Here is a 56,796-nt window from a genome sequence, read left to right as displayed (position 1 = left end):
GTGCGCGATGGCGCAGGCGTAGTCGTAGCCGGCGTCGCGGACGGCCAGGGTGGCGGGCAGGTCGACGGCGCCGTACGGGTAGCAGAAGCCGGTGACCGGGCCGCCGACCACCTCCTCCAGGAGGCGCCGGCTCTCCCGGGTCTGCACCGCGAGCACGTCGGCGGGCAGCCCGGGCAGCGACTGGTGGCCGAGCCCGTGCGAGCCGATCTCCCAACCGGCGGCGGCGAGTTCGGTGACCTCCTGGACGGTGAGCAGCTTCTTGCGCGGGCCCTCGACGTCCCAGTCGTTGGCCCGGCCGAGGAGGTCGGCGACCACGTACGCGGTGGCGGTGAAGCCGTACGCCTGCAAAATCGGTACGGCGTACCGGGCGAAGTCGGCGTAGCCGTCGTCGAAGGTCAGGCCGACCAGCCTGTCGTCCCGCCCGGCGGCGCGGGCCCGCATCAGCTCGCGGACCGAGACGCCGCGCCGGCCGCGCCGGTGCAGCCAGGCGATCTGCTCGGCGAACCGCTCGGGGCTGACGGTCAGCTGGTACGGGTCCTCCTTCTCGACGGCCACCGAGTGGTACATCAGGATCCACGGCGAGGAGGCGCTCGGGCCGGGGAGTTCACCGAGCGGACGGCGGCTCCGGGGCAGCTGCGCCCGCGGGCTGTCGCCGCGCGGTGCGGCTGCGGCCGGTACGGCGTGGCGGCGGACGCCCGGCAGGGCCGAACGGACGGTTCCCCGTTCATTGTCCATGGGGAAGCTTCCCTTCATCGGCGGCGGTTGGCGGGTTGAGGACCCGGGCGACGGCGAGGACCGGACCGCGCACCTCGCGGGCACCGAGCCCGGTGCCGAGGGCGGCGAAGGCCAGCGCGACGGTGAGGCCGCCGAGCAGGGTCGAGAGCAGCGGGTCGGCGGCGAGCCCGCCGACGGCGGCGCCGAGCAGGGTCGCCCCGGCGGCGGCGGCCAGCAGTCGGCCGTGGCCGCCGAGCACCCGGCGCAGCCGCAGCGGGATGCCGCGCAGCACCAGGCCGCGCAGCAGCAGCGCGGCGGCGGTGGTGATCCCGGCCGCGTTCCCGGCGGCGAGTCCGAGGGCGCCGAAGCGGGGGGTGGCGAGCAGGCCGACGGCGACGGTGACGCCGAGGCCGAGCACCATGGCCGCGGCCGGGTACCAGTCCAGCAGTCGGCGGCCGCCGTCGTCGGTGCCCGGGTCGTCGGCCCGGCGGACCACCGGGCGCAGCGAGAAGTACGGGCGGATCATCACGCCGATCAGCGCCTGGGCGGGCAGGCCGAAGCTGTAGACCCGGATGACCTCGGCGGTGGCGGCGGTGTCCTGCGGGCCGAAGGCGCCGCGCTGGAACAGCAGCGAGACCACCGAGGGAGCGCAGGCCATCAGGAAGGCGGTGCCGAGCAGGACGACCGCCGCCGCCTGGCCGAGGTCCTTCTCGACCCGGTCGCGGGCGGCCGTGAGATCGCCCGCGGCCAGCGCCCGGGCGACCAGCGGGAAGGTGACGGTGCAGATCAGGATGCCCGCCGTCATGGCCAGTTGGGAGACCTTGGCGGCGTAGTTGAGGTGCGAGATGGTGCCGGGCGGCAGCGCCGAGCCGAGGTAGCGCTCGACGAAGACCTGCGACTGGCGGGTCAGCGTGAACGCCGCCACCGGCAGCAGGGCCAGCGGCATCAGCACCAGCGCCTGCCCGGCCTGGCGGGGGCGGTGGCGGCGCAGCGGGCGGCCGGCCCGCAGCCGGCGCAGGAACGGCCCGACCAGCAGGGCGGCCATCAGCACGCTGCCGACCGCGACGCCCAGCGCGGCGGAGCGCACGCCCAGGAAGGCGTGGCCGCCGAGCAGCACCGCGAGGATGCCGAGGTTGTAGGCGACGTAGATGCCGGCCGGCGCGGTGAACCGGTGGTGGGCGCGCAGCGCGGCGGCGAGGTAGCCGGCCACCCCGAACGGCAGCACGGTGATCGCGGTGATCCGGGTGCAGGTGACGGCCAGCCCCGGGTTGGCCAGGCCGGGCGCCAGCAGCTCGACCAGCTGCGGGGCGCCGACGGCGGTGGCCAGCGCGAGCCCGGTGAGGGCGAGCAGCAGCCAGGGCAGGGTGGCGCGGACCAGCTGGCGGACCGGGTCGGGGGCGTCCGGGTGCTCCTCGCGCAGCACCAGGGCGAGGGCGAAGGCGGGCACCATGAGGAAGGACATGGCGTCCTCGATCAGCAGCGGCGCGGCCGTCTCGGGGACGGTCCAGGCGACCAGGAAGGCGTCGGTGCCCTGGTTGGCGCCGAAGAGGCGGGCCAGCAGGAGGTCGCGGAGCAGGCCGAGGCCGGAGCCCGCGGCGCTGAGGACGGCGGTGATGCCGAAGGCCCTGGCGAGGAAGCCGCGCCGGGGGGCCGGGTCCGGCCCGGGCCCGGCCTCGTCGGCGGGGGCGGTGCGGGGCGCGGGGAGCGTGGACGCCAGCGCGGGCTGGTCCGTGGTCACCGGGCCTCCCGGACCGACGCAGTGCTGGTCGCCCGGGCGCCGGCGGCGAGGCCGAGGACGACGGAGGTGAGCACCGTGGTGGTGCCGCCGATGTCCGCGTAGAGGAAGTCGACGAGCACCCAGGTCAGCAGGGCGAGCGCGGCGAGGGCGGCGCCGCGGGTGTGGCGCAGGCAGCCGAGGAGCAGGCCGAGGAAGAGCGCGGCGTACGCGGTGATGCCGATCAGGCCCTGCTCGCTGAGGACCAGGAAGTACATGTTGTGCGGGGAGAGCAGCGGTTCGCGCTGGAAGCCGATGGTGGGGTCGGCGGCGTCGCTGCCGGAGGAGAGCCGCAGCGGGGCGTGGCTGTCGCGCAGTTGCTGGAAGGCCTTGGGCCCGGCGCCGTGGACCGGGTGGTCCTGCCAGATCCGCCCGGCGGTGGCCCACAGGTCGTAGCGGTCGGAGACGGACTGGTCGGGGGCGGCGGAGACGGAGCCGATCGAGCTGAGCCGCTCGGTGACGCCGGAGGCGCCGAGGCCGAGGCCGCCGACCAGGACGACCGCGGCGGCCAGGGCGAGGACGGCGCCGCGGACGGCGAGCCGGGCGTCGGCGCGCAGCAGCAGGACGGCGGCGGCGGCGCCGGTGGCGATCCAGCTGCCGCGGCTGAACGAGACGGCGAGCGGGAAGGTGAGGAAGGCGGCGGCCGCGAACATGCCCCGGCGCAGCAGCGGGCTGCCACCCGGCCTGCGCTCGGCAAGCGCCAGGGCGAGGGCGGCGAGCAGGCCGTAGGCGACGACGGTGGACATCCCCATGATGTCGAGCGCGCCGAAGGTGCCGACGGCCCGGATCGGCTGGCCGGTGTAGGAGGCGCCGGTCCGGGTGAGGTACTGGTGCGCGCCGACCACGCCCTGGATCAGCGCGGCGAGCACGAAGGAGCCGAGCACCAGCCGCTGGTCGGTGCGGTCGCGCAGCGAGCAGAGCACGGCGGCGGGCACCAGGACGAACACCTGGGTGAGCCGGACGAAGCCGGTGAGGCTGCTGGCCGGGTCGATCGAGCCGACGGTGGCGACGGCGGCGGAGACCACGATGCCGCCGAGGAGCACGCAGGTGGTGCGGCCGAGCGCGGGCAGCCGCCCGCGCAGCAGGTTCAGCGCGGTGAGGCCGACCAGGGCCAGCGAGGCGAGGTCGGCGGCGGTGATGTGGACGGCGGCGGTGACGTCCTTCTCGCCGGTCGGCACGCAGACCAGCAGCACGGTGGCGGCGGCGAGCAGGCTGGGCCGCTCAAGTACCGCTCCGCCCAGCCGGGTTAACGCCGGTGGGCGGAGCGGGACGGGCAGGGTCAGGGCCACGCGGGTCAGCTCCCGTCCGGGTGGAGCATCAGGGCCGCGGTGCGGCACAGGATCTTGACGTCCTGCCAGAGGCTCCAGCTCTCGATGTAGCGGTTGTCGAACCGGGCCCGGTCCTCGATCGAGGTGTCCCCGCGCAGGCCGTTGACCTGGGCGAGGCCGGTGAGGCCGACGGGGACGCGGTGGCGGTCGGCGTACTCGGGGTAGGCCTGGCTGAACCGCATGACGAAGTAGGGGCGTTCGGGGCGCGGGCCGACCAGGCTCATGTCCCCGCGCAGGACGTTCCACAGCTGCGGCAGCTCGTCCAGCGAGCTCTTGCGCAGCAGCTTGCCGACGGCGCCCATCCGATGGTCCTGGGAGATGTTCCAGCGGGTCGCCGACTCGTGCTCGTTGCTCGGGCGCAGGGTGCGGAACTTGAGGACGGTGAAGACCCGGCCGTCCAGCCCGGTGCGCTGCTGACGGAAGAGCACGCCGGGGCCGGTGTCGAAGCGGACGGCGAGGGCGCAGAGCACCAGGACGGGAGCCAGCAGCAGCAGGCCGAGCGCGGCGGCGGTGACGTCCAGGGCGCGCTTGCCGGCCCAGCCGGGGCGGCGCATCGCCGGGCGGCCGACCCGCAGGCAGGGGAAGCCCCACAGGTGGTCGCAGTCGGCCGGCCGACCGGCGGGCAGCGAGCCGTACTCGCGCAGCGCGGGCACCAGCCAGACCTGGCAGCCGAGCCGGGCGGCGTCGCGCAGGGTGGCGGCGGTCTCGGCCTCGTCGGCGGCGCCGGCGGTGGCGACCACGTGGTGGATCCGGTGCCGACGGACCTCGCGCTCCAGCACCTCGCGGCCGCCGAGGACGGGCAGGTCGGTGTCGCCGGCGAGCAGCGGCGGGTCGGGGTCGACGAAGCCGACCGGGCGCATCCCGTACTCGCCGCGCTGGCTGAGGACGGCGGCGACCTTGCGGCCGAGCCGGCCGGCGCCGAGTACCAGGACGGGGCTGGGGCGGCTGCGGCGGATCCGCCGGACGAGGTGGTAGAGCACGGCGCGGCCGAGGGCGGCGATCAGCAGCTGGCAGCCGAGCAGGACGATCAGCCGGGCCGGGGTGGCGGGGCCGCAGTCGGGCCAGCGGCCGTCGAGGCCGCCGGCGAGGGTGACGGCGAAGGCGGTGGCGACGACGGCGCGGACGGCCAGCGCGGGCAGTTCGTCGAGGACGGACAGGGTGAGCCGGGTGCGGTAGAGGCCGCCGGCCAGGTTGAGGGCGAGCAGCAGGGGCAGGACGGCGGCGGCGCCGAGCAGTGGGGTGACCCGCAGGGCCGGGTCGAGGGCCCGGTTGGCGAGGCCGGTGGCGGTGCACAGGGCGATCGCGTCGACCTGGACCAGCGCGAGGGGCAGGGCGAGCCGGGAGCGGACCGCCCGGCGGTGCCGGCGGAGCGGCGGCACGGCCCGGGTCTGCGCGGATCCGGCCGGGCGGTCGAGCAGGCCGGTGGCGGGCCGGCGTGGGCCGTGCAGGGGCCGGCCGGACCGCGGCACACTGTCGTGGTCAATGGTCATCAGCGCACGAACTCCCCTGCTGCGTGCCCGGGGTGACGGCGCCCCGGCACCGGATGGCGCGGAGCGGCCGTCCCGGCCCGGTGGGCTCGGTCCTGACAGCACCTGCTGCCGCTGGCGGCGGCTGACCCCCGCGGGTGCGGGGAGGGCCCGTTGAGATCGGCCGCGCGGGACGCGGCTTCGAATTCCCCGCATAAAATCGAAACGAAGCAGGCAAACTCCGACAATACCGAACGGGCGGGTGTAGGCCGGAAGTTGACTTGCCTTTTCATTCCAGCCGCCCAGTAATAGGTATTTCCGATTTGACGCCTCGCCGATATCCGGTTGAGGGTGCGAATGGGCCGGCGCCGAAAGGGCGGGCATTCACGGCATGTGAAACGATCAGATCCGCTCTGGGACACGGGTGCGGCGCCGTCCGGCCGCCGGACCGGCCCCCAGCAGGTGGCGGTAGAGGACGTCCACCTGTTCGACCACCGTGCGGACGTCGTGCCGGGCGACCACGTGGTCGCGCAGCCGCGCACCCCGCCGCTCGCACTCGATCGGATCGGACAGCCCTTCCGCCATTCGGGTGGCGAGCGCGCTCACGTCCTCCGGCCGGACGACCGCCTGCTCGCGCTCGGCCGGGGGCAGGCACTCCCGGGCGCCGGGCACATCGGTCAGCAGCACCGGACGGGCCGCCGCCATCGCCTCCAGCGGGGCCAGCGCCATGCCCTCCCAGCGCGAGGGCAGCACCACCAGGTCGGCCGCCGCCAGCCACGGCCGCGGGTCCGGCACGTCCCCGACCAGCCGGACCCGGGACGGCTCGGCCGACTCCCGGACCAGCGCCGCCAGCGGCTGCTCGTCCGGCCCGCCGCCGACCAGCGCCAGCCGGGCCTGCGGCACCCGGCGCAGCACCTCCGGCCAGGCCGCCAGCAGCACGTCCTGGCCCTTCTGCCGGCACAGCCGGCCCACGCAGACCGCGAGCGGGGCGTCCAGGTCCAGACCGAGCGCGATCCGGGCGGCCCGGCGGTCGGCGGGCGCGTAGTGGCGCACGTCCACGCCGTTGGGCACCACCGCCCAGTCGGCGTGCACCCCGGCGGCGACGCCGTCGGCCCGCTCCTGGACGCTGACGCAGAGCAGCCGGTGCGCCCAGCGGCTGGCGAAGCGCTCCCAGCGCAGGGTGGCGGCGGCCAGCGGGCCCTCGACGGCCGCGAAGGACCAGGCGTGCGGCTGGAAGACGGTGGGCACCGCGCCGCGCACGGCCAGCCGGCCGGCCAGCCCGGCCTTGGCGCTGTGCAGGTGGACCACGTCCGGCGCGGCGGCCCGGACGATCCGGCGCAGCCGCCAGGTCTCGGCGGCGGTGGTCGCGCCGGGTGAGCGCCCGGCCGGCCAGTCCCGGACCAGCGCGCCCACCGCGGCGGCCTCCTCGGCCAGCCGGCCGCCGCGCGGACAGGCGACCAGCACCCGGTGACCGGCCTCGCGCTGCCCGCGGACCAGATCGACGACGACGCGGGCGACTCCGCCGTCCACCGGTTGCGAAATGTGAAGGATCGTCATATGCACGGCGGCGAGCCTAGGGTCGCTCCCCCGCGCCGCGCGGTGCTCGTCACCCGCAGGTGGCGGGCCGACCACCCGTACGGCTGGCGGGTCGTACGGGTGGACGAACTACTCGAATTCCCGGGCGAATTACCGGGCGGTACGCCTGATTCAGCGCACCACGGCGGCCAGGTTCGCCAGCACCTGGTCGTGAATCCGGTTCAGGCCCTTCGGGGCGAAGGTGCGCTCGAAGAATCCGCCGATGCCGCCCGCCCCCTGCCAGGTGGCCGAGACGGTGACCTTGGACCGGCCCTCGCCGACCGCGGAAACGGTCCAGGTGATCACCATGCTGGAGTTCGCGTCCTTCTCCACCAGCTGGTCGGGCTTGGGCGCCGAGACGGTGAACAGGCAGTCGCGCACCCGCTTCTCGGTGGCCTGAAGCCGCCAGTGCACCTGGGTGCCGGCGCCGGTGCCGCCGACCCGGACCTCGTACTCGCTGTACTGCGCGGGCAGCAGCTTGGGGCGGGTCACCTGGTAGTCGGCCAGCGCCTCGTACACCCGCTCGGGGGCGGCGTCGTATTCCCGCTCGGTGGTGGCCAGCACCTGTCCCATGACCTTGCTCTCCTCGTGTGGTGGGTTCCGCTCTCAGCGGCAAGCCAATCACAGCGTCCGGGGCGCAGCCTTCCGGGGCGCCCCGGCCCGGGGATCACGCCAGGCTCAGGCTGCCGGTGCGCTGCGCACGGGCCTCGCCCACGCGCAGCGCGAGGGCGGCCCCGGCCAGCAGCAGGGCGGACAGCGCGGCCAGCCAGGCCAGGCCGGGGGCCAGCGCGGCCAGGCCCTCGCCCTCCAGCAGCGCGCCGCGCACCACGGTGAGGCTGCCGGTGAGCGGCAGGGCCGCGCCGAGCAGCCGCAGCACGCCCGGCAGGGCGAAGGCAGGCAGCCGGACCCCGCCGACGAACCACATCGGGTCGTCCAGGACGGTGTAGAGGAACATGGAGTCCCGGGAGAACACCATCAGGCTGTTCAGCAGCGCGCCCCAGGCCACCGCGGGCACCAGCAGGGCCAGCAGCACCACCGGGTACATCCACGGCCCGGCGACGTCCAGGGTGCCGAAGCCGGCGGCGGTCGCGCCGAGGAAGCAGGTGAGCAGCCAGGCGTTCTGCAGCAGCGCCCCGGCGCCGTTCGCCAGCATCAGGACCAGCCGGTTCGCCGGGGAGAGGAAGAGCAGCTCCAGGGTGCCGGTCATCCGTTCGTAGGTGAAGTGCGAGGCGGACTGGACGAGCGAGAAGAAGAACGCCCAGGCCAGCGCGCCGGTGGCGAGGAAGCCCAGCAGCCGGCCCGGGTCGGCGGCGAGCGGCCAGCGGGCGGCGGCGGCCGAGCCGGCCGCGATCGGGTGCAGGGTGTAGTAGGTGGCGGCCAGCTGGAGCAGCGGCCAGACCAGCATCGAGGCGATCACCAACGGCTGGCCGAACAGCCGGCGGTGCTGTTTGAGCGTCTCGGCGGCGAACACCTTGCCGGCGTGCCGCAGTTCGCGCCCGAGCGGGGCCCGGCCGGGTGGCGCCGGGCGGCCAGGGCGTGGCCGGGGGCGCCGGGGCGTGCCGGGGCGCGGCAGCGGCAGGGTGCGGTCGGCGGCGACGAGCAGGACGGGGTCGGGCGCGGCGCTCCAGCCGGTGTCGGCGCTCATGCGGCCACCGCCTGCGGCTGCTCGGACCGGGCGGCGGCGGTGCCGGAGCGGGCGGTGTCGGCGAGCGTCAGGATGGCGTCCTCCAGGGTGGGTTCGGTGACCTCCAGGCCCGCGATCGAGCCGCCGGCGGCCACGATCACCCCGGCCAGCGGGCCGGCCACGTCCTCGGAGTGGCGGACGGTCACCAGCAGGGCGCCGTCCGGGTCCTCGGCCAGCTCTGCGGTGACGCCCAGGCCGTGCGCGAACGCACGGACGGCCTCGGCCAGTTCGGGGCGCGGGTCGGGCACGGTGACCCGGACGGCGCGGCGCCCGCCGGTCGCCGCCTTGAGCGCGGCCGGGCTGCCCGCGGCGAGGTGGCGGCCGCCCTCGATCACGTACACGTGCTCGCACAGCTCCTCCACCTCGGCCAGGTAGTGCGAGGTGAGCAGCACGCCCCGGCCCTCGGCGGCGAGTTCGGCGACCACCCGGCGCAGGTCGCGGGCGATCGGGGCGTCCAGGCCGAGGGTGGGCTCGTCGAGCAGCAGGTAGGCCGGGTCGTTGATCAGGCCGCGGGCGATGGAGAGCCGCTGGGTCATGCCGCGCGAGTAGCGCTCGACCGGGACGTCGGCGGCGTCGGTGAGGCCGACCAGCTCCAGCAGTTCGCCGATCCGCGGGCGCAGCACGGGCTGCGGCACGTCGTAGAGGTGGCCGAAGTAGCGCAGGTTCTCGGCGCCGGTGAGCTTGGTGTAGACCATGCGCTCGCCGCCGGCGATCAGGTTGATCCGGCGGCGGGCCTCCCGGGCGTGTTCGACCAGGTCGAGGCCGTCCAGGGTGACGGTGCCGGAGGTGGGGCGCAGCAGGGTGGCGAGGATCTTGATGGTGGAGGTCTTGCCGGCGCCGTTGAGGCCGAGCAGGCCGGTGACCCGGCCGCGGGGGATCTCCAGGTCGAGGCCGTCGACGGCGGTCTTGACGGCGCGGGGGCCGAACAGGCCCTTCTCACGGGTGCGGTAGGTCTTGCGCAGGTCGCGGGTGCGGATCACGGGGTCACTCCTTCGGGGGGCGGCGGACGGCTGCGGGGCCGGCGTCAGTAGGCGCGTTCGACGGCGCGGCGCTCGGCGGCGGGCAGCACGCGCAGGCCGATCAGCAGGTAGCCGAGGCTGAGCGCGAGGCAGGTGGCCAGGCGCGGGGCGAGGTCGGCGAGTTGGTCGCCCTGGCCGAGGGCGCCGCGCAGCACGTCCATCGCCGAGGTGATCGGCAGCAGTTCGGCGAGCCACTGGGCGGGCGCCGGCAGGTAGCTGTTGGGGAAGGTGATGCCGCACAGCAGCGAGACCGTGAGGAAGACCGAGTTCTGCGAGATGTGCGCCTCCCCCGCGACGATCATCAGTGCGCCGAGCACCACCGAGACGGCGAACACGGCGGCGGCCAGCGCGCACACCCCGGCGAGCGCGGCCAGCGGGTGCCAGGCGGGCAGGGTGACGCCGAGCACGGCGGCGAACCCGCCGAGCAGGCCGACCTCGACGGCGGTGTTGAGCAGCGCGAAGCCGGTGAAGCCGAACAGGTACGGCAGCCGCCCGGCCGGGGCGACCAGCAGCGCGCCGAGGGTGCCCTGGCGCTGTTCGGTGATCAGCGCCTTGCTGCTCCAGAGCAGCATCCGCACGGTGAACATGTAGCCGGCCGCGCCGATCGCGATGTAGCCGAGGTAGTCGGCGCCGCCGGTGCGGGCGGTGAAGTCCTCGGCGACCGCGCCGCCGCCGATGGCGTCCAGGGCCAGGTAGGACAGGCCGATGGTGAAGACGCCGATCAGCAGGCAGCCGACGGCGTAGGACCACGGGTAGGCGCGGCTGGTCATCGTCCAGGTGCGGCGCAGCGTCGCCCAGGCGACGGGCATGCGGCCCCCTCTCAGCAAGTGTGGGCGAGTGAGTTTTCATTGGGAACTTACAAGTTCCTTTTCGGAACCCGCAAGGGGGTGCGAGGATGTCGTTCCGGACGGAGAGAGGAGCGGCGGTGCCCAGGGACGTGCCCGCACGCGATGCCCACTGCGCGATCGCCCAGTCGGCGGCGGTGATCGGCGACTGGTGGAGCATCCTGATCGTCCGCGAGACGGCGCGCGGACGGCTGCGCTTCGACGAGCTCCAGCACGAGCTCGGCATCTCCCGCAAGGTGCTCACCGAACGGCTCGGCCACCTCGCCGACGCCGGGGTGCTGGAGCGGGTGCCCTACCAGAGCGCCCCGGTGCGCTACGAGTACCGGCTGACCGACGCCGGGCGGGCGCTGCTGCCCGTCCTGGTGGCGATGCAGGACTGGGCCGACCGCTGGGTGCTCGGCGACGGCTCGCTCTCCGGCTCGGCCGCGCCCGACAGCGCCGAGGCCGCACGGATCGCCGCCCTGCCCGGCACCCGGCTGCCCGAACTCCTGCTGCCCGCCCACACCGGCGGCGAACTGGACCCGGTCGACCGGGAGGCCGGCGCCACCGTGCTGTTCTGCTACCCCGGCCCCGGCCGGCCGGCCCCGCAGCCGCCCGGCTGGCTGGACATCCCGGGCGCGGCGGGCTGCACCCTGGAGAACCGGCTGTTCCGCGAGGCCTACCCCGAGTTCCGCGCGGACGGCCTGGCGGTGCGCGGAGTCTCCACCCAACGGCCGGACGAGCAGCGCGAGTTCGCCGACGCCGAGGACATCCCCTTCCCGCTGCTGTCCGACCTGGACGTCCGGCTGGCGGCAGCGCTGCGGCTGCCCACCTTCCACGTCGGCCAGGGCCTGCGGCTGAAGCGCGCGGTGCTGGTGCTGGACCGGGACCGGGTGGTGCGGCGGGCGCACTTCCCGGTCACCGACATCCCGGAGGCCGTCCGGCAGGCACTGGCCGACGCCCGCGAGGTGGCCGGAGGCTAAGAGTCTCCGGCAATTGGGGGGTGGGTGAAGGAGCGGGGCGAGAGCCGAGTCTGGCAAGGCGGAGGAGGGAGTAGCAGCGGAGCTGCGGCGACCGACGACAACGCAGTCCAGGCGAGAGCTATCGGCCCGCGACGCTGCCCCCCAATTGCCGGAGGCTCTAAGGTGGCCGGTGTGCTCGATCTGGTGACAGCAGTGCGCTACGTCGACCCGCTGCGGGCCGGGGGTTCCGTCCCCGGCGTGGTGGAGACCGACGACCTGGGAACGTACGTGGTCAAGTTCACCGGCGCCGCGCAGGGCCGCAAGGCGCTGGTGGCGGAGGTGATCGTCGGCGAGCTCGCCCGGCGGCTCGGCCTGCGCGTGCCGGAGCTGCGGCTGGTGGACTTCGACCCGGCGGTCGCGGCGGACGAGCCCGACACCGAGATCCAGGACATGCTCAAGGCCAGCGGCGGCCTCAACCTCGGGATGGACCTGCTGCCCGGCGCGCGGGACTACCGGCCCGGGCTGATCCCGGTGGACTCCGCCGAGGCCGGCCGGGTGGTCTGGCTGGACGCGCTCACCGGCAACGTCGACCGCACCGTCCACAACCCCAACCTGGTGGTCTGGCACGGGCGGCTCTGGCTGATCGACAACGGCGCCGCGCTGATCTTCCACCACCGCTGGTCCTCCGCCGAGGCGGCGGTGGGCAGGCGCTACGACCTCAGCGCGCACGCGCTCGGCGGCTGCGCGCCGGACGTCCGGCTGGCCGACGAGGAGCTCGGCCCGCGGGTCACCGTGGAACTGCTGGAAGAGGTGCTGGCGCTCGTCCCGGACGAGTGGCTGGCCGGCGAGCCCGGCTTCGACTCGGTGGCCGCGGTGCGGCACGCGTACGTCACGCACCTGGCCGCCCGGGTGGTGCTCTCCGAGCAGTGGCTGCCGGAGGGCTTCGCCACGCCCGAGCAGGTGCGCGAGGCCGAGCGGCGGCGGGAGGCCCGGACCCGGGCCGGCCGGCCCGCCTGGCTCCAGGAGGTCCCGGACCTGCACGGCAAGCCGTCGGTGGAGACGGTCTGGGAGCGCCACGTCGAGTAGGCCGCGGCGCGGGGGTACGTACGCTCAACCGAAGACGAGCCGGGGAGCGGGACTCGAAGTCCCGCTCCCCGGCTCGGTGTTCAGTGCTCGAACACTCAGGTGCTCAGCGTCCGGCGCTCAGCGACGGCGGCTCAGCGCCACCACTGGACCGCCTTCTCGGCGTTGATGATGCCCGCGCCGTAGAAGCCGTTGTCGTCCGCGCCGCCCTCACAGGTGGCCTTCCAGTCACCGGCACCGCCCGGGTTGAACGGGGCGGCCGGGCACGGGTGCGACTCGGCCTGGCTGGTCAGCATCTCGGTCAGCTCGTCCGGGCTGGCCCACGGGAAGGTGCTGGCGAGCAGCGCGACCACACCGGTGGTGTGCGGGGTGGCCATCGAGGTGCCCTGCATGTAGCCGTACTTGCCGCCCGGGATGGTCGACAGGATGCGGCCGTTCTTGTCCGGGGTGTCCGGGATCTGGTAGCGGCGGTCGCCACCCGGCGCGGCGACGGCGACGACGCCCTTGCCGTAGCTGGAGTAGTAGGCCTTGTCGCCGTTGACACCCACCGAGGAGACGGCGATGACGCCCGGCAGCTCGGTCGGCAGCGACAGGCAGTCGTTGGTGACCGGGCGGGTGGTCTTGGTGGTGTCGTCCGGGCTGCTGACGTCGACCGTCTTGTGGGCGAGGTCGAGGTTCTCGTTGCCCGCGGCGGCGACGTTCAGGACGCCCTTGCGCTGCGAGAACTCAACCGCCTTGCGGACGGCGTCGCCGATGGCCGCCTGGTCCTTGTCGTTCGGGCAGTTGAACATCCACGGGTCGACGTAGTAGCTGTTGTTGGTCACCTTGAACTGGTGCTCGCCGGCCCACACGAAGCCGCAGATCGCGTACTCCGGGTAGATCATGCCGGCGTCGTCGACGACCTTGACCGCGGCCAGCTTGACGTTCGGGGCGACGCCGACGATGCCCTTGCCGTTCTTGGCGGCGGCAATGGTGCCGGCGACGTGGGTGCCGTGGTCACCGTCGGGGCCCGGCTGCCAGGCGGCCCAGGCGGTGTTGGGCTTGCCGCCCTCGATGCAGGAGACCGACTGCGAGGCGTCCACGTTGGCGGCCAGGTCCTCGTGGGTCCCGTCGATGCCGGAGTCCAGCACGCCGACGGTGACGTTGCGGCTGCCCAGGGACAGCTTGTGCGCCTTGTCGACACCGATCTGACGCATGTCCCACTGGTTGGCCTCGTAGGGCTCCTGGCCGGGGGCGGGCGCGGCGGTCGGCTCGGCGGCGACCTCGGCCTTCTGCGAGTCGGCGGCGGTGATGCCCTTGGTGCGGCTCTGGCCGACCGAGTCGACGCCCTTGGCGAGACGCAGCTTCTCGGCGAACTTGGTGTCGTTCGAGCGGGCGATGACGACGCCGATCTGCTCGTACGAGTACACCACCGAGCCACCGAGGCTGGTGATCGCCTTCTCGACCTTCTGCACCTGGCCGTGGTTGGCCTTGGTGTTGACCACGTAGCTGAGCAGCGGACCGGTCGTCGAGTCGGCCGTGGGGGCCGCGACGGCGGTGCCGGCCGGCAGCGCGAGGGCGCCGGCGGTGGCGAGCACGAGGCCCACCGCCGCGTACCGGGTCCGGCTGATCCGGGAAACTCTCATAGGGGTTGGCCCTCCCGAGTCGTCATGCAGCAGCTGCGATGTGGCAGGTGCAGGCGCAATGTAATGATCGGGACGCTAATGAATATCCGATTAGATGCGCAAGAGGTAGTCATCTAATCGTCACAACTCAATCAACAGTGGAAGGCTGGACTCCGCAGGTCAACAGCATGAAAGTGCCGAAGTATTGTTAAAAAGTGATGGTTAGCCGACGAGCTATAGGGCGTACAGCCGCCGCGCATTCTCGGCCGCGACCCACCGCGCCAGACGCTGCGCGTCGGCCGCCGAACAGGCGCCGTCGGCCTGCCAGTCTGCCAGCAGCCCGCCCAGCCCGTGGCGGAACTGGGCCGCGCCCACCAGGTACAGTTCGGGCAGCCCGTACGCGTCGGTGGAGAACAGCAGCTTGCCGAACGGTGCCAGCTCCAGCATCTCCCCCAGCACCGCAGAAACCCGCGGCCCGGTGTAGGCGGCCGTCAGCCCGAGGTCGGTGTACACCGTCGGGAACGCCTGGGCCAGCCAGGCCGCCTGACGGTGGTACGGATAGCCGTGCAGCAGCACCAGCGGGACACCGCTCGGCTCGGCCGCACGCACGAAGCCGCTCAGCAGCGACGGGTCGGCCAGGTGCAGCGTGAGGTCCGGATCGCCGAAGCCGGTGTGGAGTTGGAGCGGCAGGCCGAGCCCGGCGCAGACGTCCACGGCCGTCCAGAGCAGGTGGTGCAGCAGCACCGGATCGGTCAGCCGGCCGTGCCCGGCACGCTGTCGGGCGCCCGCGGCCGCCACCACCGCCGACAGCGCGGGCCGTTCGGCGGGGACGGCCAGGCCGTGCCGGTAGGCGAGCACCGACTTGACCGCGACCGCCCCGGTGGCGGCCTCCGCCAGTGCCTCGCCGACGGCGTACGGCCAGTCCCCGGCCGTCGCCGTGACCGCCTCGGCGACCGTCTCCAGCCGGACCACCTCGCGCACCACCGCCCCGGCGGCCTCGGCCAGTTCGGTGAGCGGCAGCAGCGGGCGGCCCCCGGCGGCGGTCAGGCCGGTGTCCACCAGGCAGGTGTCCAGCGCGGCGGCCGCCAGCAGCCGGCGGGTGGCCTCGGCGGCGCCGAGCTCGCGCCGCCGGGCCAGGTAGTCGGCGGCCGGGGCGTGCGCGGGCAGGCCGAGCGCGGGCGGGCACCAGCGCCGGACGGCCAGGCCGAGCGCGCTGTCGAACGGCGAGGTGCCGGGCGCGGGCGGGCGGTCGGACTCGGTGAGCAGCCCGGCCAGGACGTCGTCCGCCAGCTCGGCCGCCACCACGCTGTGGCAGTGGTGGTCGACCAGCGCGGGGACGTCCAGCCAGGGCACCGCTCAGAACCTCCAGCGGGTGGCCGCGACCAGTTGCTCGGGGGTGGCCGCGGCGTACTGCTCGCCCTCGGCCCGGCGGACCGCCAGCACCGCCTCGTACAACGGCTCGCCGAGCGCCTCTCGCAGCACCGCCGAGCGCTCGTAGGCGGCCAGCGCCTCGGCCGGGCCCTGCGGCAGCCGGGGCACCGTGCCGGGCGCGGCGGCCGCCGGATCACCGGTGAACTCCGGTGGCAGCGCCAGGCGTTGGTCGAGACCGGCGAGACCGGCGGCGATCACCCCGCCGACCGCGAGGTACGGGTTGGCGCTCGGGTCGAAGCACTTGACCTCGGCGTTCGCCGCGGAGCTGCGCTCCCCCGTGGAGCCGGTCACCAGGCGCAGCGCGGCCTCCCGGTTCTCCAGGCCCCAGCACTGGTAGGCGCCGGCCCAGTGCGAGGGCACCAGGCGCAGGTACCCGGCCGGGCTGGAGCAGCCCAGCACCAGCAGCTCGGGCAGCGCGCCGAGCACCCCGGCGAGGAAGCCCTCGGCCTCGGCGGTCAGGCCGTGCGGCCCGGGACCGCCCCGGCCGAGGTTGTGCCCGTCCCGCCAGAGGCTCAGGTGGAGGTGCCCGCCGTTGCCGACCGCGCCGGCCTCCACCACGGGGGCGAAGGAGGCCCGCAGGCCGTGCCGGGAGGAGACGGCCCGGATGGTGTGCCGGACCAGCACGGAGGTGTCGGCGGCGCCGACCGGGCCCTCCGGGGCGACCGAGACCTCGAACTGGCCCGGGGCGTACTCGGGGTGGATCTGCAGGACGGTCAGCCCCTGCTCGCCGAGGCCGCGCAGGACGTCCCGCAGGTAGTCGGAGAGGTCGGTCAGCCGGTGCATGCCGTAGGCCGGGCCGTGCGTCGGGTACAGCGGCTCGTCCTGCGGCGCCCCGGCGAGGGCGACCACCCACTCGACCTCGATGCCGGCCTTCAGGCTCAGCCCGCGGGCGGCCGCCGCGGCCTCCATCCGGCGGGCGAAGAGCCGCTGGCAGCCCGGGTGCGGGGCGCCCTCCTGGGTGTGCCGCTCCCCCGGCGCCCAGGCCCAGCCGGGCTGGGCGGCCAGCGGGACGGCGCGCTCGACGTCGGGGTAGAGCCGCAGGTCCCCGGTGGGGCCGCCGATGATCGGGCTGGTGGTGATCGCGTCGTCGGCGAGGAACACGTCGAAGCAGGGCGCGGCGCCGATGCCCCACTCGGCGGCGTGCACCAGGCCGCCCAGCGGGACGGCCTTGACCCGGGCGATGCCGGCGTTGTCCACCCAGGTGACGGCCACCGCATCGACCGCGGCCGTGCGCAGCCGGTCGGCGGCCTGCTCGGCCCGCTCGGCGCGCTCGGCCCGCGGGGGCAGCGCGACGGCGGCGGGCCGGCCGCCCGGGCCGACCGGCCCGGCCGGGCCCGGGGCGGAGGCGGTGGGGCCTGCGGCGACGGTTCCAGTGGTCATATCCCCATGCTGCCCCTCCCACCGGGGCCCTGTAACTCCCCTATCGGGTGGTCCGACCGGACGCCCGTACGTCCGTTCACCCGTTCGGGGCGAACCGGGCCACCAGCTCCCCGGCGGTGATCCGCTCCAGGGCGTCCGGCGCGGCGTCCAGCGGGCCCGGGTAGAGCCGGTACGCCGTCCCGGAGACGCCGGCCGGGGCGGGCGGGTCGGCGTGCACCAGCGCCGTGAACGCCCGGGTGCCGGTGAGGCGTTCGGTGATCCGGCGGGCGGTGTCGTCCGGTGCCAGCTCGGTGCTCCCGTCCGGCTCGTGCCGGGCGCGCAGCCGCTCGGCGAAGTCCGCCACCGGCTCGTCGGCGCCCCGGCGGTAGGCGTCCAGCCCGCGGCCGGTCCAGCTGCGGACCAGCACCTCGTCGGTGGTGGCGGCGGCGGTGGCGCAGGCGAGGTCCCACAGGGTCGCCCGGGAGCCGCCGGCGAAGTACGCCGTGACGTCCGAGGCCAGCGCACCGATCTCGTCCCGGTGCCGCCACACGTTGTGGAAGCCGGCCACCGCGCCGACGTTGAGGTCGGTCCAGGTGTACTCGCGCTGGGTCAGGTCGACGATCAGCGGGACGCAGATCCGGGCGTCCCCGGCGAGGTCGAGCCGCTGGCGGACGTCCCGGGCGTGGAAGCTCCCCTTGCGCCGGCCGGCCGCCTCGGCCGGGTCCAGGGTCATGAACCCGGCGAAGGCGTCGGTGAGGTCCTCGAAGGCCACGTCGTTGTAGCTGAACACCACCACGACCGCGTAGCGGGCGCCGGCCTCGGCCAGCGCGGGCAGGTCGAGGTCGACGAACTCGGTGGCGCCGTGCGGCGGCGGGGCGGTGGTGAAGTCGCCGGAGTGGACGGCGGCCCGCGCCCCGCTGACCAGCCGGGTGTAGTCGCACAGGTCGGTGAAGCGCCACTGGTCGTCGTAGAACGCCACCGACAGGTCGAGGTCCACCCGCTGGTGCTGGCGCTGCATCCAGTGCACGAAGAGCCGCAACCGCTGCCCGTCCGGCAGCCGCTGCACGCTGCCGCGCGGGACGGCGACCAGTGTCTTGGCACTGGCCCGCTCGGCGAACGGGACCACCAGGTCGGCCAGCCCGGCGTCCAGCACGGCGAGCTCGTACCGCCCGGACTGCCCGGCCCGGCGCAGCAGCTCGGCCTCGATCAGGGCGACCACCGGGGCGCTCAGCGCGGCCGGGACGGGCGCGCCCCAGTCGTTGCGGGCGTGCGCCGAGGCGACCCGGCCGCGCGGGAAGTACAGCCGGCGCTCGCCGAGCTCGCGCGCGGCGCGCAGCCGCCCGTACGCGCCGAGCAGCGGGCCGGGCGCGACCGCGCGCAGGACGCCCGGCAGCTCCTCGGCCAGGGCGGCGGGCAGCGGCTCGCCCGGGGACCAGGTGGCGTGCACCCGCAGCAGGTGGTGCAGTCGGCGCACCAGCTCGCCGGGGCGGCGGGCCAGCAGTCGGACGGCGGCCGGCAGGTCGCCCTGGTCGAGGGCGTGCTCGACCTGGGCGGCGAAGGTCGTCACCACCAGCCGGGTGTGGCCGGCCGGGGTCTCGGAGACCCGCAGCGGGGCGGGCGCGGCACGCAGCTCGGGGCCCAGGCCGTGCAGGTCGAGGTCGCTCTGCCGGACCACCGCGAAGGCGGCCGCCGCGTACGGGAAGCGCTCCCGGTGCTCGTACGGGTGCAGCAGTTCGCCGGCCCGCAGCCAGGCGGCGCGGTGGCGGCGCAGGTCCTCGGCGAGGGTGCCGACCGGCAGGGCGTCCAGGATCGCGAGGAGTTCGCGCCGCAGCGGGCGCGGGAGGTTGCGCAGCCGGAGCCCGCGGGCGGTGTCGGGCAGCAGGTCGGGCTCGGCGCCGGACCACGCCCAGAGCAGCCGCAGCACGTCGGTGGCGGTGGTCAGGTGCTCGGCGAGCAGCGGGGCGGCGCTCTCCCGGTCCCGGCGCAGCAGCGCGGCCAGGACGGTGGCGCGGGTCTCCCGGACCGGGATCTCGGCGGGCAGCCAGCCGGCCGGGTCGGCCGGGGCGTGGTCGAGCAGCAGGGCGAGGTCCTCGCGGTCCTGCGGGCTGAGCGGGGTGCGGCGGCCGAGCAGGGCGGCCAGCGCGGTGGCGGCGAGCTCGGCCGGGTCGTGGGCCCCGGCCAGCCGCAGCGGCCGCAGCACCTGGCCGACCGGCCGGTCGCGGGCGGCGTTGCGGGCGCCCTTGGTGTCGACGGTCAGGTAGCCCTCCGGCGCCAGCGGGACGCGGCAGCACGGGCAGCTGCGGCCGCCGCCGTCCTCGACCAGGCCCGCGTAGCAGTCGCCGCAGAGCAGGTGCGCGCACGGGGCCAGCGCGCCGATCCCGGCCGTCAGGCTGTCGCGCTCGCAGAGCAGGCAGATCTGGCTGGCCTGGTTGAGCAGGAAGCCGCGGATCAGCGTGGAGTAGGTGGTGTGCGCGTGCGCGGGCACACCGTCGGGGAAGCGGCGGAACAGCGGCTGGTGGCGGCGGTCGGCGCCGAGCAGCGCGTCGATCCCGGCCAGCAGGCGGAGGCCGGTCTCGGCCAGGGCGGCGGGGCGCAGCCGTCCGAGCGCGGCCCGCAGGTCGCGGGTCAGCAGGTAGCCGCGCTGGACCAGGTCGGCCTCCAGGGCGACCAGGCCCTGGGCCGTCCACGGGTCCGGCTCCCCGGCTGCGGCCCCGGCGTCGACCAGGACGGCCCCGTGGCAGCGCAACAGGTAGGCGTCCAGGCCGGTCTCGGGCACGACGACGCTCGGCTTCTTCATGGCGGTTCCCCCGGTGGATACGACGAAGCGGGGGCGGAGAGTGGGCGCACTCGGATTCATTGGAAGAAATGAGGAGAAGGAAGCACGCCGCGGAGCCGCCCCCGCGTCGCTCACCCTAGCGACACCCGGCCCCGGAGCTCGAACGGTTTTCCGGCCGCGACCTCTTCCTACCGGCGAGTAGCTTCGCTACAGTGGCCGCACGCACCACCGTCGGGCTTCGGGAGCCGCACCGACGGGGCCGCGGTCGCCGTGTCTTCGGCGCTCGCGCGGTGCCTTCACCGGCCGGTGCCGCGAACCGCGGCGGGCCGGGTTCTCCCCTCGTATCAGAGTCGCTTTGAGCATCTGAGCACCACGGCACACCTGCAACCCGTCCGGAGCGGACCGGCGGCCAGCAGGCTGGGCCGCGATCGCCACCCCAAGCCCTGCGGGAAGCTCCGCCTCCAACGGCGGCCGCCCCCGGTGCACGGGGGCGGCGAGGCGCCCACCAGAGGGCGCGAACTGTCATGACTGACTAGGAATCAGGACAGTGACTCCTCCCCAACGGCCGAAGCCGTGGGGCTTCAAGCCAGCCTGACGGCTGGCCCCGGACAAGCCCTGCCCGGTGCTATCGCAGGGCTCGATCGTACAAGAAGGCCGCGGCGTTCCGCGCCGATGCGACTTCCCTGCCGGCTCAGCCGGCGGTCCCCACTCAAGGAGTTCTGATGGAGCGTCCCTTCCCCACGGTCGCCGTGGTCGGCCTCGGCACGATGGGTGCCGGTGTCGCGGTGGCGGTCGCCAAGAGCGGCCGCCGGGTGATCGGCATCGAGGCCACCGAGGACTCGGCCGCCCGGGCGCTGGCCCGGATCGAGGAGGCCACCGCGCACGCCGTCGACCGGGAGCGACTCACCGCCGAGGAGCGCGGCGCGCTGCTGGCGCTGATCTCGGTCGGGCACGAGCTGGACGCCGCCGCCGCGGCGGACCTGGTGATCGAGGAGCTGCCCGAGCAGCTGGAGCTGAAGCGGGAGGTGTTCGCCGAGCTGGACCGGATCTGCCCGGCCGAGACCGTCCTGGCCACCGGCACCACCGCGCTGTCGGTGACCCGGATCGCCGCCGCGACCGCCCGCCCGGACCGGGTGCTCGGCCTGCACTTCTTCAACCCGGTGCACACCATGAAGCTGGTCGAGGTGGTCCGCACCGTGCTGACCGCCCCCCAGGTCGCCGAGGACGCCGCCGCGTTCGCCCGGGCGCTCGGCAAGGAGCCGGTCGCGGCCGGCGACCGGGCCGGCTTCGTGGTGAACGGCCTGCTGTTCGCCTACCTGAACCAGGCCGCCGCGATGTACGAGTCCAAGTACGCCTCCCGGGAGGACATCGACGCCGCGATGCGGCTCGGCTGCGGCCTGCCGATGGGCCCGCTGGCGCTGCTCGACCTGATCGGCGTGGACACCGCCCGGACCGTCCTGGAGGCGATGTACGAGCAGTCCCGGGACCGCCTGCACGCGCCCGCCCCGATCCTCGGCCAGCTGGTCTCGGCCGGGCTGCTGGGCCGCAAGTCGGGCCGCGGCTTCTACACCTACGAGGCGCCCGGCTCGTCCAAGGCCGTGGACGCGGCCACCGGCCCGGCGCAGCCGAAGGTGCCGGGCCGCACGATCGGCTCGGTCGGCGTCTGCGGCTCGGGCACCATGGCGACCGGCATCGCCGAGGTGTTCGCCAAGGCCGGCCTGCCGGTGCTGCTGGCGGCCCGCAGCCAGGAGAAGGCCGAGAAGGCCAAGACGCAGCTGGCGAAGTCGCTGGAGCGCTCGGTGGCCAAGGGCCGGATGACCGAGGAGCAGCGGGACGCCGCACTGGCCCTGGTCACCCCGGTCGGCCAGTACGCCGAGCTGGCCGAGGTCGACCTGGTGGTCGAGGCGGTGGCCGAGGACCTGGCGGTCAAGCGGGAGCTGTTCGCCACCCTGGACAAGATCGTCAAGCCGGGCGCGGTGCTCGCCACCACCACCTCCTCGCTGCCGGTGATCAGCTGCGCGACCGCCACCTCGCGGCCGCAGGACGTGATCGGCATGCACTTCTTCAACCCGGCGCCGGCCATGAAGCTGGTCGAGGTGGTCTCCACCGTGCTGACCGCGCCGGACGTCACCGCGACCGTGCTGGAGCTGACCGCGAAGGTCCGCAAGCACCCGGTGGAGTGCGGCGACCGGGCCGGCTTCATCGTCAACGCGCTGCTCTTCCCCTACCTGAACGACGCGGTCCGGATGCTCCAGGAGCACTACGCGACGGTGGACGACATCGACACCGCGATGAAGCTGGGCTGCGGCTACCCGATGGGCCCGTTCGAGCTGCTGGACGTGGTCGGCCTGGACGTCTCGCTGACCATCGAGCAGGTGCTGCACCAGGAGTTCCGCGAGCCGGGCCTGGCCGCCGCGCCGCTGCTGGAGCACCTGGTCGCGGCCGGCTGCCTGGGCCGCAAGACCGGCCGCGGCTTCCGCGACCACGCGCGCCGGTGACCACGCCGCCGACCGGGGGCGCCGCCGCGCGCGGGGCGGCGCCGTACGGGGCCGGCCAGTCCCGGCCGGGCTGGAACCCGGGAACGGTGTCCGCGCGCTGGCCCCGACCGGCCGTGACCGGCCCGGTCACCCCGGTGCGCCGGGGAAGGGCCGCGGCCGCACCGCCGGGGCCGTGTAGCGTTCCGGACATGGATCGGGTTCAGTCAGCCTCCCCGCAGCACTCCGCCGCAGCGCGCGGCGCCGACCGGACGGCCCCGCCGGCCGCGGGCGCCGCGCCGGACGCCGGGCCGGGCAGCCGCCGGGCGGCGGCCCAGCGCCAGCAGATGCGCCAGGACCTGGCCACGGCCGCGATGGAGCTGTTCGCCTCGCAGGGCTACGAGGAGACCACGGTCGACCAGATCGCGGCCGCCGCGGGCGTGGCCCGGCGCACCTTCTTCCGGTACTTCCGGTCCAAGGAGGAGGCGATCTTCCCGGACCACGACGACACCCTCGTCCGGGTGGCCGACCTGCTGGCCAGCGCCGAGCCCGAGGAGCACCCGCTGGACGTGGTCTGCCGCGGCATCAAGGAGGTGCTGCGGATGTACGCCTCCACCCCGGGGGTGTCGGTCGCGCGGTACCAGCTGATCCGCCAGGTCCCGGCGCTGCGCGAGCGCGAGATCGCCGTGGTGGCCCGGTACGAGCGGCTGTTCACCCGGTACCTGCTGGGCCGGTTCGACACCGGCGAGCCGATCCCCCAGGGCTGGCAGCGGGCCGGCGAGGACGACTCGATGCTGGCCGAGGTGTCGGCGGCGGCGGTCGTCGCGGCCCACAACCACGTGCTGCGGCGCTGGCTGCGGGCCGGCGGGCGGGGGGACGTGGAGGCGCAGCTGGACCACTCCTTCGAGGTGATCCGGCGGACCTTCTGGGCCGCCAGCGAGCCGGGTGCCAGACGCCGGGGCTCCCTGGTGGCACCCGGTGCCAGTGGGGTGCTCGGGAATGCCGTGGCGGAGAGCGCACTGAGTGCCAGCCCCGGAGGTGAGGTACTCATCACAGTCGCCCGGACGGACGCCCCGCTGGACGTGGTGGTGGACAGCATCCGGGCCGCGCTGAGCGGCGCCAGGGAGTCCTGAACCCAGGATTTCCGCAGGTCAGAGCAGTATCCAGGGCCCGTGCCGAACACTCGGCACGGGCCCTTGGCATGCCCGTTCAACGCGCGTCACGGGCCGTTCCAGGGCTCCGAAATTCCTGACACCGGGTGTCTTTACGAGTGGCACAGGGTGCCATTACCTTGTTACTCACCAGTCAGCGGCGCCGCGGCTCCCCACCTCGGCGCGCCGTCGTCCGGCGTTCCCACACCCCGGGAGCAGTGCCAGTCCGCCCGGTCCACCCCCGGGCACAAAGCCTGACCCGCCCACCACCCACCTCAGCGAAGCCGGTGTCCGCTCCCGGCTCCCCCAGACGCCCTGTGCCCCTCACACAGGTACGCCTTCGGAGGCAGCCATGCAGGAAATCCTCGACGCGATCCTCAGCAACGACGCCACGTCGGAGGACTTCGCCGCCATCAAGCTCCCCGAGTCCTACCGGGCCGTGACGCTCCACAAGGACGAGGAGCAGATGTTCGCGGGGCTCGACAGCCGCGACAAGGACCCCCGGAAGTCCCTCCACCTCGACGACGTCGCCCTGCCCGAGCTCGGCCCGGGCGAGGCCCTGGTCGCCGTCATGGCCAGCGCGGTGAACTACAACACCGTCTGGAGCTCGATCTTCGAGCCGGTCTCCACCTTCGGCTTCCTGGAGCGGTACGGACGGCTGTCGCCGCTGACCAAGCGCCACGACCTGCCGTACCACGTCGTCGGCTCCGACCTCGCGGGCGTGGTGCTGCGCACCGGCGCCGGCGTGAACGCCTGGAAGCCGGGCGACGAGGTCGTCGCGCACTGCCTTTCGGTCGAGCTGGAGTCCCCGGACGGCCACAACGACACGATGATGGACCCGGAGCAGCGCATCTGGGGCTTCGAGACCAACTTCGGCGGCCTGGCCCAGCTCGCACTGGTCAAGACCAACCAGCTGCTGCCCAAGCCGAAGCACCTCACCTGGGAGGAGGCCGCCTCCCCGGGCCTGGTCAACTCCACCGCCTACCGTCAGCTGGTCTCCCGCAACGGCGCCGGCATGAAGCAGGGCGACAACGTGCTGATCTGGGGCGCCAGCGGCGGCCTCGGCTCGTACGCCACCCAGTACGCGCTGGCCGGCGGCGCCACCCCGATCTGCGTGGTCTCCAACGACCAGAAGGCCGAGATCTGCCGCGCCATGGGCGCCGAGGCGATCATCGACCGCTCCGCCGAGGGTTACAGGTTCTGGAAGGACGAGAACAACCAGGACCCGCGCGAGTGGAAGCGCCTGGGCAGCAAGATCCGCGAGTTCACCGGCGGCGAGGACGTCGACATCGTCTTCGAGCACCCGGGCCGCGAGACCTTCGGCGCCTCGGTGTACGTCACCCGCAAGGGCGGCACCATCGTCACCTGCGCCTCCACCTCCGGCTACATGCACCAGTACGACAACCGCTACCTGTGGATGTCGCTGAAGCGCATCGTCGGCTCGCACTTCGCCAACTACCGCGAGGCGTTCGAGGCCAACCGCCTGATCGCCAAGGGCAAGATCCACCCGACCCTGTCGAAGGTCTACTCCCTGGAGGAGACCGGCCAGGCCGCCCTCGACGTGCACCACAACAAGCACCAGGGCAAGGTCGGCGTGCTCTGCCTGGCCCCCGAGGAGGGCCTCGGCGTGCGCGACGCGGAGTTCCGCGCCCAGCACATCGACGCCATCAACCGCTTCCGGAACGTCTGAGGACGACCCCGATGACCGAACCCCAGAAGCGCGACCGGCCCTGGCTGATGCGCACCTACGCCGGGCACTCCACCGCGAGCGACTCCAACGCGCTCTACCGGCGGAACCTGGCGAAGGGCCAGACCGGCCTGTCCGTCGCCTTCGACCTGCCGACCCAGACCGGCTACGACTCCGACCACATCCTCGCCCGCGGCGAGGTGGGCCGGGTCGGCGTCCCGGTCGGCCACGTCGGCGACATGCGCACCCTGTTCGACGGCATCCCGCTCGAACAGACCAACACCTCCATGACGATCAACGCCACCGCGATGTGGCTGCTGGCGCTCTACCAGGTGGTCGCCGAGGAGCAGGGCGCCGACATCGCCAAGCTCACCGGCACCACCCAGAACGACATCGTCAAGGAGTACCTGTCGCGCGGGACGCACGTGTTCCCGCCCGGCCCGTCGGTGCGCCTGATCACCGACATGATCGCCTACACGGTCGGCAACATCCCCAAGTGGAACCCGATCAACATCTGCAGCTACCACCTCCAGGAGGCCGGGGCCACGCCCGTCCAGGAGATCGCGTACGCGATGTGCACCGCCATCTCGGTGCTCGACGCCGTCCGCGACTCCGGCCAGGTGCCCGCCGAGCGGATGGGCGAGGTCGTCGCCCGGATCTCCTTCTTCGTGAACGCCGGGGTGCGCTTCGTCGAGGAGATGTGCAAGATGCGCGCCTTCGCCCGGCTCTGGGAGAAGGTCACCCTGGAGCGCTACGGCGTCCAGGACCCGAAGCAGCGCCGCTTCCGCTACGGCGTGCAGGTCAACTCCCTCGGCCTGACCGAGGCCCAGCCGGAGAACAACGTCCAGCGGATCGTGCTGGAGATGCTGGCCGTCACGCTCTCCAAGGACGCCCGTGCGCGTGCCGTCCAGCTGCCCGCCTGGAACGAGGCGCTCGGCCTGCCCCGGCCCTGGGACCAGCAGTGGTCGCTGCGGATCCAGCAGGTGCTCGCCTACGAGTCGGACCTGCTGGAGTACGGCGACATCTTCAACGGCTCCCAGGTGATCGAGGCCAAGACCGAGGCGCTGCTGGCCGGCGCCGAGGCGGAGATCGCCAAGGTGCTGGAGATGGGCGGGGTCATCCCGGCCGTCGAGTCCGGCTACCTGAAGTCCAACCTGGTCGCCTCGCACGCCGCCCGCCGGGCCCGGATCGAGTCCGGCGAGGACAAGATCGTCGGCGTCAACTGCTTCGACACCACCGAGGAGAGCCCGCTCACGGCCGACCTCGACACCGCCATCATGGTGGTCGACCCGGCCTCCGAGCAGTCCGTGCTCGCCGCCCTGGAGGCCTGGCGCGGCGAGCGCGACGAGGCCGCCGCCCAGGAGTCGCTGGCCGAGCTCAAGGCCGTCGCCGCCACCGAGGCCAACCTGATGCCGGCCACGCTCGCCTGCGCCCGGGCCGGCGTCACCACCGGCGAGTGGGCCTTCGCCCTGCGCGAGGTCTTCGGCGAGTACCGCGCGCCCACCGGCGTCGGCGGTGCCCCGGTCGCGGTGGCCGCCGAGCCCGGCGGCGAACTCGCCCAGGTCCGCGCCGCGGTCGCCGCCACCGCCGAGGAGCTGGGCGCCGGCAAGCTGCGCCTGCTGGTCGGCAAGCCCGGCCTGGACGGCCACTCCAACGGCGCCGAGCAGATCGCCGTACGGGCCCGCGACGCCGGGTTCGAGGTGGTGTACCAGGGCATCCGGCTGACCCCCGAACAGATCGTCTCCGCCGCCGTCGCGGAGGACGTCCACTGCGTGGGCCTGTCGATCCTCTCCGGCGCCCACTCCGAGCTGGTTCCGGACGTTCTGCAGCGACTGCGCCGGACCGGGGTGCAGGATGTCCCGGTGATCGTGGGTGGCATCATCCCGGCAGCGGACGGCGAGGCCCTCAAGGCCGCCGGCGTCGCCGCCGTGTTCACCCCGAAGGACTTCGGCATCACCACCATCATCGGCCGGATCGTGGACGAGATCCGGCTGGCCAACAAGCTCCAGCCCTGGACGCCCGCACCCGCGACCACCAGCTGACCACTGGGAAGGACAGAACCACCCTCATGAGCAACGTGAACCGTCTTCGCCCGCGCCGCTCCTGCCTCGCCGTACCGGGCAGCAACCCGCGCTTCCTGGAGAAGGCCCAGGGCCTGCCGGCCGACCAGGTCTTCCTCGACCTGGAGGACGCCTGCGCCCCGCTGGTCAAGGAGAGCGCCCGCCACAACATCGTCGACGCGCTGAACAACGGCGACTGGGGCAACAAGACCAAGGTCGTCCGGGTCAACGACTGGACCACCCACTGGACCTACCGCGACGTGATCACCGTCGTCGAGGGCGCCGGCCCGAACCTCGACTGCATCATGCTGCCGAAGGTCCAGGACGCCGAGCAGGTCAAGGCCCTCGACCTGCTGCTCACCCAGATCGAGAAGACCATGGGCTTCGAGGTCGGCAAGATCGGCATCGAGGCGCAGATCGAGAACGCCAAGGGCCTGATCAACGTCGACGCGATCGCCGAGGCCTCGCCCCGGCTGGAGACCATCATCTTCGGCCCCGCCGACTTCATGGCCTCCATCAACATGAAGTCGCTGGTGGTCGGCGAGCAGCCGCCCGGCTACCCGGCCGACGCCTACCACTACATCCTGATGCGGATCCTGATGGCCGCCCGCGCCAACGACCTCCAGGCGATCGACGGCCCGTACCTCCAGATCCGCAACGCCGAGGGCTACCGCGAGGTCGCCGGCCGCTCCGCCGCGCTCGGCTTCGACGGCAAGTGGGTGCTCCACCCGGACCAGGTCGCCGCCGCGAACGAGCTCTTCTCGCCCTCGCAGGAGGACTACGACCACGCCGAGCTGATCCTCGACGCCTACGACTACTGCACCTCCGAGGCCGGCGGCGCCAAGGGCTCCGCGATGCTCGGCGACGAGATGATCGACGAGGCCAGCCGCAAGATGGCCCTGGTCATCGCCGGCAAGGGCCGGGCCGCCGGCATGCAGCGCACCACCAAGTTCGAGATCCCGGAGGCGTGACCCAGATGCAGTTCGGACGCACCTACGAGGAGTTCGAGGTCGGCGCGGTCTACAAGCACTGGCCCGGCAAGACCGTCACCGAGTACGACGACCACCTGTTCTGTCTGCTCACCATGAACCACCACCCGCTGCACATGGACGTCAACTACGCCGAGAAGACGACCGACTTCGGCAAGAACGTCGTGGTGGGCAACTACATCTACTCGCTGCTGCTCGGCATGTCCGTCCCGGACGTCTCCGGCAAGGCGATCGCCAACCTGGAGATCGAGTCGCTGCGGCACATCGCGCCGACCTTCCACGGCGACACCATCTACGGCGAGACCACCGTCCTCGACAAGTGGCCGTCCAAGTCCAAGAACGACCGCGGCATCGTCTACGTCGAGACCAAGGGCTACAAGCAGGACGGCACGGTCGTCTGCATCTTCCGCCGCAAGGTGATGGTGCCGACCGAGACGTACATCAAGGAGCGCGGCGGCGAGCAGCCCGGCCGCCCCACCCCGCTCTCCTGACCCCTCCCACCCCGGAGACCCCGGACGGGCAGGCCGCCGTCATCGGCCGAGCCCCACCCGGTAACGGGGGCCCTGCTGCCGCAGCCACGCCGGCAGGGCCCCCGCAATCCCCCCCCCCCCGCCCTCTTAGACCTTTTCGGAGCCGCACGATGGGACGCCTCGCACAGACCGACGGCCTCACCGAGATCCAGCGGGACATCCTCGCCACCGTGCGGGATTTCGTCGACAAGGAGATCATTCCGGTCGCGACCGAGCTGGAGCACAAGGACGAGTACCCGACCGCCATCGTCGAGGGCATGAAGCAGCTCGGCCTCTTCGGGCTCACCATCCCCGAGGAGTACGGCGGCCTCGGCGAGTCGCTGCTCACCTACGCCCTGGTGGTCGAGGAGATCGCCCGCGGCTGGATGTCGGTGTCCGGCATCGTCAACACCCACTTCATCGTGGCGCACATGATCAACGCCCACGGCACCCAGGAGCAGAAGGACTACTTCCTGCCGAAGATGGCCGCCGGCGAGATCCGCGGCGCCTTCTCGATGTCCGAGCCCGGCCTCGGCTCCGACGTTTCGGCCATTTCCACGAAGGGCGTCAAGGACGGCGACCACTACGTCCTCAACGGCCAGAAGATGTGGCTCACCAACGGCGGCACCTCCACCCTCGTCGCGGTCCTGTGCAAGACCGACGAGGGCGGCAACACCCCGTACAAGAACATGACCACCTTCCTGATCGAGAAGACGGCCGGCTTCGGCCCGAACCCGACCGTCCCCGGCCTCACCGTGCCCGGGAAGATCGAGAAGATGGGCTACAAGGGCGTCGACACCACCGAGCTCGTCCTCCAGGACGTCCGCATCCCGGCGGACCGCATCCTCGGCGGCGTCCCCGGCAAGGGCTTCTACCAGATGATGGACGGCGTCGAGGTCGGCCGCGTCAACGTCGCCGCCCGCGGCTGCGGCGTCGCCCGCCGCGCCTTCGAGCTCGGCATCTCCTACGCCCAGCAGCGCTCCACCTTCGGCAAGAAGATCGCCGAGCACCAGGCGATCCAGTTCAAGCTCGCCGAGATGGCCACCAAGGTCGAGGCCGCCCACCAGATGATGGTCATGGCCGCCCGCAAGAAGGACAGCGGCGAGCGCAACGACCTCGAGGCCGGCATGGCCAAGTACCTCGCCTCCGAGTACTGCAAGGAGGTCGTCGAGGACGCGTTCCGCATCCACGGCGGCTACGGCTTCTCCAAGGAGTACGAGATCGAGCGCCTCTACCGCGAGGCCCCGATGCTGCTCATCGGTGAAGGAACTGCGGAGATCCAGAAGATGATCGTCGGACGCCGCCTCCTGGAGGAGTACCGGATCGCGGAGTGACCACCGGGTCACCCCCCTCAACGGGTGGCCCTCCGAACCGCCGGTCGACGGGCGTGCGGGCCCGTCCCGGCAGCCGCCGTGCCCACCACGGCCCCGGCCTGGTCCGCCTGGGGTCCGGCACGGCCCGCCGGAAGCGGCCGCAGGGCGTACAGCTGCAGCAATGCGCCCTGCGGCCGCTTCCGCACACCCCGGACCCGTCCCGGACGACCCGTTCCGCGCCCCCGGTTCCGTCGACACGCCCGTTGAGACAAGAGTCACCAGCCGCGTCCGGTCCCTTGGGAACCGGACCGCGTCGAGCTACGGTCGTAGAGACGGGGTGCGCACACGCGCTCCCCGCCGGACACATGAACGAGCAGGCGGGTTGCCCACCCACCGTGTGCTCCCGATAGCATCCACCGGGACAGTAGCCGTCCCTCTATTACCCGATCCCGCGGTGGCCCCCGTCCAGCGGCCATGATCCCCCGCGACAAAGGTCTTCGATGCCCATCAGCCCGTCCCCTCACACCTCCGTCACGGACCGCGATGCCCTCGCAGCCACGACGGCCGGTCGGCGACCCCGCGTGACCATCGCGCGCGGAGCCACCCCCTGGTTCGTCCCCACCCTCGCCACGGCCGCCGTGACCACCGCCCTCACCCGGCGCAGCGGCAAGTGGGCCCTGGCGGCGGTACCCGCGTGCGCGCTCAGCGCGGGCATGCTGTGGTTCTTCCGCGACCCCGAGCGTGAGATCGGCACGGGCAGAGTGATCTCCCCCGCCGACGGCGTGGTGCAGAGCATCGACGCCTGGCCGGACGGCCGCACCCGGGTCGCCATCTTCATGAGCCCGCTCAACGTCCACGTCAACCGGGCCCCGCTGCCCGGCACGGTGACGTCGGTCGAGCACGTCGCGGGCGGCTTCGTGCCCGCGTTCAACAAGGACAGCGACCAGAACGAGCGGGTCGTCTGGCACTTCGACACCGAGCTCGGCGACATTGAGATGGTGCAGATCGCGGGGGCCGTCGCCCGCCGCATCGTGCCGTACGTGGCTGCCGGAACCAAGGTCGAGCAGGGCGACCGGATCGGCCTGATCCGGTTCGGCTCCCGGGTCGACACCTACCTGCCGGCCGGCGTCGAGGTCGGCGTCGAGGTCGGCCAGAAGACCACAGCCGGGGTGACACGCCTTGACCGTGACTGATCCTGAGACAATCGTCGGCCTGGACGACGAGGAGACGGCCCTGCGCCGCCGCCGCTGGGCGCGCGACCGCGAGCTGCGCGCCCCGCGCTCTCCTCAGCACCTGTCCACCGCCGACTTCCTGACCCTGGGGAACGCCGTCTGCGGCTTCCTGGCGATCTACTCGATCACCACCGGGGTCCTGGTCCCGCACATCACCAACCCGGACGCCGCTCCGGACCGGCACAGCGCGGCCACCGCGGTCACGCTGCTGCTCATCGGCTCGATGTGCGACCTGTTCGACGGCCTGGTGGCGCGCAAGCTCCGCTCCTCCGCCCTCGGTGCCGAACTGGACAACCTCGCCGACCTGATCAGCTTCGGCATCGCGCCGGCCTACTTCGTCGCGGTCTGGGGCATGGTCTCGCAGGGCTCCAACAGCAAGCTGTCGGCGCTCATCGCGCTGACCGTGCTGCTCGCGGTCGTCCTACGGCTGGCCCGCTTCTCCGCCGTGAAGATGCGGCCGGGGGTGTTCCAGGGCATGCCCTGCCCGATGGGCGCGATGACGGTCATCGCCATCGTGCTGCTCGACCCGCCGTTCCTGCCCGGGCTCGTCGCCATCTTCGGCGCCGCGTACCTCATGGTCAGCCGGATCGAGTACCCGAAGCCGCAGGGGCTGCTGGCCACCGCCACGCTCTGCTGGATCGTCGTCTCCATCGGCTGCCTGGCCGCCTGGGCCACCGGGCTGCCGAACGGCAACGAGCTGCTGCACGTCGGCGCCTTCGCCCAGATCGCGCTCGCCGCGATGGCACCGCTGCTGGTCATCCGGCGCAAGGTGGGGCAGAAGGTCGGCGACGTCCGCGCCCGGCGCGCGGAGTCGCGGCTCGACTGAGCTGCCGAGAGTAGTTCGTGCAATTCGTGCAAGGGGAAGGGCCCGGATCCGCTGGATCCGGGCCCTTCTGCTTGCCTGTGCGGTGTTGGGTGCTTGCCTCCGCGGTGTCAGGCCCCGCCGTTGTGGACGCTGAAGGCCGAGCGGCGGGCCGCCCGCGCCACGCCCGGGTCCGGGTGCACGCCCGAGACCGCCGTCAGCACCGACGCCGCCCGCGGGTGCCCGGACTGCCGGGCCCGGGCGAACAGCCGCACCGGATCGCCCGCCGAGGCCGCCTCCACGTGGCCCACCAGCAGCTCCGTCTCGCCGTGGTCCAGCACCGCCGCCGCCGTGTCCACCCAGAGCCAGGCCGCGTCGTCCGCGCCCAGCACGTCCGCCGGGGAGACCCCCTCGTCGGACTGCTCGGCCAGCCACAGCAGCGCGTACGGGCGCAGCACCGGCTCGTCCACCGCCGCCCGCACCGCCTGCTCGGCCGTACCGCCCGCCACCCGCAGCGCCTCGAAGGCCAGGCCGCGCACCAGCGCGTCGTCGCCCTGCGCCGCGTCCAGCAGCTCGGCCACCGCGCGGTCCGCCGGACGGGCCGCCACCCAGGCGCGGTACTCCGCGCGGGCCGGGCCCGGCGAGTAGTCGGCGCAGGCGTTCAGCAGCTCGAAGGCGCTCTGCTCGATGTGCCCGGCCGCGGTCTGCGCGACCGTGCAGATCTCCTCCAGCTTCGCCCGCACCGCCCAGTGGCCCAGCGGCGACAGCTCGGCGGCGTCGTCCCTGCGGACCACGGCGCCGACCGCCGCCAGGCCGTCCAGCATCCAGTCCAGGACGGCCGCCACGTCCGCGGGCGCGGCCGGGGTGTCGATCTGCGGCTCGCGGCAGGTGCCGCGGACCGCCGACACGGCGGAGGCCGCGTGCGGCACCGGCGACAGTCCGGGGCCGCCGGCCCCGCCGCCCACCCGGCGCTCGTCCAGGCCGCGGCGCAGCAGCTCCAGCAGCTCGCTGTCGGCCACCGGGCCGTCCACCAGGTGCAGGAACGACAGCAGCTGGGGGGCCTGGTCCACGGCCTGGCCGGCCAGCACCGCGAACACGCCGCGCAGGGCGGCCGGCGGCACCGGGGCCAGCAGGGTCCAGGCGTCGAACAGCGCCGACCAGCCGCGCACCACCGCCTCGTCGTCGTGCTCCCAGGCGTGCAGGCGCCAGCCCGGACCGGCCCCGCCGTCCCGGGCCTCCACCAGGCCGACCAGCAGCGCCTGCCCCCACGCCTTGGCGGCGGCGCCGACCGTCATGGCCAGCGCCCGGCCCGCGGCACGGGCGTCCTCGGGGAGCAGCTCGCCGCGCTTGTCGACCTCCTCCAGATCCCCGGCCCAGCGGGCGATCCGGACGGCGTCCACCAGCATCCGGCGGGCCAGCGGCGCCAGCTCGGCGGGGGCGGGGAAGCCGTCCGGCACGGGAACCCGGCCTCGACCGGGCGCCGGGGCCGGCCCTCGCCGGCGGGGTACGCCGGGCCCTCCAGACCTCGCGCCGGCGGGCCGGTGGGCCGTACCGGGCAGACGGGTCACCGTCGCACCGGTACCGATCGTCGGCTGGAGCGGGGCATCACGGTCGCGCGGGTTCCGAGACGTCACGTCGAGCAGTCTTCCCCTTGCACCGGCCTTCTGTCACATCCGGTTGGCCGTACGCCCGGGCCGCCGGTGGCGGCACCTCCGCAAGATCGGGCAACAGAGGCAAACCGCCTGGCCGGAAACGTATGGCGGGCACATGCCAGGCCGAGTCGGGGCCGGATCCACCTCTCACGCTGGCGCACCGGCTGGTCACCCTCCGTGTCCAAAACGTGCCTCGGGCTCTCTGCTCCGGGGAGGCGGGATGGGCGGCCCGCCCACCCGTGGCGCCCCGGTACGGGCCTCACCGGCCGGCCCCGCCGGGGAGGCGGGACGGGCTGCCCGGCTGGATACGCCACCGCAGGCTTCTCCCGCCCGCCCCGCCGGACAGGCCGGGGCGGGCGGACACCCGAGACACCCACAGACACCCACACCACCCGACCCAACCAACCCACAGCCGCCACCCCCACGTGGGCCGCGCCTGCCCGCCCCCGCCGGGGAGGCGGGGGCGGGCAGAAGGGCGGGAGGCAGGGAGTGAGGGGTGGGGCCGGGTTGGGGGCTCGGGCAGAGGTGGGGGTGGGAGCCGGGCCAGGGCGGAAGCCGGGGCCTGGGACCTGGGAGCCGGGCCCCGGGCGGGCGTCGGGGCCGGGGCCCGGGTGGGGGTCAGAGGAGCGGGGTGAGCCAGCGGCGGAGGAGTTCGGTGTAGGGGGCGGGGGCGGAGTTCCAGAGGGCGGCGTGGTCGGCGCCGGGGAAGGGGTGGAGGCTTACCACGTCGGGGCGGGCGGTGGCGAGGTGTTCGGCCGCGGCGAAGGGGGCGAGCGGGTCGTCGGGGCTGTGCAGGAGGAGGGTGGGGACGCGCAGGTCGGTGCCTTCGGCGATGCGGGTGAAGTCGGCCAGGTCGACGCCGGTGCGGCCGGCCGCGGCGAGGGCGCCGAGTTCGGCGGCGGCGCCGGTGTAGCCGGCCCGGGTGGCGCCGCGGCGGGCGGTGGCGGGGAGGTCGAGGACAGGTGAGTCGAGGACGATCCCCCTGATCGCGTGAGCCCAGGCGGAGCGGGCCGCCGTCTGTAGGACCATGGTGGCGCCGAGGGACCAGCCGTACAGGACGACCCGGCCGGCGCCGCTGTCGAGGGCGAGTCGGACGGCCGCCTCGACGTCGCGCCATTCGGTCTCGCCGAAGTGGCTGAGCCCGTCCGGGGAGGCGGGGGCGCCGTGGTCGCCGCGGTAGGTGACGGCGAGGGCGGGCAGGGCGAGCCGGTCGAGGACGGGCAGGACGGGGAGGGTCTGCTGCCGGTCGGCGCCGGGGCCGTGCACCAGGATCACCCAGGTGCCGCGTTTGCCGTCGAGGTACCAGGCGGGAAGGGCGCCGAGTTCGCCGTCGACGGTGGTCTCGGTGTAGCGGAGGCCGAGGGCCTCGGTGGGGTCGCCGAGGTGGACCCAGGGGGTGAAGCGGACCTCGGTGCCGGCGGCGAGGGTGCCCCGGTCGGCGCGGACGAGGCGGCGGGTGACGCCCTGCTCGTCGCTGTGCAGGATGTCCTCGACGACGGCGTGGCCGCCACCCTCCCATTCGACGGCCCAGCGGCCGGGGCGCAGGCTGGCCGCGCGCGGGGTGAAGGTGAGCCGCCCGGCACCCAGGCTCTGGATCAGGACGGGTCCGGATCCGGTTCCGGTTCCGGACTCCTTGACGGCGGTCCCCGGGTGGACGATCCGTTCGGAGGCCCGGCGGCCGATGACCAGGATGGCGGCTCCGGCGCCGACGGCGGCGGCCGCCACGACGGCCGCGGTTCCCCAACGCATATCGCTTCCCCGCTCTGTTCGGCGGCCCCGCTCTGGTGGTGGCGGACCGGACGGCGTTCGATCACCAGTTCACCGGCGGGCCGGGCGGCGGGCCACCGGGCTGGGCCGTCCGGGTCACGACGGGGGAACGACCGGACCACGACCAGGGGGACGACCGGACCGCGACTCAGACCGGGATGTCGGTCTGGGCCCGGCCGAGGAGTTCCCAGAACCGTTCGGCGAGCGACTGCTCCCGTGCCGGTTCGGGCCGGGCGGCGGGCGCCGGGGAGCCCCAGCCGCCGGCGCCCCAGTGGGAGGAGACCTGGTTCTCCTGCTGGAGCACCGTCAGGACGGCGGCGAGGTCGTCCTGGTGCACCGGCACGATCCGGGCGACGGCCCGGAGCTGGGCCTGCCAGCGGCCGTCGACGCACTGGCGCAGCCGCTGGTCGAGGGCCTCGCGACGGCCCGTCACCTCGACGAGCTCGCTCAGCCGCAGACCGAGCACCTGGGCGAGGGCGTGGGTCTGGTCCTCGTCGCCGTCCCACTTCCCGGTGAGTTCGGCCTGCTGGTAGGTGGCCAGGCCGACGCCGATGCGACGGGCGGCAGCCTCCTGGCCGAGTTCGCGGGCGACCCGGTGGTCGCGCAGCCGGGCCGGGCGGACGCCCATGAGCTGGGCGGCCGGGCACCAGAGCGCCCGGGCGAGGGCGATGAACTCCTCCTCGGTGGGGCGCAGCTCGCCGCTCTCCCAGGCGAGGACGTGGTGGGGCAGCAGCCGGACGCCGTGGGCGGCCATGCCCTCGGCGACCTGCTCGGGGGTCAGGCCGAGGCCGGCCCGGTGGGCGCGGGCGGCCGCGGGCGAGAACGGCACCGGCGGCAGGGCGGGGGGCTGTCTGCGTCGCATGGGAACGAACGGTAGGTGCCGGTGGACGGGGGCCCCAGCCGCCGAACACACGAAGCGGCCCTGGAGGTTCCTCCGGACGGCTGGACGATCGCACAGGGTGTCATGCCCCTGCGGGCGCAGGGATCGGAGGTAGTGACGGGGCGGATCCGGCCCGCCGGCGGGCGCCCATCGTGTGACCAACCCCTCCGTGACCTCGGTTGACTCCCGGTTCGGGCGCGTGATGGGATCCTGGGGCCAAACGGAGGCATGCAGAGGAAGCCGGTGCGAGTCCGGCGCGGTCCCGCCACTGTCACCGGGGAGCACGTTCGGACGATGCCACGGCGGGCCGTCAGATGCCGCTGGAAGGCCCGGGGGTGCGTCGGACCCGGAAGCCAGGAGACTCTCGCCCCCGCTACGTCGAGCCAGGGCGCGGACCCTGAGTGAGGACACGCACGCGATGCAGGCTGCCCGGACCGGGCCCGCTACTCGACGCCCGAGCCGCTGGGCCGCGCGCTCGTTGACCGCAGCACGCCCGCTGACCGCCGCACGCCCGCTGGTCGGCGCCGCCGCGTTCGCGCTGGGCGCCGTCGCGGGGGCGCTCGCCGACGCCCGCTTCGCCGATCCCCGCCGCGGCCACCCGGTGGCCGTCTTCGGCAGCGCCGCGGGCAGGCTGGAACGACGGATCTGGCGGGACGACCGGGCGACCGGCGCCGCGTACACGGCGCTGTGCGTGGGCGCGGTCGCGGCCGGGGCCGTCGCCCTGGAGCGGACGGTGGGCCGGCGCCCGCTGGGCCGGGCCGCGCTGGCGGCCGCCGCGACCTGGACGGTGCTCGGCGGCACCTCGCTGACCCGGGAGGCCCGCACCATCGGCCGTTCCCTCGCCGCGGGCGACCTCGCGGCCGCGCGCGAGCGGCTGCCGCACCTGTGCGGACGGGACCCGAGCGCGCTGGACGAGCAGCAGATCGCCCGCGCCGTCGTCGAGTCGGTGGCCGAGAACACCGCCGACGCCGTGGTGAACGCGCTGACCTGGGGCGCCCTGGCGGGCACGCCCGGGCTGCTGGCGTTCCGCGCCGTGAACACCCTGGACGCGATGGTCGGCCACCGCTCACCGCGCTACGCCCGGTTCGGCTGGGCCTCGGCCCGGCTGGACGACGTGGCGGGCTGGCCGGGCGCCCGGCTGACCGCGCTGCTGACGGTGGCCGCCGCGCCCGAGCCGCGGACGGCCTGGCGGGTCTGGCGGCGGGACGGCTCGGCGCACCCCAGCCCGAACGCGGGCCAGGCGGAGTCGGCCTTCGCCGGCGCGGTCGGGGTCCGGCTGGGCGGGACGTTGAATTACGGGGAGCGGGTCGAGCACCGGCCCGTCCTGGGCGCGGAGCTGCGGCCGGTGACGGTGGACGACATCGAGCGGGCCTGCACGCTCTCCCGGCGGGTGGGTGCGCTGGCGCTGGGTACGACGGTCGCGGGGCACCTGGCGATCCGGGCGTTGATGAGGAGGGGCAAGGCGTGACGAATGCGCTGCTGGTCGCCGGGACGACCTCGGACGCGGGCAAGAGCGTGGTCACCGCGGGCATCTGCCGCTGGCTGGCGCGGCAGGGGGTGAGCGTCGCGCCGTTCAAGGCGCAGAACATGTCGCTGAACTCCTTCGTCACCGCCGACGGCGCCGAGATCGGCCGGGCCCAGGCGATGCAGGCGCAGGCCGCCCGGGTGGAGCCGGAGGCGGCGATGAACCCGGTGCTGCTCAAGCCGGGCGCGGACGGCCGCAGCCAGGTGGTGCTGCTGGGCCGGCCGGTCGCCGAGGTCGGCGCGCTGGACTACCGCGAGCGCAAGCCCGTCCTGCTGGAGCGGGCGCTGGAGTGCCTGGCGGACCTGCGCCGCCGGTTCGACGTGGTGGTCTGCGAGGGCGCCGGCTCGCCCGCCGAGATCAACCTGCGGGACCGGGACATCGCCAACATGGGCCTGGCCACCGCGGCCGGCCTGCCGGTGGTGGTGGTCGGCGACATCGACCGGGGCGGCGTGTTCGCGGCGATGTACGGGACGCTGGCGCTGCTGTCGGCGGAGGACCAGCGGCACGTGGCGGGCTGGTTCGTCAACAAGTTCCGAGGCGACGCGCGGCTGCTGGCGCCCGGGCTGGACATGCTGCACGACCTGACCGGCCGTCCGGTGCTCGGCACCCTGCCGATGCTGCCGGGGCTGTGGCTGGACGCCGAGGACTCGCTGGACCTGACCACCGTGGTGGACCGTGCCGAGGGGCGCGGGCCGCTCGGGGCGGACGTGCTCCGGGTGGCCGTGGTGCGCTTCCCCCGGCTGTCCAACTTCACCGACGTGGACGCGCTGGCGCAGGAGCCGGGCGTGCTGGTGCGCTGGGCCACCCGGCCGGAGGAGCTGGCCGACGCCGACCTGGTGGTACTGCCCGGCACCCGGGCCACCGTGGCGGACCTCGCCTGGCTGCGCGAGCGCGGGCTGGAGCCGGCGCTGAAGGCGCGGGCGGCGGCCGGGCTGCCGATCCTCGGGGTCTGCGGCGGCTACCAGATGCTGGCGCGCGGGATCGTCGACGAGGTGGAGTCGAAGGCGGGTGAGGTCTCCGCGCTCGGACTGCTGCCGACGCACGTCCGCTTCGGCGCCGAGAAGGTGCTCGGGCGGCCGGTCGGCGAGGCCTTCGGGCAGCGGGTGGTGGGGTACGAGATCCATCACGGGGTCGTCGCCGTGGAGGGCGGGGAGCCGTTCCTGGACGGCTGCCGGGTCGGCTCGGTCTGGGGCACGACCTGGCACGGCGCGCTGGAGAACGACGGGTTCCGCCGTGAACTCCTGCGCGAGGTCGCCGGGTTGGCCGGCCGGGCGTTCGTCCCGGCGCCGGACACCTCGTTCGCCGAGGCCCGCGAGGCCCGCCTGGACCGGCTCGGCGACCTGATCGAGGAACACGCGGACACCGACGCGCTGTGGAAGCTGATCGAGGGCGGGGTGCCGGCGGCCGGATCGCTGCCGTTCCTGGCGCCCGGGGCACCTGGGGAGAATGCATGAGTGACGTCCGCTATCCGTTCACCGCGATCGTCGGCATGGCCGACCTGCGGCTCGGGCTGCTGCTGAACGCGGTCTCGCCGGCCGTGGGCGGCGTGCTGGTGCGCGGCGAGAAGGGCACCGCGAAGTCGACCATGGTGCGCGCGCTGGCCGGGCTGCTGCCGTCCATCGCCGCCGTCGACGGCTGCCGGTTCGCCTGCGACCCGGCCGCGCCGGACCCGCAGTGCCCGGACGGGCCGCACCTGACCCCGGACGGCCACGCGGCTCCGGAGAGCCATCAACGGCCCTCCCAGCTGGTCGAGTTGCCCGTCGGTGTGGCCGAGGACCGGATCGTCGGCTCGCTCGACCTGGAGCGGGCGCTCGCCGAGGGCGTGAAGGCGTACGAGCCCGGGCTGCTGGCCAAGGCGCACCGGGGCGTGCTGTACATCGACGAGGTGAACCTGCTCCAGGACCACGTGGTGGACCTGCTGCTGGACGCCGCCGCGATGGGCCGCTCGTACGTCGAGCGCGAGGGTGTGTCGGTGCGGCACGCCGCCCGCTTCCTGCTGGTCGGCACGATGAACCCGGAGGAGGGCGAGCTGCGGCCGCAGCTGCTCGACCGCTTCGGCCTGACCGTCGAGATCGCCGCCACCCGGGATCCGGCCGAGCGCGCCGAGGTGGTCCGCCGCCGGCTCGGCTACGACGCCGATCCGACCGGCTTCGCCGCGCGGTACGCCGAGGACGAGCGGGCGCTCGCCGAACACATCACCGCCGCACGGGAGTTGCTGCCCAAGGTGGAGCTTACCGAGGTGGCGCTGCGTCAGATCACCGCCGTCTGCGCGGCGTTCGAGGTGGACGGGCTGCGCGCGGACATCGTGATGGCGCGCACGGCGGTGGCGCTGGCCGCCTGGGCCGGGCGCACGGAGGTGCTGGAGGAGGACGTCCGCAAGGCCGCCCAGCTGGCGCTGCCGCACCGGCGCCGGCGCAACCCCTTCGACGCCCCGGGGCTGGACGAGGAGCAGCTGGACCGGACTCTGGAGGAGCACGCGCAGAGCGAGCCGGAGCCCGAGCCCTCGCCGGAGCCGGAGCCGGAGCCGGAGGACGGTCCCGAGGGCGGCCCGGAGGGCGACGGGCCCGACGGGGACGGCGACGGCGACGGTCCTGACGGCGGCGGACCCGACGGCGGCGGCCCGGACGGCGGCGGGGCGCCCGAGCCGTCCGCCGGGCCGGAGGCCTCCGCGCCCTCCGACGCCGCCGAGGAGCCCGCACCGCAGCCCGTACCGGACCAACACCCCTCCCCTGCACGGGAGTCGGCGCCGGTCGCGGCCGGCGATCCGTACCGGACGAAGCTGTTCACCGTACGCGGCACCGGCCACGGCGCACAGGGCCGCCGCTCCCCCGCCGAGACCGACGGCGGGCACACCATCCGCGCCCGGCGCCCGCAGGGCACGCTCAGCCGGCTGCACCTGACCGCCACCCTCCAGGCCGCCGCGCCGCACCAGGTGGCGCGCGGGCGCGCCACCCGGGCGCTGGTGCTGCACAAGGACGACTTCCGCGAACAGGTGCGCCAGGGGCGGGAGTCCAACCTGGTGCTGTTCGTCGTGGACGCCTCCGGCTCGATGGCCGCCCGGCAGCGGATGACCGCCGTCAAGGGCGCCGTGCTGTCGCTGCTGATGGACGCCTACCAGCGGCGGGACAAGATCGGCATGATCACCTTCCGGGGCGCGGGCGCCGAGCTGGCGCTGCCGCCGACCTCCTCGGTGGAGGTCGGCGCGGCCCGGCTGGAGTCGCTGCCGACCGGCGGGCGGACCCCGCTCGCGGCCGGACTGCTGCGGGCCCACGAGGTGCTGCGGGTCGAGCGGCTGCGCGACCCGAACCGCCGCCCGCTGCTGGTCGTGGTGACCGACGGCCGGGCCACCGGCGGCCGGGACGCACTGGTCCGATCGCAGCGCGCGGCAGGCCTGTTCGCCGCCCAGGGGACGGCCAGCGTGGTGCTGGACTGCGAGTCCGGCCCGGTCCGGCTCGGCCTGGCCCGCACGCTGGCCGGGCTGCTCGGCGGCACCGCCGTCAGCCTGGACGAGCTGCGCGCCGAGGGCGTCGCCTCGCTCGTCCGTGAGAACCGCGACAACCGCAACCGTGACAACCGAGTGATGACGACGACGCGAAAGGCGGCCTGAGCCGACATGCCCAAGGGTGTCCCCGAGAACGTCCCCGCCGACGGCCTGACGACCCGTCAGCGCCGTACGCAGCCGATCACCGCCGTGCACACCGGCCCCGGCAAGGGCAAGTCCACCGCCGCGTTCGGCATGGCGCTGCGGGCCTGGAACCAGGGCTGGTCGGTCGGGGTGTTCCAGTTCGTGAAGTCCGCCAAGTGGAAGGTCGGCGAGGAGAACGCGCTGCGCGTGCTCGGCGCCTCGGGCGAGGGCGGCACCGTCGACTGGCACAAGATGGGCTCCGGCTGGTCCTGGATCCAGCGCTCCACCGAGATGGAGATGGACAGCGAGGCCGCCGCCAAGGAGGGCTGGGAGCAGGTCAAGCGCGACCTCGCGGCCGAGACCTACCGCTTCTACGTGCTCGACGAGTTCACCTATCCGATGCACTGGGGGTGGGTCGACCCGCACGAGGTGGTGTCGGTGCTCAAGGACCGCCCGGGCAGCCAGCACGTGGTCATCACCGGCCGGTACGCGCCCGAGCCGCTGACCGAATTCGCCGACCTGGTCACCGAGATGACCAAGGTCAAGCACCCCATGGACGCCGGCCGCAAGGGCCAGCGCGGCATCGAGTGGTAGATCGAGTGGTAGACCGTTGAGCACCGGCCCCGTGAACATTCCCCGCCTCGTCGTCGCCGCGCCCTCCTCCGGCGCCGGCAAGACCACCGTCGCCACCGGCCTGATCGCGGCACTCGCCGCGCGCGGGCTGGCGGTGTCGCCGCACAAGGTCGGCCCCGACTACATCGACCCCGGCTACCACGCGCTGGCCGCCGGGCGCCCGGGCCGCAACCTGGACGCCTTCCTGTGCGGGGAGGAGCGGATCGCGCCGCTGTTCCTGCACGGCGCCGCCGGGGCGGACGTCGCGGTGGTCGAGGGCGTCATGGGCCTTTTCGACGGGGCCTCCGGGCGCGGCGAGCTCGCGTCCACGGCACACGTCGCCAAGCTGCTGCGGGCACCCGTGGTGCTGGTGGTGGACGGCTCCTCGCAGTCCCGCTCGGTGGCCGCACTGGTGCACGGCTTCGCCTCCTGGGACCCGCAGGTGCGCCTCGCCGGGGTGATCCTCAACCGGGTCGCCTCCGACCGGCACGAGCAACTCCTGCGCGAGGCACTGGAGGAGGGCTCCGGCGTGCCCGTCCTGGGCGCGCTGCGCCGCTCGGCGGCGGTCGCCACGCCGTCCCGCCACCTCGGGCTGATCCCGGCCGTGGAGCGGTCCGCCGAGGCGCTGAAGGCGGTCGCCGACATGGGTGAACTCGTCGCCGCCTCGGTCGACTTGGACGCACTGCTGGAACTGGCGCGAACCGCACCGGAGTTGACGGCCGAACCGTGGAGCCCGGCGGCCGAGGTCACCCCGGTGGCCGGCCGCCCCCGGATCGCCGTGGCGGGCGGCGCCGCGTTCTCCTTCTCGTACGCCGAGAACGCCGAACTCCTCAGCGCGGCGGGCGCCGAGGTGGTCCCGTTCGACCCGCTGCACGCCGACGCGCTGCCCGCGGGCACCGCCGGCCTGGTCATCGGCGGCGGCTTCCCCGAGCTGTACGTCCGCGAGCTGAGCGGCAACACGGCGCTGCGCGGAGCGATCTCGGCCTTCGCCGCCGGGGGCGGGCCGATCGCCGCCGAGTGCGCCGGACTGCTGTACCTGGGGCGGGAGTTGGACGGCCTGCCGATGTGCGGCGTGCTGGACACCGGGGCCCGGATGACCGAGCGGCTCACCCTCGGCTACCGGGAGGCGGTGGCCGTCAACGACTCGCCGCTCGCCCGGGCCGGCACCCGGCTGCGCGGGCACGAGTTCCACCGCACGGTCTGCGAGCCGGGCGCGGGCGAACTCCCCGCCTGGGGCTGGCGCCTGCCCACCGGCCCGCGCACCGAGGGCTTCGCGGGCGGCAACGTGCACGCCTCCTACCTGCACCTGCACTGGGCCGGATCGCCGTCGCTGGCCTCCTCGTTCGCGGCCGCGGCCGCGGCGTACACCGTCACGTCGTGAACGCGGACCCGAACGCGAGCCTGAGCGCGGACGCGGACGCGAACCTGGTGGTGGACACCTCCCGGGCCTCCGCGGCCGCGTGCGCAGGGGTGATCGCGGAGCGCGTCCGGCGATCACCGTCGGTCCAGGCGATCACCGTCGGCCCAGACGATCACCGTCGGTCCGGGCGATTCACCGCCAGGCAGGCCTCTGGTCCAGCAGCGTGCCGAGGTAGCGGGCCAGCTCCTCGCGCAGCTCGGCCGGGGTCGGCGGGTGGGCGTGCCCGCTGCCGGCCGTCGAGTTGAACAGCACCCCGTCGCACCAGCGGATCAGCCGGCGGGCGTCGGCCGCGGGCTCGGTGGAGCCGCAGCGGGCCAGCAGGACGACCGCGTAGTCATAGAAGCGCGCGCCCAACCGGTCGTAGACGACGCGCAGTTCGGGCCGGCGGGTGGCCTCCAGGGCCAGTTCCAGCCGGGCCAGGGTGAGCGCGCGTCCGGCGGTGAGCGCCTGGTGCAGGGCGTCGGCCCCGAACTGGACGATCAGGTCGCGCGGCGGGCCGGGCGGGGGCGCGTCCGCGAGCAGCAGGTGGTCGCCGGACTCCAGTTCGACGATCCGGGTCAGCACGAGTTCGAGCAGGGCGATCCTGGTCCGGGCGAGGTTGGAGGTCGAGCCGGTGGGCAGGCCGGCCGCCTCGTCCACGGCGCGGTGGGTCAGCCCGCGCAGGCCGCGTTCGGCGATCAGGGCGATGGCGGCGTCGGCGATCAGGGTCGGGCGCGGGGGTGTCATGCGTCCGATCATGGCCGTTCTCCCGGCCCTTCCCCAACTCACTACAGCTGTAGTCCGCAGGGTGGTACGGTACGGACACCGGCAACTACAGCTGTAGTTCGACGACAGGAGACCCCATGGTCAGCACCGACGCCCGCACCGATGCCAACATCCACGCCGGCGCCCATCCGGCGATCGTCATCGGCGGCGGCATCGGCGGACTCACCGCCGCCCTCGCGCTCCACCGGCAGGGCGTCCCGGTCACCGTCCACGAACGCGCCGCCTCCCTCGAACCCGTCGGCGCCGGCCTCGCCCTCGCCCCCAACGCCCTGCGCAGCCTCGACCGCCTCGGCGTCGGCGACCGGCTGCGCGCCCTCGCCACCCCGCACCCCGCCGTCGGCCTGCGCCGCCCGTCCGGCCGCTGGCTCGCCCGCACCGACACGGCGGCCTTCGAGAGCTACTTCGGCGACACCATCGCCGCCGTCGCCCGCGCCGAGGTCATCGACGCCCTCGTCGACGCCCTCCCGGCCGGCACCGTCCGCACCGACTCCCCCGCCGAGCTCGTCGACCCCGGGGACGGCTCGTTCCCCGCCGTGGTCCGTACCCCCGAGGGCGAGCAGAGCGCCGCACTCGTCGTCGCCGCCGACGGCATCCGCTCCGCGACCCGGGCCCGGCTCTTCCCGCACCACCCGGGCCCGCGCTACAGCGGCTTCACCACCTGGCGCACCATCGTCCCCACCCCCGGCCGGTTCCCCGCCGCCGCCGGCGAGGTCTGGGGCCGGGGCCGGCTGGCCGGCATCGTCCCGCTCGCCGGCGACCGGGTCTACCTGTACTTCGCCGCCCTCGCCCCGGCCGGCGCCCGCGCCGACTCCCGCGACGAACTCGCCGAACTCCTCCGCCTCTTCGGCGACTGGTGCGCCCCCGTCCCCGAGCTCCTCGGCCTGGCCGACCCCGCCCGCGTCCTGCGCAACGACGTCTGGGAACTCGCCGACCCGCTGCCCGCCCACCACCACGGCCGGGTCGCCCTGCTCGGCGACGCCGCCCACGCCATGTGTCCCTTCCAGGGCCAGGGCGCCTGCCAGGCCATCGAGGACGCCCTCGTGCTCGCCTCCCGTCTGACCCCCGGCACCGACCCCGCCGTCGCCCTCCCCGACTACACCGCCTCCCGCCTCCCCCGCACCACCGGCATCGTCACCGGCTCCCGCCGCATCGGCGACCTCATCGCCCTCCGCTCCCCCGCCGCCGTCCTCCTCCGCGACACCGCCCTCACCCTCGGCGGCCTCCTCCCCGACCGCGCGCTCCTCAGCCGCTCCGCCCCCACCTACAACTGGCAACCCCCGGCCCTGACCGGCGCGGCCTGAGGGCTACGCGTCGGTGTCCTTCGGATGCCGGGGCGAGGCATAGACGATGTGAACCGTGCGGGCCGCCTGATCCACCACATACCGCACCGCCCACCGGCGGTCACCTCGTACTCCCACTGCGGCAACTCGGAGCCTCCGAGTACCCGGGTCGCGAGTCGCCCCCGTAGCGGATGCTGCCGATCCGGGTCCCGCATGGAGAGCGGTTCGCTCGCAGCGCTTCGAAACAGCGGCGGGCGTTCCCGGCCGCCTCCGCCCACAGCTCGCCCCACCCCTTGGCGGCCTCGGTCGTACCGAACCGCAGCCGCCACTCATCGCCGATGGGTGGCGGCGGAACATCGTCACCGCGCTTCGGGCTCACGGCTCGGTCACCTCTCCGTGATCGTCGCCGGGAAGAGGCCTGGTGAGCTCCGCCGCCAGGTCCGGATCCGCCAGGATTCTTGCGGTGGCACGCCATTCGACTATCACGCGGTGAAGATTGGTGTGCACGTCCGGTTCCACGACATCGCGCGTCGCGTCGATCAGATCGACGACGAACTCGCGCACCTCCTCGGCCGACAGATGCCTAACCCAAGGAAAAAGAGTGGGCAGGGCCAGGAGCACGGCCCGCGCACCCTCGTCGCTACTGATAAGCGCGGCAAACAGGCGCGCGGTGACGTCCGCAGTCTCCTCGCGCTGACGGTCGTGACGCTCAGTGGTGAGATACAGGTCCTCCCCGTCGCGGCGGGTGACGTGCACGCGCTGGGCCTGCTCCACGGTGTCCGCGACACGCTTGGAGTTCTTCGACAGGTCAGAGAACGACACAGTGAGAGTCGACATGCCGCAACGCCAGTTCGGAACACGTTCCGAAGTCAATCGCAAACCGCCTGTCCACCCCCGCCGAACCTCAGGACGCACCGTTGCCGAAGGTGCCGGTCAGCGGGTCGCCCCGGTGGCAGGCGGCGCAGCGGAGGCGGGTGTAGATCGCCACCGGGCCCATGAAGACGTCCTCGCGGCCGTCCGCCGGGGACTGGGAGGCGGCCGGCTTGCCGCAGTCCAGGCAGGGGCGGCTCGGGCGGGCGACGATCGAGCAGGCGCGGCAGATCAGGTGGGTCGGGTGCTCGGCGTGGACGACGACCGGCTGCGGCCCGCCGTAGAGCAGGTGGTCGCACCACGTGCAGGACTCGTCCGCCTGCGCCGCCAACATGCGGGCCCGGGTGTCCTGTTGCCACTTGGCGGCCCGCTGGAGCGGCACCGTCACCGGCGGCCCCCACCCGGCATCGGTGAGCCACTGGGCGCCTTCGGCACCCGCCGCCCGCAGTTGGTCGTCGACGGCGATGTCCTTGGGCGTCCTGTCCTTCATCGGGCTCTCCTTCGGCGCGGTTCCCATCGGGATAACGCGCCCGGGGAGATCGTGGACACGCGAACCACCGTGCCACTGCGGCCGCATGCCGCGCACGAGGGTGGGGAGCAGCGAGCCCCGGGCCTGGCACTCGAGGGTGCAGGCGATCCGGCGGTGGCCATCCGGGGGCCCGGCGCGCGAGAAGTCGGCCCGGCCGACTTCTCGCGTCTGCTTCTCGCGCTTGCTTCTCGCGTCTGCTTCTCTCGCCTGCGCGTTCAGCCGCCCAGGGACTCCGTGTCGCCCTGGGCGATGAGGAGTTTGCGCAGCAGACCGTCGAGTTGGGCGCGCTCGTCGCCGTCCAGCGCGGCGAGGAGGCGTTCCTCGTTGCGGACGTGGCCGGGGAGCGCGGCGTCGATGAGCTCCTTGCCGGCCGGGGTCAGCCGGACCAGGACCGCACGGCGGTCGTTCGGGCAGGGGTTGCGTTCGACCAGGCCCTTGGCGGACAGCCGGTCGACCCGGTTGGTGATGGCGCCGGAGGTGACCATGGCCGCCTTGAGGAGGGCGCGGGCGTTCAGCTCGTAGGGCTCGCCGGAGCGGCGGAGGGTGGCCAGCACGTCGAACTCGGAGGCGTCGAGGCCGCACGAGGCGAAGTACTCCCGCAGGGCGTTGTCGACCCGGATGTTGAGCCGTCGCATCCGGCCGATCAGGCCGATGACCTCGACGTCGAGGTCGGGGCGGGTCCTGGTCCACTGGTCGACGATGTCGTCGACGGTGTCGCGCTGCTGCATGGTCGTCTGCCGCCTTCCCTCAGCTCTCTCCCGACGGCAACTATCTTAACATTCACATACTTGACGTTCACTCACCCTCGGGAGTAGAACTATCTCAACGTTCAGATAATCAACGTTGAGGGGGATCCCATGGACCGGAAGCGCGCAGGCATCGCCGTCACCGCGGCACTCGCCCCCGCCGCCTGGGGCACGACCTACCTGGTCACCACCCAGCTGCTGCCGGAAGGCCGCCCGCTGCTGCTCGCCGCACTGCGCGCCCTCCCGGCGGGGCTGCTCCTGCTACTGCTCGGCCGCAAGCTGCCCAAGGGCATCTGGTGGGGGCGGGCGGCGGTGCTCGGACTGCTCAACATCGGGCTGTTCTTCCCGCTCACCTTCGTCGGCGCCTACCGACTGCCCGGCGGCGTCGCGGCCACCATCGGGGCGATCCAGCCGCTGCTCGTCGCCGGGTTCTCGATCGGCGTGCTCGGCATCCGGCCCGGACGGCGGGCCCTGCTCGCCGGCCTCGTCGGAGTCGCCGGGGTCGCGCTCCTCGTCCTCAAGAGCGGCGCGCGGCTGGACGGCGTCGGAATCGCCGCGATGGTCACCGCGATCGCCCTGATGGCCATGGGCACCGTCCTCACCCGGCGCTGGGGCCGCCCCGAGGGCGCCACCCTGCTCGACCTGACGGCCTGGCAACTCCTCGCCGGATCGGCTCTCCTCGTCCCGCTCGCCGCGTTCGTCGAAGGCGCGCCGCCCGCCCTCACCGCCGCCAACCTGGCCGGCTTCGGCTACCTCGGACTCTTCAGCACCGCCCTCGGGTACGTGCTCTGGTTCCGCGGCATCGACCGCCTCGGCGCCGGCCCGGCCTCCTTCCTCGGCCTGATCAACCCCGTCGTCGCCACCATCGGCGGCCTCGTCGTCCTCGACCAGACCCTCACCGGCTGGCAGTTCCTCGGCCTGCTGCTCGCCCTCGGCGCCCTGCTCGTCGGCCAGGCACCCGCCCGGAAGCCCGCCCCCACCGCGGTCACCACCGCCACGCCCGCCGCCCCGACCCCTCAGCCGGCCACCCTCGCCCGCTGACCCTTCACCAAGGAGCACGCACCATGCACTACATCGTCATCACCCGCACCGACGCCACCACCGACGCCGAGCTCGGCCACTACCTCGCCAACGTCGGCGCCACCCTGGAGCCCTACCAGGGCCACCTGCTCGCCTTCGACGCCCCGGCCAGCCTGGAGGGCGACACCCCGCTCACCAAGACCGCCATCCTCGCCTTCCCCACCGAGGCCGACGCCCACGGCTGGTACCACTCCCCCGCCTACCAGTCCCTCGCCACCTGGCGCATCGCCACCATGGGCCACCCCGTCACCATCTCCACCCTCCCCGCCCTCGCCGCCTGACACCCCACCCCACCCCTTCGCCCCGCCCCGCCGGCCCACCCCGGCGGGGCACACCCACATCCCCGGCCGAACCGCTCAGAGATGAGGCCGCCCGATCAGGAGCCCGCCGGCACCCGGCACCCAGCGGGGTCAGCCGACGGCGCGGACGGAGATGTCCTCAGCGCCCAACGAATAGCGGTAACCGCCCACCGGCCCGGCCTGGCAGGGCGACGAGGGCGAACAGACCCGGCCCGATCAGGAGCCCGCCAAAACCCGGCAAGGTCAGCCGGTGGCGCGGACGTAGATGTCGGCGGCGCCGGGGAGGCCGCCGGGGATGGTGGCGACGTAGATGCGGCGGGGGGTGTGCGTTGGGGCGGGGGTTGGGGTGGGAATGGGGGTGGCGGTGATGGTGGGGGTTGGGGTCTCGGTGGGGGTGGGGGTGGGGGCTTCGGGGGTGGGGGGTTGGGTGTCGGGGGTGGCGTCGAGGTCGGCGTCGGGGTCGGGGTCGGCGTCCGGGTCGGTGGGTGGGTCGACCGGGGTCGGGGAGAGGGTGGGCGAGGGGGTGAAGGTGGGGGTGGGGACCAACGTGGGGGTGGGGACCAACGTGGGGGTGGGGGACGACGTGGGGGTGGGGGTGGGCTCCGGGAGTTCGGGGGCCTCGGGGGGTTCGTCGCCGCCGAGGGCGGCGGCGAGGTCGGGGGGCAGGGGGGCGGCGGGGCCGGGGGCGGGGAGGTCGTAGGTGTGGAGGAAGTCGTCCAGGCCGACGTCCTTGCCGCCGCCGAGGCGGTAGTGCAGGTAGGCGACGGGGGCGCCGTCGGAGGTGCGGGTGTAGACGGCGCCGACCGGGACGTAGTAGCGGCCGGCGCCGGGGTGCTGGGAGGGGTGGAGGCCGGCGAGGCGTTCGGCGCGTTCGCGGTCGGTTTCGCGGCCGCGGCCGAGGGTGAGCGTGTTGACGCCGCGGACCACCAGGGCCGCGGCGACGGACACGCAGAGCACGAGTCCGACGGCGACGGTGCGCCGCAGGACGGGCCGGCCGTGCAGGGCGGGCCAGGAGTCGGTCACCGCGCGCTCGGGTGGGATGCCGTCCACCGTTGTCGTTCCCCCGGTCCCCTGTTCGATTCCGTTGCCGCCGTCAGTGTGCTCGACGCGGAGCGACCGCGCCAAGTTCCGCCACCCGACGCAGGCCGGCGCAACCCGACGCGACCCGACCCAAGCCGGGTTTCAGCCCAGGTAGGCGGGGGCGACGGCGGCCTGGGCGACCCGGCGGGGGGCACCGCTGCCGTCGGCGGGGACGGTCCACAGGTCGGCACCGTAGTCGCCGGGCAGAGCGTAGAGGAGGGTGGCGGGGTCGGACCAGACGGCCTGGTCGTCGATGTTGCGCTGTTCCCCGGTGGCGGTCTCGGTCATGGTGGCGAGGTCGAGGACGTACAGCCGCCAGGGCGCGTCGGGGGACAGTCCGGGGACGCGCTTCTTGTACGCGATGCGGGTGCCGTCCGGAGAGAGCGAGGGGCACTCGACGTTCTCGTGCAGGGTGGTGAGGGTGTGGGCGGCGAGGTCGCCGCGGACGAGGTAGGTCTGGCCGCCGGTGGCGACGGTGGCGTAGAAGGCGTTGTCGTCGGCGAAGGTGACGCCCCAGATGTTGACGTCGTGGGACTGGTACGGGTGGCCGTCCTTGATCACGTCGAAGGTCTCCAGGTTGTCCCGGAGGTTCCAGTCGCGGACGTCGACGATGGAGGTGCGGGTGGAGAAGTTGGTGCCCGCGTAGGAGTCGCCGCTGACGAAGACGGTCCAGGCGGCGAGGTGGCCCGACGGCGAGACCCGGGAGCGGGTGGGGATGCCGGCGGCCGGGAAGGAGCGGCGTTCCTTCAGGTGGTCGTCGAGGACGACGGCCCGGTAGGTGTCCTCCAGGGCGCCGCGCTGGGCCTGGAGGCAGATGCCGGTGCCGGCGGCCGCGTAGAAGCGCAGGCACTGGACGCCGGAGGCGGTGCGCGGGCCGTCGGGCCGGTCGGCGGGGACGGCGGCGAGTTCGTCGCGGTGCGGGCCCCAGGCCATGTTGCGGAAGACCATGGCCCGCCCGCTGCCGGGGTTCTGCAGGGTGACGGTGCCTTCGGTGACGGACGGCCCGCCGGGCTGGGCCTGGTCCCGGCGGGCGGTGCGGTCGGCGGCGTAGAGGACGGCTCCGGTGCCGACCGTGCCGAGCAGCAGGACGGCGACCAGGAGGATGATCACCCTGGTCCGGTTCTGGAGTCGGTTCACGGGGCCACCTCATTGGCAGGGCTTGGAACGGCGTCGAGAGCCGGGTCGGGATCGGGCATCGCGGCGGCGGGCTCGCGCAGCACGGCGGCCGCGCCGAGCACGCAGAGCGCCAGCGCCCCCGCCGACCAGGCCAGCGCTCCCCTGCCGCCGACCGCGCCCCACAGCGCGCCGAACAGCAGCGAGCAGGCGAACCGGGCCAGCGCCTGCCCGGTGCCGACCAGGGCGAGCCCGGCGCCGCGCTGCTCGGCCGGGACGGCATCGGCCGCCGCCGCGGCGAGCACACCGTCGGTGGCCGCGTAGAACGAGCCGTGCAGCAGCAGCACGCAGACGACCGCGGGCAGCCCGCTGAACGGCGAGAGCAGCAGCCCGTACGCGACGAGCAGCACGGAGTGCCCGGCCAGGAACAGCCGGCGGCGGCCGATCCTGTCGGCGAGCATGCCGAACGGGACGGCGAGCAGCAGGAAGGCGGCCGCGGTGCCGAGCGGCAGCAGCGGGAACAGGCTCGTGTCCAGGTGGAGTTGACGCTGGATCAGCAGGTAGAGGAAGGAGTCGCTGACGGTGGTCAGGCCGAGCAGGCAGGCGCAGACCGCGAGCCGGCGCAGCCCGGGCAGGCGCAGCAGGGTGAGGCCGTCCCGCAGCGAGGGGGCGACAGTTGACGGTTCGTCACCAGGCTGCCGATTCGGCACGAACAGCAGCAGCACCAGCACGCCGAGCACGGCCACGCAGGCGCTGACCGCGAACACCGCGTCGTAGCCCTGCCGTTCGCCCCCGTCGGCGAGCAGCGGGCCGCCGGCCAGGCGCAGCACCAGGAAGGCGGTGAGCGGGCCGAGCAGCGCGCCGGCCGTGTCCATCGCCCGGTGCACGCCGAACGCCCGCCCCCGGTGGGCGGGTTCGGTGGCCAGCGAGATCATCGCGTCGCGGGGGGCGGTGCGCAGGCCCTTGCCGGTGCGGTCGACGGCGATGACGGCGCCGATCAGCGGCACGGTGTGGACGAGCAGCAGCAGCGGCTTGCACAGCGCCGACAGGCCGTAGCCCGCCGCCGCGACCGCCTTGTGCCGGGCCGCCCCGTCGGCGCCGCGCCGGTCGGCGAGGTGGCCGCCGACGAGGCGGACCAGCGCGCTGAAGCCGTTCTGGATGCCGTCGAGCAGGCCGAAGCCGAGCGGGGACAGGCCGAGCCCGGTCAGCAGGTAGAGGGGGAGGACGGCACTGACCATCTCGGAGGAGACGTCGGTGACCAGGCTGACGGTGCCGAGCACCAGGACCGTCCCGGGGACGGCGCGCAGGGCGGCGACCCGCCGCCCCGGCGTACCGGCCGGGGCGACGGGGGCCTTGGAGCTGCGGGATTCCGCGACGTACACCGGCGTCAGTTCCAGATGCCGGTGATGTCGGTGGCGGAGGCGGCGTTGCCGGCGTGGCTGCTCAGCCCGGCCAGGTCCTCCAGGGTGCGCAGCACGTCGTAGTGGTTGTAGGTGGCGGAGCTGCTGGAGCCCGGGGTGACGTGCTCGCCGTACAGCACGGTCGGGATGCGGTTGCCGGCCAGGCGGTTGTCCTCGTCGAAGGTGACGACGAGCAGGCTGTTGTGGGTCTTCGCCCAGTCCGCGTAGGCGCCCAGGTTGGACTTGAGCCAGGCGTCCCCGGTGCCGACCGAGCAGTCGTGCATGTCGTTGCAGAGGTCCGGCACGACGAAGGAGACCTTCGGGAGGGTGCTGAAGTCGCTCGGGAAGGCGTCCATCCCGAACGCGCTGTCGGTGGGCACGTTGCCGAAGCCGAACCAGGGGTTGTGCTTCTGCGCGTAGTCGCCGACCCGGCAGTCGGTGGCGCCCTGGGCGGGCAGGCCCTCGTTGTAGCTGGCCCAGCTCTGGCCGGCGGCGAGCAGTTCGGAGGCCAGGTTGGGCTCCTGGAGGGCGCCGACGTCCACGCAGCTGTCGTCGGTCACGCCCTGCGAGCTGCCGGAGAACAGCATGTAGTAGTTGGGCTGGCTGGGGTGGGTGAGCCCGTACGACTGGGTCAGCTTGGCGCCGCCGGCCACCAGCGTCTTGTTGATGTACGGGGCACTGGAGCTGCCGATGACCTGCGAGTACGCGTGGTTCTCCAGCATCACGACGACGACGTGGTCCGGCGCGGGCAGCGCCGGGACGGTGTCGGCGGCCGCGCTGCCGCCCGCGGCCCACAGGCCGAGCGAGCCGGCGACCAGGCCGAGTCCGGTGGCGAGGGCGGTGAGGGTACGGGGTCGTGCGAAGGCCATGAGGTCCTCCGTTGCGTCGGGGCTGCGGGGGCTACCGGGGTTGCCGGGGTTGCCGGGGCCGTGCGTGGGGGCTGCCGGGGGCTGGAGCGCCGAAAACAGTAGGATCGCCGCGGTGGCGCGGACGGCGCAACGCAGGTGAAGAACAGGCGAACAGCTAGGGAGCGGGGGATCGTGATCGGTCTGGTCTCACTCGACGGGTCGGCCCGCCCGCTCGCGAACGAGCTGCACGCCGCCTGGCCGGAGAGCAGCCGGGTCCACCACGCCTCGCGCGGCAACTGCTTCCAGGAGCCCGAGGCGATGTGGTTCGCCCTCGGCCGGTACGAGCAGGTGGTCGCCTTCGCGCCCCTCGCGACGGTCGTCTCGCTGATCGGCCGCCTGGACATCGACGTCCCGCGCGGCACCGCCCTGCTCTGCGTGGATCCGCAGCGGCGTTACGTGATCCCGCTGACCTGGCCGAGCACCGGCGCCGAGGAGCTGGCCCAGGAGGTGGCGGCCGTCCTCGGTGTCACTCCGGTGCTCACCGGCCCCGGGCCGCGGCCCGACGCCCCGGTCCGGCCCGACGTCACAGGCCGGTCCGACGCCCCAGGCCGGTCCGACGCGCCCGCGGACGCCCCGGTGCTGCGGATCATCGACCAGGAGGACCCGGGCGACAGCGACCTGCTGGTGTTCCCGCGCACGCTGGTGGTCGGGATCGGCGCGGGCAGCGGCACCGAGCCCGGCGAGGTGATGCGACTGCTGTCGGACACCCTGAAGGAGACCGGCCTCGCCCGCTCGTCGATCGCCCGGCTGGCGACGGTGACCGGCAAGGCCGACCATCCGGCGGTGCGCTGGGCGGCGTTCTGCCTCACCGGGGTGCCGGTGGACGAGCACCCGGCGCAGGCGCTGGCGGGTGTGCCGGTGCCGAACCCGTCCGCCGTGGTCGGTGCGGCCGTCGGCACCGCGAGCGTCGCCGAGGCGGCGGCGCTGGCGAGCGCCCCCGGCGGCGAACTCGTCGTCGCCAAGCGGAAGTCGGCGACGGCGACGGTCGCGATCGCGCGGGCGGCGCTGCGCGGACGACTCGCCCTGGTCGGCCTCGGGTCGGGCGAGCACGACCTGCTGGTGCCGCGCGCGCTGGCGGAGCTGCGGCGCGCCTCGGCGGTGGTCGGCACGACGGACGCGGTCGAGGCGGTCGCCGGACTGCTCCGGCCGGGGATCAGGCGGATCGCGACCGACGACGGCGTCGGGGCGGCCCTCGACCCCGTCGAGACGGCCGTCACCCTGGCCTCCCACGGGCACGCCGTCGCGCTGGTCGCCCTCGGCGACGGCTCCGTGCTGGACATGCCGCCGCCCGGGCCGTACGACGTCCACCGCGTGCCGGGGCTGCCCGACCGGCCGGCGGACGTACGCGCCGAGCTGCCCGTCGACGGGCAAGGAGACCCCGCGTGACCGCCGCCGAACCCGACCTCCGCCACCACGGCGACGCCGAGGTGCGCGCCGACGGGGTCGGCCTGGTCGACCTCGCCGTCAACGTGCGCACCGGCACGCCCCCGGGCTGGCTGCGCGAGCGACTCGCCGCGACCCTGGCCGACCTCGCCGCCTACCCCGACCAGACCGCCGCCCGGGCCGCCGTGGCCGAGCGGCACCAGCGGCCGGTGGCCGAGGTGCTGCTGACCTCGGGGGCCGCGGAGGCCTTCGTCCTGCTCGCACGCACCCTGACGCCACGTCACATCTCGGTCGTGCACCCGCAGTTCACCGAGCCCGAGGCGGCACTGCGGGACGCCGGGCACCAAGTGCACCGGGTCCTGCTGTCGGCGGCGGACGGCTTCCGGTTGAACGGATCCCGGCTGAACGGATCCCGGCCGGGCGGCTCCACGTCGGGCACCGGCTCCGACGCGGTCCCCGAGGAGGCGGACCTGGTCGTCCTCGGGAACCCGACCAACCCCACCTCCGTGCTGCACCCCGCCGAGGCCGTCGCCGCACTGGCCCGCCCCGGGCGGACCCTGGTGGTGGACGAGGCGTTCATGGACACCGTGCCGGGCGAGCGCGAGTCCCTCGCCGCCCGCCGCGACCTGCCCGGCCAGGTGGTCGTGCTGCGCAGCCTCACCAAGACCTGGGGCCTGGCCGGGCTCCGGATCGGCTACGTGCTCGGGCCCGCGCCGCTGATCGCCGCGCTCGCCGCCGCCCAGCCGCTCTGGCCGGTCTCCACCCCGGCCCTGGCCGCCGCCGAGGCGTGCAGCACCCCGGCGGCGCTGGCCGAGGCGGAGCAGGCCGCCGCCGAACTGGCGCTGTGGCGCGAGCACCTGCTGAAGGGGCTGGCCGCCTTCCCGTCGGTGCGGGTGCACGGGGAACCGGCCGCCTCCTTCGTGCTGATCCGGCTGCCGGGCGCGGCGGCCGTCCGGGAGCGGCTGCGCGGGCACGGCTTCGCCGTCCGGCGCGGGGACACCTTCCCGGGGCTGGGCGAGGAGTGGCTGCGGATCGCCGTCCGGGACGAGGAGACCACCGACCGCTTCCTGGACGCACTGGACGCCGTCCTCGACCCAAGCCTCGCCCCCGGCGTCAGTCCAGCCTGACCTCGTCCCCCACCCGGATCCGGCCCGGCACCAGCACCTGGGCGTACACACCCACGCAGGGCAGCGCCGGCAGGCCCGCCATCGGCACCACCCGGTTCCGCTCGGCCGGTATCCGTAGGGCGTCCGCGCGCCGGGGCAGCGGGCCGTGCCGCAGGGTGGGGACGGCGCAGCGCGGGGTCGGCACCAGGACGTTCAGCCGCAGCGTCGCCCCGATCGTCAACTCCCGCCCCACCCAGTCGTTCTCGACGAACCCCTCGCCCTCGGTGCGCAGCACCAGGTTCGGCCGGTAGCGCTCCGCCTCGACCTCGCTCTCCGCCCCGGCCGCGGCCAGCGAGGAGGTGGTGAGCAGGTGCAGCGGGGCGAAGTCGACGAACGAGCCGCCCGGCGTTCCGCGCCCCAACTCGACCACGGTGCCTTCGACTTCGGCCTCGATGCCGTGCGCCAGCACCTGCTCCGGCACCGACCGGTCGATGCTCGCGCCGGGCGGGCGCTCGGCGATCAGGCTGACCTTCCGGCCGAGCAGCTCGGACAGCCCGGCCTCGTCGATACATCGCCCGTCCGGCCCGGTGACGGCCACGCCGCCGTCCGCCGTGGCCGTCGCGGCGCAGTCGAGCAGGCCCGCCCAGAGCCTCGGGTTCTTGGCGCTGGCGACCTTCCCGGTGTCGAGGTCGAGCAGGGCCCGGGCGCGGTCCCGCTCCAAGCCGCCCCGGTCGACCTCGGCCTCCCGGAGGTCCTCCCCCAGCAGCGACTTCACCGGGTAGCGGCGCAACCGCTGCACCGTCGCGATCACACTCACTCGCCCTCCACCCGCCCGCCCCGCGCCTGCCCGTACTGCTCGTCCCGCTCGTCCGCCACGGACTCGCCCTCCACCGACTCGTCCTCCGCCCACTCGCGCAGCGCCGCGAAGTGCAGCTCCCGC

The 56,796-nt window shown here is 74.2% G+C and carries 47 protein-coding genes and 1 riboswitch (2 of these 48 cut by a window edge); of the genes, 21 read left to right on the top strand and 26 right to left on the bottom strand.

Features of this window, described 5'->3' with window-relative positions:
• The 9 genes from ABTY15_RS07605 to ABTY15_RS07565 form a co-directional block, all read right to left on the bottom strand.
• Nucleotides 1-735, bottom strand: the 5' portion of a protein-coding gene (locus ABTY15_RS07605; RefSeq protein WP_350577638.1) for a polysaccharide deacetylase family protein. Its footprint begins 192 nt before the window's first position; only the first 735 of its 927 coding nucleotides appear in the window; its start codon is at nucleotides 733-735; its stop codon lies beyond the left edge, outside the window.
• Complete coding sequence (locus ABTY15_RS07600) at nucleotides 725-2,452, bottom strand: lipid II flippase MurJ (RefSeq protein WP_350577635.1); 1,728 nt, start codon at nucleotides 2,450-2,452, stop codon at nucleotides 725-727. Before ABTY15_RS07600 ends, ABTY15_RS07605 begins: the two co-directional genes overlap by 11 nt.
• Nucleotides 2,449-3,777, bottom strand: coding sequence for an O-antigen ligase family protein (locus ABTY15_RS07595; RefSeq protein WP_350577633.1), 1,329 nt, complete (start codon nucleotides 3,775-3,777; stop codon nucleotides 2,449-2,451). The genes ABTY15_RS07600 and ABTY15_RS07595 overlap by 4 nt, the downstream gene beginning before the upstream one ends.
• 5 nt (nucleotides 3,778-3,782) lie before the next feature.
• Nucleotides 3,783-5,306, bottom strand: a complete 1,524-nt coding sequence (locus ABTY15_RS07590) for a sugar transferase (protein ID WP_350577631.1) — start codon at nucleotides 5,304-5,306, stop codon at nucleotides 3,783-3,785.
• 378 nt (nucleotides 5,307-5,684) lie between these two features.
• Complete coding sequence (locus ABTY15_RS07585; RefSeq protein WP_350577628.1) at nucleotides 5,685-6,839, bottom strand: glycosyltransferase; 1,155 nt, start codon at nucleotides 6,837-6,839, stop codon at nucleotides 5,685-5,687.
• A gap of 150 nt (nucleotides 6,840-6,989) precedes the next feature.
• Nucleotides 6,990-7,430, bottom strand: a complete 441-nt coding sequence (locus tag ABTY15_RS07580; RefSeq protein ID WP_350577625.1) for an SRPBCC family protein — start codon at nucleotides 7,428-7,430, stop codon at nucleotides 6,990-6,992.
• A gap of 94 nt (nucleotides 7,431-7,524) precedes the next feature.
• Nucleotides 7,525-8,502: an ABC transporter permease gene (locus tag ABTY15_RS07575; protein ID WP_350577622.1), complete on the bottom strand. Its 978-nt coding sequence runs from the start codon at nucleotides 8,500-8,502 to the stop codon at nucleotides 7,525-7,527.
• On the bottom strand, nucleotides 8,499-9,521 hold the full coding sequence (locus tag ABTY15_RS07570; protein WP_350577619.1) for an ABC transporter ATP-binding protein: 1,023 nt from the start codon (nucleotides 9,519-9,521) through the stop codon (nucleotides 8,499-8,501). The genes ABTY15_RS07575 and ABTY15_RS07570 overlap by 4 nt, the downstream gene beginning before the upstream one ends.
• A gap of 44 nt (nucleotides 9,522-9,565) precedes the next feature.
• Nucleotides 9,566-10,369 (bottom strand): ABC transporter permease, encoded by an 804-nt coding sequence (locus ABTY15_RS07565; protein WP_350577616.1) that lies wholly within the window; start codon nucleotides 10,367-10,369, stop codon nucleotides 9,566-9,568.
• Between the two features lie 116 nt (nucleotides 10,370-10,485).
• On the opposite strand from ABTY15_RS07565, the gene ABTY15_RS07560 reads away from it, so the two are divergent.
• Nucleotides 10,486-11,367: a winged helix-turn-helix transcriptional regulator gene (locus ABTY15_RS07560; RefSeq protein WP_350577613.1), complete on the top strand. Its 882-nt coding sequence runs from the start codon at nucleotides 10,486-10,488 to the stop codon at nucleotides 11,365-11,367.
• 171 nt (nucleotides 11,368-11,538) lie between these two features.
• Nucleotides 11,539-12,432: a HipA family kinase gene (locus tag ABTY15_RS07555; protein ID WP_350577611.1), complete on the top strand. Its 894-nt coding sequence runs from the start codon at nucleotides 11,539-11,541 to the stop codon at nucleotides 12,430-12,432.
• A gap of 131 nt (nucleotides 12,433-12,563) precedes the next feature.
• On the opposite strand, the gene ABTY15_RS07550 is transcribed toward ABTY15_RS07555, so the two are convergent.
• The 4 genes from ABTY15_RS07550 to ABTY15_RS07535 form a co-directional block, all read right to left on the bottom strand.
• On the bottom strand, nucleotides 12,564-14,054 hold the full coding sequence (locus tag ABTY15_RS07550) for a S8 family peptidase (protein WP_350577608.1): 1,491 nt from the start codon (nucleotides 14,052-14,054) through the stop codon (nucleotides 12,564-12,566).
• Between the two features lie 213 nt (nucleotides 14,055-14,267).
• Nucleotides 14,268-15,386, bottom strand: coding sequence for an amidohydrolase family protein (locus ABTY15_RS07545; RefSeq protein ID WP_350577602.1), 1,119 nt, complete (start codon nucleotides 15,384-15,386; stop codon nucleotides 14,268-14,270).
• Nucleotides 15,387-15,389: 3 nt separating this feature from the next.
• Nucleotides 15,390-16,844, bottom strand: coding sequence for a type I glutamate--ammonia ligase (locus ABTY15_RS07540; protein WP_350577599.1), 1,455 nt, complete (start codon nucleotides 16,842-16,844; stop codon nucleotides 15,390-15,392).
• Between the two features lie 76 nt (nucleotides 16,845-16,920).
• Nucleotides 16,921-19,620: an MXAN_6230/SCO0854 family RING domain-containing protein gene (locus ABTY15_RS07535; RefSeq protein ID WP_350577597.1), complete on the bottom strand. Its 2,700-nt coding sequence runs from the start codon at nucleotides 19,618-19,620 to the stop codon at nucleotides 16,921-16,923.
• 701 nt (nucleotides 19,621-20,321) lie between these two features.
• Between ABTY15_RS07535 and ABTY15_RS07530 the strand changes: the two genes are divergently transcribed.
• The 9 genes from ABTY15_RS07530 (at nucleotide 20,322) to ABTY15_RS07490 (ending at nucleotide 31,840) form a co-directional block, all read left to right on the top strand.
• Nucleotides 20,322-22,097: a 3-hydroxyacyl-CoA dehydrogenase family protein gene (locus ABTY15_RS07530; RefSeq protein ID WP_350577594.1), complete on the top strand. Its 1,776-nt coding sequence runs from the start codon at nucleotides 20,322-20,324 to the stop codon at nucleotides 22,095-22,097.
• 188 nt (nucleotides 22,098-22,285) lie between these two features.
• Nucleotides 22,286-23,206 carry a TetR family transcriptional regulator gene (locus tag ABTY15_RS07525; RefSeq protein WP_350577591.1) on the top strand — a complete coding sequence of 307 codons (921 nt, stop codon included), beginning with the start codon at nucleotides 22,286-22,288 and terminating at the stop codon, nucleotides 23,204-23,206.
• Nucleotides 23,207-23,576: 370 nt separating this feature from the next.
• Entirely contained in the window at nucleotides 23,577-24,914 is a 1,338-nt protein-coding gene (gene ccrA, locus ABTY15_RS07520; RefSeq protein WP_350577588.1) for a crotonyl-CoA carboxylase/reductase, read from the top strand.
• Nucleotides 24,915-24,925: 11 nt separating this feature from the next.
• Nucleotides 24,926-26,953: an ethylmalonyl-CoA mutase gene (locus tag ABTY15_RS07515; protein ID WP_350577585.1), complete on the top strand. Its 2,028-nt coding sequence runs from the start codon at nucleotides 24,926-24,928 to the stop codon at nucleotides 26,951-26,953.
• Nucleotides 26,954-26,979: 26 nt separating this feature from the next.
• The gene (locus ABTY15_RS07510) at nucleotides 26,980-27,942 is read left to right on the top strand and encodes an HpcH/HpaI aldolase/citrate lyase family protein (RefSeq protein WP_350577582.1); all 963 of its coding nucleotides are present in this window, start codon (nucleotides 26,980-26,982) and stop codon (nucleotides 27,940-27,942) included.
• A 5-nt stretch (nucleotides 27,943-27,947) separates the two neighbouring features.
• On the top strand, nucleotides 27,948-28,451 hold the full coding sequence (locus ABTY15_RS07505; RefSeq protein ID WP_350577770.1) for a MaoC family dehydratase: 504 nt from the start codon (nucleotides 27,948-27,950) through the stop codon (nucleotides 28,449-28,451).
• Nucleotides 28,452-28,600: 149 nt separating this feature from the next.
• Nucleotides 28,601-29,803, top strand: coding sequence for an acyl-CoA dehydrogenase family protein (locus ABTY15_RS07500; protein ID WP_350577580.1), 1,203 nt, complete (start codon nucleotides 28,601-28,603; stop codon nucleotides 29,801-29,803).
• A gap of 479 nt (nucleotides 29,804-30,282) precedes the next feature.
• Nucleotides 30,283-30,975, top strand: coding sequence for a phosphatidylserine decarboxylase (locus tag ABTY15_RS07495; protein ID WP_350577577.1), 693 nt, complete (start codon nucleotides 30,283-30,285; stop codon nucleotides 30,973-30,975).
• Nucleotides 30,962-31,840 carry a CDP-alcohol phosphatidyltransferase family protein gene (locus tag ABTY15_RS07490; protein ID WP_502893440.1) on the top strand — a complete coding sequence of 293 codons (879 nt, stop codon included), beginning with the start codon at nucleotides 30,962-30,964 and terminating at the stop codon, nucleotides 31,838-31,840. The genes ABTY15_RS07495 and ABTY15_RS07490 overlap by 14 nt, the downstream gene beginning before the upstream one ends.
• A 107-nt stretch (nucleotides 31,841-31,947) precedes the next feature.
• Here the strand turns inward: ABTY15_RS07490 and ABTY15_RS07485 are convergent, their stop codons facing one another.
• From ABTY15_RS07485 to ABTY15_RS07475, 3 genes are all read right to left on the bottom strand, one after another.
• Nucleotides 31,948-33,273 (bottom strand): hypothetical protein, encoded by a 1,326-nt coding sequence (locus ABTY15_RS07485; RefSeq protein ID WP_350577574.1) that lies wholly within the window; start codon nucleotides 33,271-33,273, stop codon nucleotides 31,948-31,950.
• Between the two features lie 813 nt (nucleotides 33,274-34,086).
• Nucleotides 34,087-35,217 carry an alpha/beta hydrolase gene (locus ABTY15_RS07480; RefSeq protein ID WP_350577572.1) on the bottom strand — a complete coding sequence of 377 codons (1,131 nt, stop codon included), beginning with the start codon at nucleotides 35,215-35,217 and terminating at the stop codon, nucleotides 34,087-34,089.
• A gap of 166 nt (nucleotides 35,218-35,383) precedes the next feature.
• Entirely contained in the window at nucleotides 35,384-36,097 is a 714-nt protein-coding gene (locus ABTY15_RS07475; protein WP_350577570.1) for a helix-turn-helix domain-containing protein, read from the bottom strand.
• A 252-nt stretch (nucleotides 36,098-36,349) separates the two neighbouring features.
• Nucleotides 36,350-36,478: riboswitch (cobalamin riboswitch) on the top strand.
• 115 nt (nucleotides 36,479-36,593) lie between these two features.
• On the opposite strand from ABTY15_RS07475, the gene ABTY15_RS07470 reads away from it, so the two are divergent.
• From ABTY15_RS07470 to ABTY15_RS07450, 5 genes are read left to right on the top strand one after another with little or no spacing between them, the layout of a single operon-like run.
• Nucleotides 36,594-37,583 (top strand): cobalamin biosynthesis protein, encoded by a 990-nt coding sequence (locus tag ABTY15_RS07470; RefSeq protein ID WP_502893439.1) that lies wholly within the window; start codon nucleotides 36,594-36,596, stop codon nucleotides 37,581-37,583.
• On the top strand, nucleotides 37,580-39,094 hold the full coding sequence (locus tag ABTY15_RS07465; protein ID WP_350577567.1) for a cobyric acid synthase: 1,515 nt from the start codon (nucleotides 37,580-37,582) through the stop codon (nucleotides 39,092-39,094). Before ABTY15_RS07470 ends, ABTY15_RS07465 begins: the two co-directional genes overlap by 4 nt.
• Complete coding sequence (locus tag ABTY15_RS07460; RefSeq protein WP_350577565.1) at nucleotides 39,091-41,247, top strand: putative cobaltochelatase; 2,157 nt, start codon at nucleotides 39,091-39,093, stop codon at nucleotides 41,245-41,247. The genes ABTY15_RS07465 and ABTY15_RS07460 overlap by 4 nt, the downstream gene beginning before the upstream one ends.
• 6 nt (nucleotides 41,248-41,253) lie before the next feature.
• Nucleotides 41,254-41,859, top strand: coding sequence for a cob(I)yrinic acid a,c-diamide adenosyltransferase (gene cobO, locus ABTY15_RS07455; RefSeq protein ID WP_350577562.1), 606 nt, complete (start codon nucleotides 41,254-41,256; stop codon nucleotides 41,857-41,859).
• Nucleotides 41,860-41,890: 31 nt separating this feature from the next.
• On the top strand, nucleotides 41,891-43,258 hold the full coding sequence (locus tag ABTY15_RS07450) for a cobyrinic acid a,c-diamide synthase CobB (RefSeq protein WP_350577560.1): 1,368 nt from the start codon (nucleotides 41,891-41,893) through the stop codon (nucleotides 43,256-43,258).
• 171 nt (nucleotides 43,259-43,429) lie between these two features.
• On the opposite strand, the gene ABTY15_RS07445 is transcribed toward ABTY15_RS07450, so the two are convergent.
• On the bottom strand, nucleotides 43,430-44,023 hold the full coding sequence (locus tag ABTY15_RS07445) for a TetR/AcrR family transcriptional regulator (protein ID WP_350577557.1): 594 nt from the start codon (nucleotides 44,021-44,023) through the stop codon (nucleotides 43,430-43,432).
• Nucleotides 44,024-44,139: 116 nt separating this feature from the next.
• Here ABTY15_RS07445 and ABTY15_RS07440 point away from each other — a divergent pair, with 116 nt between their 5' ends.
• Entirely contained in the window at nucleotides 44,140-45,363 is a 1,224-nt protein-coding gene (locus ABTY15_RS07440; RefSeq protein WP_350577554.1) for an FAD-dependent monooxygenase, read from the top strand.
• Between the two features lie 354 nt (nucleotides 45,364-45,717).
• On the opposite strand, the gene ABTY15_RS07435 is transcribed toward ABTY15_RS07440, so the two are convergent.
• The 3 genes from ABTY15_RS07435 to ABTY15_RS07425 all read right to left on the bottom strand — a co-directional run bounded on the left by ABTY15_RS07435 (nucleotide 45,718) and on the right by ABTY15_RS07425 (nucleotide 47,469).
• Nucleotides 45,718-46,164, bottom strand: coding sequence for a prevent-host-death family protein (locus ABTY15_RS07435; protein WP_350577552.1), 447 nt, complete (start codon nucleotides 46,162-46,164; stop codon nucleotides 45,718-45,720).
• A gap of 82 nt (nucleotides 46,165-46,246) precedes the next feature.
• A complete protein-coding gene (locus ABTY15_RS07430) occupies nucleotides 46,247-46,702 on the bottom strand; it encodes a hypothetical protein (protein ID WP_350577549.1) in 456 nt (151 codons plus the stop codon).
• Nucleotides 46,703-46,956: 254 nt separating this feature from the next.
• Nucleotides 46,957-47,469, bottom strand: coding sequence for a MarR family winged helix-turn-helix transcriptional regulator (locus ABTY15_RS07425; protein ID WP_350577546.1), 513 nt, complete (start codon nucleotides 47,467-47,469; stop codon nucleotides 46,957-46,959).
• A 129-nt stretch (nucleotides 47,470-47,598) separates the two neighbouring features.
• Between ABTY15_RS07425 and ABTY15_RS07420 the strand changes: the two genes are divergently transcribed.
• Nucleotides 47,599-48,528: an EamA family transporter gene (locus tag ABTY15_RS07420; protein WP_350577544.1), complete on the top strand. Its 930-nt coding sequence runs from the start codon at nucleotides 47,599-47,601 to the stop codon at nucleotides 48,526-48,528.
• Nucleotides 48,529-48,551: 23 nt separating this feature from the next.
• Complete coding sequence (locus ABTY15_RS07415; protein ID WP_350577542.1) at nucleotides 48,552-48,848, top strand: DUF1330 domain-containing protein; 297 nt, start codon at nucleotides 48,552-48,554, stop codon at nucleotides 48,846-48,848.
• Nucleotides 48,849-49,109: 261 nt separating this feature from the next.
• Here ABTY15_RS07415 and ABTY15_RS07410 read toward each other — a convergent pair whose 3' ends face one another.
• The 4 genes from ABTY15_RS07410 to ABTY15_RS07395 all read right to left on the bottom strand — a co-directional run bounded on the left by ABTY15_RS07410 (nucleotide 49,110) and on the right by ABTY15_RS07395 (nucleotide 53,328).
• On the bottom strand, nucleotides 49,110-49,916 hold the full coding sequence (locus ABTY15_RS07410) for a hypothetical protein (RefSeq protein WP_350577540.1): 807 nt from the start codon (nucleotides 49,914-49,916) through the stop codon (nucleotides 49,110-49,112).
• A gap of 132 nt (nucleotides 49,917-50,048) precedes the next feature.
• Entirely contained in the window at nucleotides 50,049-51,083 is a 1,035-nt protein-coding gene (locus tag ABTY15_RS07405) for a TolB family protein (protein WP_350577532.1), read from the bottom strand.
• Nucleotides 51,080-52,441: an MFS transporter gene (locus ABTY15_RS07400; protein WP_350577530.1), complete on the bottom strand. Its 1,362-nt coding sequence runs from the start codon at nucleotides 52,439-52,441 to the stop codon at nucleotides 51,080-51,082. The genes ABTY15_RS07405 and ABTY15_RS07400 overlap by 4 nt, the downstream gene beginning before the upstream one ends.
• Before the next feature lie 5 nt (nucleotides 52,442-52,446).
• The gene (locus tag ABTY15_RS07395; RefSeq protein ID WP_350577527.1) at nucleotides 52,447-53,328 is read right to left on the bottom strand and encodes an alkaline phosphatase family protein; all 882 of its coding nucleotides are present in this window, start codon (nucleotides 53,326-53,328) and stop codon (nucleotides 52,447-52,449) included.
• 171 nt (nucleotides 53,329-53,499) lie between these two features.
• On the opposite strand from ABTY15_RS07395, the gene ABTY15_RS07390 reads away from it, so the two are divergent.
• Nucleotides 53,500-54,753 (top strand): cobalamin biosynthesis protein, encoded by a 1,254-nt coding sequence (locus tag ABTY15_RS07390; RefSeq protein WP_350577525.1) that lies wholly within the window; start codon nucleotides 53,500-53,502, stop codon nucleotides 54,751-54,753.
• Complete coding sequence (cobC, locus tag ABTY15_RS07385) at nucleotides 54,750-55,877, top strand: Rv2231c family histidinol phosphate aminotransferase CobC (RefSeq protein WP_350577521.1); 1,128 nt, start codon at nucleotides 54,750-54,752, stop codon at nucleotides 55,875-55,877. Before ABTY15_RS07390 ends, cobC begins: the two co-directional genes overlap by 4 nt.
• Here cobC and ABTY15_RS07380 read toward each other — a convergent pair.
• Both ABTY15_RS07380 and ABTY15_RS07375 read right to left on the bottom strand, forming a co-directional pair.
• The gene (locus tag ABTY15_RS07380; RefSeq protein WP_350577518.1) at nucleotides 55,864-56,673 is read right to left on the bottom strand and encodes an MOSC domain-containing protein; all 810 of its coding nucleotides are present in this window, start codon (nucleotides 56,671-56,673) and stop codon (nucleotides 55,864-55,866) included. The two genes, cobC and ABTY15_RS07380, sit on opposite strands and share 14 nt — an antisense overlap.
• A protein-coding gene (locus ABTY15_RS07375; RefSeq protein WP_350577515.1) for a hypothetical protein crosses the window boundary here: on the bottom strand, nucleotides 56,670-56,796 show its 3' portion. Its footprint extends 485 nt past the window's final position; 127 of the gene's 612 nt are visible here — the last part of the coding sequence; the start codon falls outside the window, past its right edge; it ends in the stop codon at nucleotides 56,670-56,672. The genes ABTY15_RS07380 and ABTY15_RS07375 overlap by 4 nt, the downstream gene beginning before the upstream one ends.

The sequence above is a fragment of the Kitasatospora sp. NPDC097643 genome, from assembly GCF_040302625.1.
In the GTDB taxonomy this organism is placed as follows: Bacteria; Actinomycetota; Actinomycetes; order Streptomycetales; family Streptomycetaceae; genus Kitasatospora.
The sequence above is the reverse complement of the archived record's forward strand: the minus strand, read 5'-3'. Positions and strand labels throughout refer to the sequence as shown.

Excerpts from the sequence above, each read along its gene's own strand:
- ABTY15_RS07540 (WP_350577599.1), bottom strand. The coding sequence starts at position 16,844 with ATGACCACTGGAACCGTCGCCGCAGGCCCCACCGCCTCCGCCCCGGGC.
- ABTY15_RS07535 (WP_350577597.1), bottom strand. The coding sequence starts at position 19,620 with ATGAAGAAGCCGAGCGTCGTCGTGCCCGAGACCGGCCTGGACGCCTAC.
- ABTY15_RS07460 (WP_350577565.1), top strand. The coding sequence starts at position 39,091 with ATGAGTGACGTCCGCTATCCGTTCACCGCGATCGTCGGCATGGCCGAC.
- ABTY15_RS07420 (WP_350577544.1), top strand. The coding sequence starts at position 47,599 with ATGGACCGGAAGCGCGCAGGCATCGCCGTCACCGCGGCACTCGCCCCC.
- ABTY15_RS07395 (WP_350577527.1), bottom strand. The coding sequence starts at position 53,328 with ATGGCCTTCGCACGACCCCGTACCCTCACCGCCCTCGCCACCGGACTC.
- ABTY15_RS07575 (WP_350577622.1), bottom strand. The coding sequence starts at position 8,502 with ATGAGCGCCGACACCGGCTGGAGCGCCGCGCCCGACCCCGTCCTGCTC.
- ABTY15_RS07480 (WP_350577572.1), bottom strand. The coding sequence starts at position 35,217 with ATGCGTTGGGGAACCGCGGCCGTCGTGGCGGCCGCCGCCGTCGGCGCC.
- ABTY15_RS07495 (WP_350577577.1), top strand. The coding sequence starts at position 30,283 with ATGCCCATCAGCCCGTCCCCTCACACCTCCGTCACGGACCGCGATGCC.
- ABTY15_RS07515 (WP_350577585.1), top strand. The coding sequence starts at position 24,926 with ATGACCGAACCCCAGAAGCGCGACCGGCCCTGGCTGATGCGCACCTAC.
- ABTY15_RS07590 (WP_350577631.1), bottom strand. The coding sequence starts at position 5,306 with ATGACCATTGACCACGACAGTGTGCCGCGGTCCGGCCGGCCCCTGCAC.
- ABTY15_RS07445 (WP_350577557.1), bottom strand. The coding sequence starts at position 44,023 with ATGACACCCCCGCGCCCGACCCTGATCGCCGACGCCGCCATCGCCCTG.
- ABTY15_RS07580 (WP_350577625.1), bottom strand. The coding sequence starts at position 7,430 with ATGGGACAGGTGCTGGCCACCACCGAGCGGGAATACGACGCCGCCCCC.
- ccrA (WP_350577588.1), top strand. The coding sequence starts at position 23,577 with ATGCAGGAAATCCTCGACGCGATCCTCAGCAACGACGCCACGTCGGAG.
- cobO (WP_350577562.1), top strand. The coding sequence starts at position 41,254 with ATGCCCAAGGGTGTCCCCGAGAACGTCCCCGCCGACGGCCTGACGACC.
- ABTY15_RS07430 (WP_350577549.1), bottom strand. The coding sequence starts at position 46,702 with ATGAAGGACAGGACGCCCAAGGACATCGCCGTCGACGACCAACTGCGG.
- ABTY15_RS07525 (WP_350577591.1), top strand. The coding sequence starts at position 22,286 with ATGGATCGGGTTCAGTCAGCCTCCCCGCAGCACTCCGCCGCAGCGCGC.
- ABTY15_RS07425 (WP_350577546.1), bottom strand. The coding sequence starts at position 47,469 with ATGCAGCAGCGCGACACCGTCGACGACATCGTCGACCAGTGGACCAGG.
- ABTY15_RS07505 (WP_350577770.1), top strand. The coding sequence starts at position 27,948 with ATGCAGTTCGGACGCACCTACGAGGAGTTCGAGGTCGGCGCGGTCTAC.
- ABTY15_RS07415 (WP_350577542.1), top strand. The coding sequence starts at position 48,552 with ATGCACTACATCGTCATCACCCGCACCGACGCCACCACCGACGCCGAG.
- ABTY15_RS07440 (WP_350577554.1), top strand. The coding sequence starts at position 44,140 with ATGGTCAGCACCGACGCCCGCACCGATGCCAACATCCACGCCGGCGCC.
- ABTY15_RS07585 (WP_350577628.1), bottom strand. The coding sequence starts at position 6,839 with ATGACGATCCTTCACATTTCGCAACCGGTGGACGGCGGAGTCGCCCGC.
- ABTY15_RS07565 (WP_350577616.1), bottom strand. The coding sequence starts at position 10,369 with ATGCCCGTCGCCTGGGCGACGCTGCGCCGCACCTGGACGATGACCAGC.
- ABTY15_RS07510 (WP_350577582.1), top strand. The coding sequence starts at position 26,980 with ATGAGCAACGTGAACCGTCTTCGCCCGCGCCGCTCCTGCCTCGCCGTA.
- ABTY15_RS07550 (WP_350577608.1), bottom strand. The coding sequence starts at position 14,054 with ATGAGAGTTTCCCGGATCAGCCGGACCCGGTACGCGGCGGTGGGCCTC.
- ABTY15_RS07530 (WP_350577594.1), top strand. The coding sequence starts at position 20,322 with ATGGAGCGTCCCTTCCCCACGGTCGCCGTGGTCGGCCTCGGCACGATG.
- ABTY15_RS07475 (WP_350577570.1), bottom strand. The coding sequence starts at position 36,097 with ATGCGACGCAGACAGCCCCCCGCCCTGCCGCCGGTGCCGTTCTCGCCC.
- ABTY15_RS07500 (WP_350577580.1), top strand. The coding sequence starts at position 28,601 with ATGGGACGCCTCGCACAGACCGACGGCCTCACCGAGATCCAGCGGGAC.